49 protein-coding genes and 5 pseudogenes (1 of these 54 cut by a window edge) are annotated in these 56971 nt (G+C 62.1%); 26 read left to right on the top strand and 28 right to left on the bottom strand.

Annotation, left to right across the window (positions count from 1 at the left end):
• The 9 genes and pseudogenes from FHT70_RS06960 to FHT70_RS06925 all read left to right on the top strand — a co-directional run.
• A protein-coding gene (locus FHT70_RS06960) for an oligopeptide/dipeptide ABC transporter ATP-binding protein (RefSeq protein ID WP_183699798.1) crosses the window boundary here: on the top strand, window positions 1-565 show its 3' portion. It extends 494 nt beyond the left edge of the window; 565 of the gene's 1059 nt are visible here — the last part of the coding sequence; its start codon lies off the left edge, out of view; it ends in the stop codon at window positions 563-565.
• Complete coding sequence (locus FHT70_RS06955) at window positions 565-1398, top strand: 5-deoxy-glucuronate isomerase (protein WP_183699796.1); 834 nt, start codon at window positions 565-567, stop codon at window positions 1396-1398. Before FHT70_RS06960 ends, FHT70_RS06955 begins: the two co-directional genes overlap by 1 nt.
• A gap of 43 nt (window positions 1399-1441) precedes the next feature.
• A complete protein-coding gene (locus FHT70_RS06950; RefSeq protein ID WP_183699794.1) occupies window positions 1442-3301 on the top strand; it encodes a glycosyl hydrolase in 1860 nt (619 codons plus the stop codon).
• 6 nt (window positions 3302-3307) lie between these two features.
• Window positions 3308-4138, top strand: a complete 831-nt coding sequence (locus FHT70_RS06945; RefSeq protein WP_183699792.1) for a TIM barrel protein — start codon at window positions 3308-3310, stop codon at window positions 4136-4138.
• The gene (locus FHT70_RS06940; RefSeq protein WP_183699790.1) at window positions 4131-5147 is read left to right on the top strand and encodes a hydroxyacid dehydrogenase; all 1017 of its coding nucleotides are present in this window, start codon (window positions 4131-4133) and stop codon (window positions 5145-5147) included. The genes FHT70_RS06945 and FHT70_RS06940 overlap by 8 nt, the downstream gene beginning before the upstream one ends.
• A gap of 1 nt (window position 5148) precedes the next feature.
• Complete coding sequence (locus FHT70_RS06935; protein ID WP_183699788.1) at window positions 5149-6564, top strand: mandelate racemase; 1416 nt, start codon at window positions 5149-5151, stop codon at window positions 6562-6564.
• 21 nt (window positions 6565-6585) lie between these two features.
• Window positions 6586-6719, top strand: a pseudogene (locus FHT70_RS30225) (SDR family oxidoreductase); the annotation flags it as partial.
• Complete coding sequence (araD, locus tag FHT70_RS06930; RefSeq protein WP_246721770.1) at window positions 6710-8452, top strand: L-arabinonate dehydratase; 1743 nt, start codon at window positions 6710-6712, stop codon at window positions 8450-8452. The pseudogene FHT70_RS30225 and the gene araD, both read left to right, overlap by 10 nt.
• Window positions 8453-8466: 14 nt before the next feature.
• Window positions 8467-9186 (top strand): ribonuclease activity regulator RraA, encoded by a 720-nt coding sequence (locus FHT70_RS06925; protein ID WP_183699786.1) that lies wholly within the window; start codon window positions 8467-8469, stop codon window positions 9184-9186.
• A 20-nt stretch (window positions 9187-9206) separates the two neighbouring features.
• On the opposite strand, the gene FHT70_RS06920 is transcribed toward FHT70_RS06925, so the two are convergent.
• From FHT70_RS06920 to FHT70_RS06910, 3 genes are all read right to left on the bottom strand, one after another.
• Window positions 9207-9737, bottom strand: a complete 531-nt coding sequence (locus tag FHT70_RS06920; protein WP_183699784.1) for a cytochrome c — start codon at window positions 9735-9737, stop codon at window positions 9207-9209.
• A 455-nt stretch (window positions 9738-10192) separates the two neighbouring features.
• A complete protein-coding gene (locus FHT70_RS06915) occupies window positions 10193-13345 on the bottom strand; it encodes an efflux RND transporter permease subunit (RefSeq protein ID WP_183699782.1) in 3153 nt (1050 codons plus the stop codon).
• Complete coding sequence (locus FHT70_RS06910; protein WP_183699780.1) at window positions 13345-14418, bottom strand: efflux RND transporter periplasmic adaptor subunit; 1074 nt, start codon at window positions 14416-14418, stop codon at window positions 13345-13347. Before FHT70_RS06910 ends, FHT70_RS06915 begins: the two co-directional genes overlap by 1 nt.
• Window positions 14419-14648: 230 nt before the next feature.
• Here FHT70_RS06910 and FHT70_RS06905 point away from each other — a divergent pair, with 230 nt between their 5' ends.
• From FHT70_RS06905 to FHT70_RS06895, 3 genes are all read left to right on the top strand, one after another.
• Window positions 14649-15335, top strand: a complete 687-nt coding sequence (locus tag FHT70_RS06905; protein WP_183699778.1) for a response regulator — start codon at window positions 14649-14651, stop codon at window positions 15333-15335.
• Window positions 15336-15337: 2 nt separating this feature from the next.
• On the top strand, window positions 15338-16594 hold the full coding sequence (locus FHT70_RS06900; RefSeq protein WP_183699776.1) for an ATP-binding protein: 1257 nt from the start codon (window positions 15338-15340) through the stop codon (window positions 16592-16594).
• Between the two features lie 101 nt (window positions 16595-16695).
• Window positions 16696-18147 carry an efflux transporter outer membrane subunit gene (locus FHT70_RS06895; protein WP_183699774.1) on the top strand — a complete coding sequence of 484 codons (1452 nt, stop codon included), beginning with the start codon at window positions 16696-16698 and terminating at the stop codon, window positions 18145-18147.
• Between the two features lie 17 nt (window positions 18148-18164).
• On the opposite strand, the gene FHT70_RS06890 is transcribed toward FHT70_RS06895, so the two are convergent.
• The 5 genes from FHT70_RS06890 to FHT70_RS06870 are packed head-to-tail and all read right to left on the bottom strand — an operon-like array spanning window position 18165 to window position 24075.
• Window positions 18165-19001, bottom strand: coding sequence for a CoA ester lyase (locus FHT70_RS06890; protein ID WP_183699772.1), 837 nt, complete (start codon window positions 18999-19001; stop codon window positions 18165-18167).
• Window positions 18998-19450 (bottom strand): MaoC family dehydratase, encoded by a 453-nt coding sequence (locus FHT70_RS06885; RefSeq protein WP_183699770.1) that lies wholly within the window; start codon window positions 19448-19450, stop codon window positions 18998-19000. Before FHT70_RS06885 ends, FHT70_RS06890 begins: the two co-directional genes overlap by 4 nt.
• A complete protein-coding gene (locus tag FHT70_RS06880) occupies window positions 19450-21315 on the bottom strand; it encodes an acetyl/propionyl/methylcrotonyl-CoA carboxylase subunit alpha (protein ID WP_183699768.1) in 1866 nt (621 codons plus the stop codon). Before FHT70_RS06880 ends, FHT70_RS06885 begins: the two co-directional genes overlap by 1 nt.
• Before the next feature lie 7 nt (window positions 21316-21322).
• Window positions 21323-22933 (bottom strand): carboxyl transferase domain-containing protein, encoded by a 1611-nt coding sequence (locus FHT70_RS06875; protein WP_183699766.1) that lies wholly within the window; start codon window positions 22931-22933, stop codon window positions 21323-21325.
• Window positions 22930-24075 carry an acyl-CoA dehydrogenase family protein gene (locus FHT70_RS06870; protein WP_183699764.1) on the bottom strand — a complete coding sequence of 382 codons (1146 nt, stop codon included), beginning with the start codon at window positions 24073-24075 and terminating at the stop codon, window positions 22930-22932. Before FHT70_RS06870 ends, FHT70_RS06875 begins: the two co-directional genes overlap by 4 nt.
• Window positions 24076-24137: 62 nt before the next feature.
• Between FHT70_RS06870 and FHT70_RS30105 the strand changes: the two genes are divergently transcribed.
• A complete protein-coding gene (locus FHT70_RS30105) occupies window positions 24138-24326 on the top strand; it encodes a hypothetical protein (protein WP_210282771.1) in 189 nt (62 codons plus the stop codon).
• A 1-nt stretch (window position 24327) separates the two neighbouring features.
• Here the strand turns inward: FHT70_RS30105 and FHT70_RS06865 are convergent, their stop codons facing one another.
• A complete protein-coding gene (locus FHT70_RS06865) occupies window positions 24328-25335 on the bottom strand; it encodes an AraC family transcriptional regulator (RefSeq protein ID WP_183699762.1) in 1008 nt (335 codons plus the stop codon).
• A 135-nt stretch (window positions 25336-25470) separates the two neighbouring features.
• Here FHT70_RS06865 and FHT70_RS06860 point away from each other — a divergent pair, with 135 nt between their 5' ends.
• The 10 genes and pseudogenes from FHT70_RS06860 to FHT70_RS06815 form a co-directional block, all read left to right on the top strand.
• Entirely contained in the window at window positions 25471-26238 is a 768-nt protein-coding gene (locus tag FHT70_RS06860; protein WP_183699760.1) for a 3-hydroxyacyl-CoA dehydrogenase, read from the top strand.
• A 23-nt stretch (window positions 26239-26261) separates the two neighbouring features.
• Window positions 26262-27449: an acetyl-CoA C-acyltransferase gene (locus FHT70_RS06855; protein ID WP_183699758.1), complete on the top strand. Its 1188-nt coding sequence runs from the start codon at window positions 26262-26264 to the stop codon at window positions 27447-27449.
• A 19-nt stretch (window positions 27450-27468) separates the two neighbouring features.
• Entirely contained in the window at window positions 27469-28596 is a 1128-nt protein-coding gene (locus FHT70_RS06850; RefSeq protein ID WP_183699756.1) for an acyl-CoA dehydrogenase family protein, read from the top strand.
• Window positions 28597-28656: 60 nt separating this feature from the next.
• The gene (locus tag FHT70_RS06845) at window positions 28657-29889 is read left to right on the top strand and encodes a 3-methyl-2-oxobutanoate dehydrogenase (2-methylpropanoyl-transferring) subunit alpha (protein ID WP_085780867.1); all 1233 of its coding nucleotides are present in this window, start codon (window positions 28657-28659) and stop codon (window positions 29887-29889) included.
• 1 nt (window position 29890) lies between these two features.
• On the top strand, window positions 29891-30904 hold the full coding sequence (locus FHT70_RS06840) for an alpha-ketoacid dehydrogenase subunit beta (RefSeq protein ID WP_183699754.1): 1014 nt from the start codon (window positions 29891-29893) through the stop codon (window positions 30902-30904).
• A 3-nt stretch (window positions 30905-30907) separates the two neighbouring features.
• Window positions 30908-32152 carry a dihydrolipoamide acetyltransferase family protein gene (locus FHT70_RS06835; RefSeq protein WP_183699752.1) on the top strand — a complete coding sequence of 415 codons (1245 nt, stop codon included), beginning with the start codon at window positions 30908-30910 and terminating at the stop codon, window positions 32150-32152.
• A gap of 3 nt (window positions 32153-32155) precedes the next feature.
• On the top strand, window positions 32156-33553 hold the full coding sequence (lpdA, locus tag FHT70_RS06830) for a dihydrolipoyl dehydrogenase (RefSeq protein ID WP_183699750.1): 1398 nt from the start codon (window positions 32156-32158) through the stop codon (window positions 33551-33553).
• A 236-nt stretch (window positions 33554-33789) separates the two neighbouring features.
• The gene (locus tag FHT70_RS06825) at window positions 33790-34044 is read left to right on the top strand and encodes a type II toxin-antitoxin system ParD family antitoxin (protein ID WP_097598998.1); all 255 of its coding nucleotides are present in this window, start codon (window positions 33790-33792) and stop codon (window positions 34042-34044) included.
• Window positions 34044-34337: a type II toxin-antitoxin system RelE/ParE family toxin gene (locus tag FHT70_RS06820; RefSeq protein WP_183699748.1), complete on the top strand. Its 294-nt coding sequence runs from the start codon at window positions 34044-34046 to the stop codon at window positions 34335-34337. The genes FHT70_RS06825 and FHT70_RS06820 overlap by 1 nt, the downstream gene beginning before the upstream one ends.
• Before the next feature lie 275 nt (window positions 34338-34612).
• A pseudogene (locus FHT70_RS06815) lies at window positions 34613-34783 on the top strand (helix-turn-helix domain-containing protein); the annotation flags it as partial.
• A 185-nt stretch (window positions 34784-34968) separates the two neighbouring features.
• Here the strand turns inward: FHT70_RS06815 and FHT70_RS06810 are convergent.
• Window positions 34969-35730, bottom strand: coding sequence for a slipin family protein (locus FHT70_RS06810; protein ID WP_183699746.1), 762 nt, complete (start codon window positions 35728-35730; stop codon window positions 34969-34971).
• 29 nt (window positions 35731-35759) lie between these two features.
• Window positions 35760-37163: a nodulation protein NfeD gene (locus FHT70_RS06805; RefSeq protein ID WP_183699744.1), complete on the bottom strand. Its 1404-nt coding sequence runs from the start codon at window positions 37161-37163 to the stop codon at window positions 35760-35762.
• Window positions 37164-37717: 554 nt separating this feature from the next.
• Between FHT70_RS06805 and FHT70_RS06800 the strand changes: the two genes are divergently transcribed.
• Window positions 37718-39940 (top strand): EAL domain-containing protein, encoded by a 2223-nt coding sequence (locus FHT70_RS06800; RefSeq protein ID WP_183699742.1) that lies wholly within the window; start codon window positions 37718-37720, stop codon window positions 39938-39940.
• 44 nt (window positions 39941-39984) lie between these two features.
• On the opposite strand, the pseudogene FHT70_RS30220 reads toward FHT70_RS06800, so the two are convergent.
• Together FHT70_RS30220 and FHT70_RS06795 are read right to left on the bottom strand one after the other, a co-directional pair.
• Window positions 39985-40158 (bottom strand): annotated as a pseudogene (locus tag FHT70_RS30220) (dipeptide/oligopeptide/nickel ABC transporter ATP-binding protein); the annotation flags it as partial.
• Complete coding sequence (locus FHT70_RS06795; RefSeq protein WP_183699740.1) at window positions 40157-41449, bottom strand: mechanosensitive ion channel domain-containing protein; 1293 nt, start codon at window positions 41447-41449, stop codon at window positions 40157-40159. The gene FHT70_RS06795 and the pseudogene FHT70_RS30220, both read right to left, overlap by 2 nt.
• Before the next feature lie 184 nt (window positions 41450-41633).
• On the opposite strand from FHT70_RS06795, the gene FHT70_RS06790 reads away from it, so the two are divergent.
• Window positions 41634-42164 carry an NUDIX hydrolase gene (locus FHT70_RS06790; protein ID WP_183699739.1) on the top strand — a complete coding sequence of 177 codons (531 nt, stop codon included), beginning with the start codon at window positions 41634-41636 and terminating at the stop codon, window positions 42162-42164.
• A gap of 94 nt (window positions 42165-42258) precedes the next feature.
• Here the strand turns inward: FHT70_RS06790 and FHT70_RS06785 are convergent, their stop codons facing one another.
• From FHT70_RS06785 to FHT70_RS30215, 15 genes and pseudogenes are all read right to left on the bottom strand, one after another.
• On the bottom strand, window positions 42259-43170 hold the full coding sequence (locus FHT70_RS06785; protein WP_183699737.1) for an ABC transporter permease: 912 nt from the start codon (window positions 43168-43170) through the stop codon (window positions 42259-42261).
• Window positions 43167-44267, bottom strand: a complete 1101-nt coding sequence (locus FHT70_RS06780; RefSeq protein ID WP_183699735.1) for an ABC transporter permease — start codon at window positions 44265-44267, stop codon at window positions 43167-43169. The genes FHT70_RS06785 and FHT70_RS06780 overlap by 4 nt, the downstream gene beginning before the upstream one ends.
• Window positions 44264-45784, bottom strand: a complete 1521-nt coding sequence (locus FHT70_RS06775; RefSeq protein WP_183699733.1) for an ABC transporter ATP-binding protein — start codon at window positions 45782-45784, stop codon at window positions 44264-44266. Before FHT70_RS06775 ends, FHT70_RS06780 begins: the two co-directional genes overlap by 4 nt.
• 3 nt (window positions 45785-45787) lie before the next feature.
• The gene (locus FHT70_RS06770) at window positions 45788-46888 is read right to left on the bottom strand and encodes a BMP family ABC transporter substrate-binding protein (protein WP_183699732.1); all 1101 of its coding nucleotides are present in this window, start codon (window positions 46886-46888) and stop codon (window positions 45788-45790) included.
• A gap of 21 nt (window positions 46889-46909) precedes the next feature.
• Window positions 46910-48289 carry an amidohydrolase gene (locus FHT70_RS06765; protein WP_183699729.1) on the bottom strand — a complete coding sequence of 460 codons (1380 nt, stop codon included), beginning with the start codon at window positions 48287-48289 and terminating at the stop codon, window positions 46910-46912.
• A gap of 1 nt (window position 48290) precedes the next feature.
• Window positions 48291-48950: a glutathione S-transferase family protein gene (locus FHT70_RS06760; RefSeq protein WP_183699727.1), complete on the bottom strand. Its 660-nt coding sequence runs from the start codon at window positions 48948-48950 to the stop codon at window positions 48291-48293.
• Complete coding sequence (locus FHT70_RS06755) at window positions 48947-49795, bottom strand: aromatic ring-hydroxylating dioxygenase subunit alpha (protein WP_183699725.1); 849 nt, start codon at window positions 49793-49795, stop codon at window positions 48947-48949. The genes FHT70_RS06760 and FHT70_RS06755 overlap by 4 nt, the downstream gene beginning before the upstream one ends.
• Window positions 49792-50433, bottom strand: coding sequence for a Rieske 2Fe-2S domain-containing protein (locus tag FHT70_RS06750; protein WP_183699723.1), 642 nt, complete (start codon window positions 50431-50433; stop codon window positions 49792-49794). The genes FHT70_RS06755 and FHT70_RS06750 overlap by 4 nt, the downstream gene beginning before the upstream one ends.
• 131 nt (window positions 50434-50564) lie before the next feature.
• Window positions 50565-50855, bottom strand: a complete 291-nt coding sequence (locus FHT70_RS06745) for an acylphosphatase (RefSeq protein ID WP_183699721.1) — start codon at window positions 50853-50855, stop codon at window positions 50565-50567.
• A 325-nt stretch (window positions 50856-51180) separates the two neighbouring features.
• A complete protein-coding gene (locus tag FHT70_RS06740) occupies window positions 51181-51546 on the bottom strand; it encodes a GtrA family protein (protein WP_183699719.1) in 366 nt (121 codons plus the stop codon).
• Window positions 51543-52244, bottom strand: coding sequence for an HAD family hydrolase (locus tag FHT70_RS06735; RefSeq protein WP_246721768.1), 702 nt, complete (start codon window positions 52242-52244; stop codon window positions 51543-51545). The genes FHT70_RS06740 and FHT70_RS06735 overlap by 4 nt, the downstream gene beginning before the upstream one ends.
• Before the next feature lie 2 nt (window positions 52245-52246).
• Complete coding sequence (locus tag FHT70_RS06730; RefSeq protein ID WP_183699717.1) at window positions 52247-53233, bottom strand: UbiA prenyltransferase family protein; 987 nt, start codon at window positions 53231-53233, stop codon at window positions 52247-52249.
• A gap of 217 nt (window positions 53234-53450) precedes the next feature.
• Window positions 53451-54704: pseudogene (locus FHT70_RS06725) on the bottom strand (type IV secretory system conjugative DNA transfer family protein); the annotation flags it as partial.
• The gene (locus tag FHT70_RS06720; RefSeq protein WP_097598974.1) at window positions 54701-54934 is read right to left on the bottom strand and encodes a conjugal transfer protein TraD; all 234 of its coding nucleotides are present in this window, start codon (window positions 54932-54934) and stop codon (window positions 54701-54703) included. The pseudogene FHT70_RS06725 and the gene FHT70_RS06720, both read right to left, overlap by 4 nt.
• Window positions 54924-55052: pseudogene (locus FHT70_RS30215) on the bottom strand (TraC family protein); the annotation flags it as partial. The gene FHT70_RS06720 and the pseudogene FHT70_RS30215, both read right to left, overlap by 11 nt.
• A 190-nt stretch (window positions 55053-55242) precedes the next feature.
• Between FHT70_RS30215 and traA the strand changes: the two are divergent.
• The coding region (gene traA, locus FHT70_RS06710) for a Ti-type conjugative transfer relaxase TraA (RefSeq protein WP_183699713.1) at window positions 55243-56971 on the top strand (1729 nt) is incomplete at its 3' end.

Raw genomic sequence — 56971 nt, 5'->3', positions numbered from 1 at the left:
TGCTTTCTCGGGCGGCGAACGCCAGCGCATCGGCATCGCCCGGGCGCTGGCGTCCAATCCGCGCGTGGTGATTGCAGACGAGGCGGTCTCGGCGCTCGATGTCAGCGTGCAGGCGCAAACCATCAATCTGTTGCAGGACCTGCAGGAACAGTTCGGCCTGACCTATCTCTTCGTCGCTCACGACCTCTCGGTCGTCCGGCACATCTCGAACAATATTGCCGTGATGTATGTCGGCCGGGTCGTCGAAAAAGCCCCGACGGAGCAGATCTTTTCGCGCCCGCGCCATCCTTATACCGAAGCGTTGCTCTCGGCCGTGCCAATCGCCGATCCGAGGCTGCGCCGTCATGGCAGACGCATCCGTCTTGCCGGCGAGGTTGCCGATCCCGCCCATCCGCCTCCCGGCTGCGCATTCCATCCGCGTTGCCGCTACGCAACCGAGCTTTGCAGGCAGGAGGTCCCGGGCTTGCGCACCGTGGCCGCCGATGGGCACGCCGTCGCCTGCCACTACGCCGAATCCTTGACCCTCAATCCCTTTGCCGACCGCACCGTTCCGGAGTTCAATTGATGCCCGAATTCATTCCACGCTCCGAGCAGCATCCGATTGTGGATATCTCCTCCAGGACGCTCGACCTCATCTATTTCGACCTCGTCGCGCTTCCGGCCGATGGCTGGGACGCGCGGCGGCTGCCCTTGCACGAAAGCCTCTACGTCGTGCTGTCGGGGCAGGTGGACATCGAGGTAGATGACGTCAGCTTCGAAGCTGTGGGCCGGCGAGCCGATATCTGGGGAGGCGATGCGGACTCGGTTTACGCGCCCGTCGGCGCCCACGTCCGGATATCGGCCCGTGGCGGCCCGGCGGAAATCGCCATCGCCGGCGGCCTTTGCGACACGCGTTACGCCCCGTTTCGCGTCACGCCCGAGGAGGTCGATGCGGTCAATGTCGGCTCGCCCGACACGCACAGCCAGCGGCGGATCGTCCATCTGCTCGGGCAACGCCAGAACGGGCGCTGCGGCAATCTCCTGGTGAGCGAGCTCTATGCCGGCGAGGGCTGCTGGTCCGGCTATCCTCCCCACAAGCACGATACCGAGGACGGCGAGGCCGAGACGCTGCATGAGGAGCTCTATCACTACCGCTTCCTGCCGGAGACCGGCTTCGGCAGCCAGATTACCTATGACGATGATGGTCCGGTCAAGATCCTCATGACCCGCCACGGCGACACCTTCCTGCTCGATCGCGGCTACCACCCGACCGTCACCTCGCCCGGTCATCGCGGCTATATCTTCACCATCCTTGTCGGCAAGCACCGCCGCGGGTTGATCCAGCGCTTCGACCCCGCCCATCAGCATCTGACCAAGACCATCCCTGGCATCGATGCGATGCGCGACAAGTTCAAATAACCCGCCTTGGGCTGCCAGCCTTTCCCTCCAAGGAGAACGATCCATGCGTGAACGTACGCGAATAAGCGTTGATGCCGGCGAAGCGGTGCGCCCCTTCAACCGGTTCTGGCGCGGCACCGGCTTTTCGCCGGCCGAACTGCTGCTTGAACCCGAGATGCGCCAGATGCTCGCCTATATCGGTGGACTGCCGAACGAGGGCATCCGGTACCTGCGTGTGCACTATCTATACAATCTGCTGCGCTCGACCGCCGCCGGTTATGACTGGTCCCTGCTCGACCGCGCGCTCGACGTGATGATCGAACACCGCCTGAAACCGTTCTTCGAGCTGATGGGCAATCCGTCGGGCCTCTTCACCGATTATGAGGACATGGATCAGGTCAAGCGCTGGCGCGATCTCGTGACGGCGACGGCCGACCGCTATGCCACGCGTTACGGCATGGACGAATTGCGCAGCTGGTATTTCGAAACGACGAACGAGGCCGACTCCGGCTGGTGGACCTACGGGATCAAGGGCTACACCAATTACTACGATGCTTGCGTCGCCGGGCTCGATGCCGTCGATCCCGGCCTTCCCATGGGCGGGCCGGGCACTGCCCGCACGCTCTCGCCGATTTTTCGCGCCTTGATGGCCCATTGCGACAGCGGCACGAGCTGCCTGACCGGCGAGGGGCCGCCGCGCCTCGACTACATCTCGATCCACGAAAAGGGCGTCAACGGCAGCAAGGACGACCTGACCCCGAAAACCAACGCCATTGTCGACCGCACGCTTCTCGTCGTCGATTATCTCAAGGAGCATCATCCGCGGCTTGCGGGCCTGCCGATCGTCAACGACGAATGCGATCCGCAACTCGGCTGGAGCGATCATCACAGCTGGCACGGCAAGGCTTATTACGCCGGCATCATCGCCCGCATCATCGAGCAGCATGACCGGCGTATCATCGCCCCGAAGGCAGCGAATTTCACCTTCCTCAGCAATGACCATGCCTTTATCGGCGGCTGGAGCCAGCGCACGATCTTTGCCTATTTCGGCCCGCGCAATTTCACCAAGGCGCAATGGGAGCATAAGACCGATCTCGAGACGCTGGTCACGGACGTCGAGCGCGCGCCGCCCTTCGACCTCGTCAAGAAGCCCGGTCTCACATCGATGGAATTGCTGGCTACGCTCGGCGATACCCTCTGCAAGGTGACCGCCGAACCGCCGCTGACCCCCGACGCGGACGGCCTGGCAATCCTGCCGACACGGCTGCCGGGCGGCGGTGTTTCCATCAGCCTCATCCACAGCGTCGACGCCATCAGCCGTTCCGGGCGGACCGCCGTCCGCCTGGAGGTCAGCGGGCTGGTTCCCGGCCGTCATGCGCTGTGTCTGCTGCGCATCGACGAGGAGTTCACCAATCCAATGGAGGTCTGGGAGGCCCAGCGTGATGAAAGCAACCCACGCGGGCCTTTCGAGCCGGTCGGCGCGCCGCCTCAGCCTAATGAAACGCAGTTTGCCGCACTGCGCCACGCCCAGGAGCCGGCCTTGCTGCACCCGATCAGCATCGTCGATTGCGACGAGGGCGGCGTCAGCGTCGATCTCGACGTACCCTTACCGTCGCTCACGCAGGTGCTTGTCGTTCCCGACAGCAGTAAGCCCCCCGTGGCCCCCAGCGGTCTCGTCGTCGAACGTTATCTTGGTCTCGGTGGCCGGGAACGGCGCATGCTGTTCTGGGTCGCCGGCGATACGAGCCCTGCCATCTTCTATGATGTCCTGGTCAGCAGGGATGGCGAGACATTCGAAAAAGCCAGCTCCGTGCCGCTGATCTCGACGGCATTCCTGCACATGTCGCCGCCAGACGGTGCGCGTTACGCGGTCTGCGCGCGCGATGCATTCGGCCGCCGTAGCGAACTTTGTGTTTCCCGCTGATTGATCATGGATATCGCCTATTTCACCAAGGCCCTGGAGGGGCTGCCGCTCGAAGAGGCGGCGGAGATCACTGCGGGGCTGGGGTTCGACTGTGCCGACCTCCTCATCCGCGACGGCCATGCCGTTTCCCCCGACAGGCCGGAGCAGGTCGTCGGGGCTGTAAAACTCTTCACTGCGGCCGGCCTGCGCACGCCGATGGCGACGATCGATTCCACGCGGCCCGACGATGCCACGTCCCGGCTTCTCGGGCATTGCGGCGAGGCCGGAATCGGGCAGATCAGGCTGGGTTTCTGGCGCTATGACCCCTCTCGACGCTGGAGAGTGCAGATCGACGAGGCGCGGCGCGATCTCGACGGTTTTGAGCACCTGGGCGCACGCTTCGGAATCAAGCTGACCATCCAGCTTCACGGCGGAACGCTGCACAGCTCAGGCGCGCTGGCATTGCAGTTGCTCACCGGGCGCGATCCCGGGAGGATCGGCGTCTACCCCGACCCAGCCAATCAGATCGTTCGAGAGGGAAGCGAGGACTGGCGCCTGACCCTCGATATACTTGATCCGTGGTTCTGCTGCATGGGTGTCAAGAATGGCGGCTGGTTTCCCAGTGTCCATGGCGTCGACGGTCAACGCGCATGGCATTCGGATTGGCAGGGGCTCGACGAGGGCATGGTGCGCTGGAACGAGATCATCCCCCATCTGGTCGCCACGGGATTTGCCGGCGTGCTCTCGGTGCATTCCCAATACCGGGTTCCCAGGCAACAGGCGCTGGACAAGGTCCGCGCCGATCTTGCCTATCTCAGGCGCCTAGTCGCCGCAGCGAAAGAGCAGAGCCATGCATGAACAGACTTCCGTCATTGCCGTCCTTTTGACCGAAAAGACCCGCCGCATGATGCTGGACGATGCGGCGGCGGCCCAGTTGAATGCCCTCGGCGAGGTTCGTTGGCCGACCGGGTCCACGATCGACGCTGCCGATGCCGATCGGCTGCTGCAAGGCGCCACGGCCTGCCTGACCGGATGGGGCACCCCACCCTTCGATGCCGCCACGCGCCAGCGCCATCCGCAACTTGCCCTCGTCGCGCATTCGGCCGGCAGCGTGCGTACACTCGTTCCGTCCCGCCTGTTCGACGAGGGTCTTCGCGTCAGCCATGCCGCCTCGAAAATTGCCACCTCGGTTGCCGAGTTCGTCGTCGCCGAAGCGTTGCTCGCCATGCGCGGCATTCACCGGCTGCATGATCAATTGCGCGGCGGCGGCGAATGGCTCGACGTCCGCGCCGCCGTTCCGCAAAGATTGCTGGGTGCTCGCACGGTCGGCATCGTCGGCGCCGGATATGTCGGCCGGGCGGTCATGCGCCTGCTCGTGCCATTCGGCTGCCGCGTGCTAGTCGTCGATCCCTATTTGGATGAGAGGGAGGCCGCAGCACTCGGCGTCGTGAGCGTCGGATTGGACGATGCACTCACGGAGAGCGACGTAATTTCCCTGCATGCCCCCGTCCTGCCCGAAACCCGCCGCATGATCGGCGCCTGCGAACTGGCTTTGCTGCGCCCCGGCACATTGTTCATCAACACCGCGCGCGCAGAACTGGTCGATGAGACCGCACTGCTCGCCGAAATCCGCTCCGGTCGCATAGAGGCGGCTCTCGATGTCTTCGACAACGAACCGCTGCCGCCGGATAGCCCGTTCCGCAACCCTGCGCTTGCCAATGTCACCATTTCGCCGCATGCAGCCGGCCACACCGAGGAGGCACATTTCGCTCAAGGGCAGGCGATGGTGGACGAGATCGGCCGGCTGGTGCGCGGCGAACCGCTCCATCACGAAGTGTTGCGCGCCGCGCTCGACCGGATGGCATGACATGGATAGAAGCATCGGAGCTTCTCTAACGGCGCCGCGCATCAGAATTGTCGAGATCGACGCCTTCGAGCGCGACATCAGGCTGCGTCTGCCGTTCCGTTTCGGTGCGGCGACCCTCGAAAAGGCGCCACAGGCCTTTCTCAGGGTGCGCGTCGAGGATGAAAAGGGAAAGATGGCCGTCGGTGCTGCCGCCGAAATGATGGTGCCGAAATGGTTCGACAAAAACCCGGCGCTGACGCCGGCGCAGAATGTCGATCAATTGCGCGGTTCGATCCGTGTTGCGGCGGCTGCCTCGCTCGAAGCGTCCGCGCCGGAGACATTGTTTGCCGCCGCCCACCAGAATGAGCTGGAGACGGTCCGGCGCCTGCCCGGAAATCCATTGGCTGCCGGATTCGGACCTTCGCTGATCGCCCGCGCCGCGCTGGATGCCTATTGCCGTCTTGCCGGCATTTCCTTCTTCGATGCGGTGCGCGGAAATCATGTCGGCATCGGCGGCCCGATGCTGCCAGGCGATGTCCGCGCGGATGTCGTCTCCGCCGCGCTCGCCAGACTTCATGCCGGCCGCTCGATCTCGGCGCGGCATACGATCGGGCTTGTCGACCCGATCACCGATGGCGATATCGTCGATCCGGTTGGCGACGGCCTGCCGCAAAGCCTCGAGGCCGTGATAACGCGCTATGGCAACCGCTGGTTCAAGATCAAGCTGTCGGGCGCGGTCGACGCCGATATCGGCCGCTTGGCGCGGATTGCCGCCGTCTTGGAACGCCTGCCCGATTATCGGGTGACGGTCGACGGCAACGAACAGTTCGGTGCGGCCGAGCAGTTCGCCGCCTTGCTGGCGCGGATGGATTCAATACCGGAACTGGCGAGGCTGCGTGCGGCCATCGCCTTTGTCGAACAGCCGTTCTCGCGGGAGATCACGATGGATACCCCTCTAGGGGAACTGGCGGCGCGATTGCCCTTCCTGATCGATGAGAGCGACGATCGCGACGATGCCTTCGCCCGCGCCCGGGCGCTCGGCTATACCGGCGTCTCCTCGAAAACCTGCAAGGGCATTTACCGCTCGCTCATGAAGGCGATCCGCATCAGGACGGGTAGCGTGCCGGGGCTGTTCCTTTCGGGCGAGGATCTGACCTGCCAGGCCGGGCTTGCCGTGCAGCAGGATTTGGCACTGGTCTCGCTGCTCGGCCTCTCCCATGTCGAACGCAACGGTCACCACTATGTGGCCGGCATGCAGGGGGCGCCTCAGGCGGAGAAAGCCCGCTTTGCCGCGGCCCACCCGGATCTCTACGAGCAAGGCGGCGACGGGCCGCTCCTGTCGGTCCGCGACGGCCGGATCGACATCGGTTCGCTCACGGCAATGGGCTATGCGAGCGGCGCCTTGCCGGATTTCGAGGCGATGAGGCCGCTGTCATGACATCCGCCGAAGTTCAGCAGTCGACGCACGTCGGCCGGCCGCCGGGCAGGCTTGAGGAATTGACGGGCGCCTGTATCTTTCTGACCTCGCAGGCTTCGAGGCACATCAATGGTCACAGACTTTACGCAGACGGAGGCATGTCGGCATGTCGTTGAAAACCGTCAAAACACCGGGGGAGCTGCGGTCGGCCCGCTGGTTCGCATCCGAGGACCTGCGCGGTTTCGGCCATCGCTCGCGCCTGATGCAGATGGGCTACGATGCCGGCGACTGGGCCGGCAAGCCGCTGATCGGCATTCTCTCCACTTGGTCGGACCTCAATCCCTGCCACGCCCATTTCAAGCATCGCATCGAAGACGTGAAACGCGGAGTGCTGCAGGCGGGCGGCTTTCCGGTGGAGATGCCGGCGCTGGCGCTGTCGGAAAATTTCATGAAACCGACGACCATGCTCTACCGCAACCTTCTGGCGATGGAGACCGAAGAGCAGATCCGCGCCCACCCTGTCGATGGCGTGGTGCTGATGGGAGGATGCGACAAGACCACGCCGGGCCTCATCATGGGCGCGCTCAGCGCCGGCGTGCCGATGATCTTCCTGCCGGCGGGGCCGATGCTGCGGGGCAATTATGCGGGCCAGCATCTCGGTTCCGGCTCGGACGCCTGGAAATACTGGGATGAGCGGCGCGCGGGAACGATATCGGACAAAGAATGGGCAGGCATCGAAGCCGGCATCGCGCGTTCCTACGGCCATTGCATGACAATGGGCACCGCTTCGACGATGACCGCGATTGCCGACGCGATGGGTCTGACGCTGACGGGGGGCTCTTCGATTCCGGCAGCCGATGCCAACCATATCCGCATGTCGGCCCAGACCGGCCGGCGGATCGTCGAGATGGTCTGGGAAGATCTGACGCCGGACCGGATCGTCACCCCGGCGGCCATTCGCAATGCCGCGACGGTCGCCATGGCGACCGGCTGTTCGACCAATGCCGTGATCCACCTCCTGGCGATGGCGCGCAGGGGAGGGGTCGCGCTGACGCTTGACGATCTCGACGCGCTTGGCCGCGTCACTCCGGTCATCGCCAATGTACGTCCGTCCGGAAAGACCTATCTGATGGAGGATTTCTACTATGCCGGCGGTCTTCTGGCGCTGATGTCGCAGATCCGCGAGCGGCTCTATCTCGACGCATTGACGGTTTCGGGGCAAACGCTGGGCGCAGCGCTGGCCGATGCCAAGATTTATAATGACGACGTGATCCGGCCGCTTTCTAATCCGATCTATCCGGAGGGCTCACTTGCCGTGCTCAAGGGCAACCTGGCGCCCGACGGCGCGGTGATCAAACCCGCGGCATGCGACCCGCGCTTCCATGTCCATCAAGGCCCGGCACTGGTCTTCGACAATTACCCCGACATGAAGGCGGCGGTCGAGGACGAAACGCTTGATGTGACGCCTGATCATGTGATGGTGCTGCGCAATGCCGGACCGCTCGGCGGTCCCGGCATGCCGGAATGGGGCATGCTGCCGATGCCCAAGGCGCTGCTGAAGCAAGGACATCGCGACATGCTGCGGCTGTCGGATGCGCGCATGAGCGGCACCAGCTATGGCGCCTGCGTGCTGCACGTGGCGCCCGAAGCCTATGTCGGTGGCCCGCTCGCTCTGCTGCGCAACGGCGACATCGTCAGGATCGATATTCCGAACCGCCGGCTGGATATGCTGGTCGACGAGGCGGAGCTGATCCAGCGCCGCGCCGCTTGGACGAAGCCGGCCGATCGTTTCGGCCGCGGCTACGGCTGGATGTACGCCTCCCATGTCAGCCAGGCCGACAAGGGTTGCGATTTCGATTATCTGCTGCCCGAATTCGGCGCTGCAGCCGGAGAACCGGACATCTTCTAGGAGGACATGCAGGAATGACGACACTTTCGGACAGCACGCGCGACAAACTCATGCGGGTCAGCGTCGCCACCATCAGCACGGCGCTCTTCAAGCGCGGCCTGCGCAACCAGACCATCCAGGATGTGCAGCCGGTCGCCCGTAAAGGCCGCAACATGGTCGGGCCGGCCTATACGCTGCGCTACATTCCGGCGCGCGAAGACCTGAACAAGCTCGAGGTTTTCCGCAATCCGGAACACCCGCAGCGCGCCTGCGTCGAAAGCTGCCCGCCGGGCGCGGTGCTGGTGATGGACAGCCGCAAGAATCCACGCGCCGCCTCCGCCGGCTCAATCCTCGTCACGCGGCTGATGGTGCGCGGCGTGGCAGGTGTCGTCACCGATGGCGGATTCCGCGACAGTCCCGAAATAGCCGGGCTGTCGATCCCTGCTTATCACAATCGGCCCTCGGCGCCGACGAACCTGACGCTGCACCAGGCGCTCGACATCAACGTGCCGATTGGTTGCGGCGACGTGGCGGTCTGGCCGGGCGATATCATGGTCGGCGACGATGAAGCGGTGATCGTCATTCCGGCGGAACTGGCCGACGAGATTGCGGAGGAGGCTGTGGAAATGACCGCCTATGAGGATTTCGTCACCGAGCGCGTGCTGGCTGGCCAGTCGATCATCGGTCTCTATCCGGCAACGCAGCCGCGCAATCTCGAGGAATTCGCCGCCTGGCGCGCCAGGAGCGGCCGGTGACTCGCAGCATCCGTCGCTTTCTAGTTTGGCGCGCTGGCTGCGGTTTCACCCGGGGGCATGATCCGGAACAAAAAGGTTGAAACCTTCTCCCCCGGCTTGAAGGGTCCGGGAACCTGGTTAGTTACCGGTTTCAAGCTTTGAAGGAACGCTGCAATTGATGTCACGTCCTCGTCGGTGAGCTGCGCGAATGCGTGCCATGGCATGATTGGTGCCAGGACGCGACCGTCCGGCCGCTGCCCGGACTGAAGGGCAGTCACAATCTGTTCTCTGGTCCAGCTCCCGATGCCGGTCTCCTTGTCAGGCGTAATGTTGCGGCCGACAAAAACGCCCTCGCCCGGGATCTCAAAGCCAACATCCGATCCACCGAGAAATCGCGCAGTGTCCGGCTTTCCGAAGAAATATCCCGGCGTGTGGCAGTCATTGCACCCGCCAATCGTGACGAGATATTCGCCGCGCGCAATCTGCTGATCATCGGCCGCTGCTGCCATGCTCAGCGGTAGCGCCAACGCACAAGCGGCTAAAAATGCGAGCCGAACGCTCAATCGAAACATTTTACCCTCCGTGTTACACCCGCTTGCAGCCGTAAAGGACTGAATATCACGATGAAGTTGCTCGATATATTAGTCACTTCGAATTAATAGAATTGTACGGGGCGCAGGCTGCCAGACCAGCAATGAAAAAGGGCCACGACGAAGCAGGCCTCCATGTATTTTCGCGAGCACGGGGCGGCGCGGCAGCTGCTATTCAATCCGCGACAGCCGGATTGTTGTCGCTTCGCTCGGGGGCGGTCGGCCACCAGCGGCACCTTGCCCGATTTCGAAGCGATGGAGCCGTTGTCGAACGCATGGCAGGACGCGCAGGCGGCATGATGCCGCCTGCGGGGGAACACGTCCCGCGGTCTTGTTCCGGGGGAGGGAACTCGACCGAAGAGGTTGCCATCAAGATTCATCGAGCCTCGCCCACAGCGGGCGTGGGACGATCCGGCCGATCGCTCGCCGGAAGGCGATCATCGCTGACCTTGTCCTCGCCGCGATTGCTCGGTTTTGAAGGTGATTGCCGCGTAATCGTTGGAGGCCTGCGGTTCGCGGTCGGTGGTTTCCGGTTTGGCTTGACGGAAAAGACGCTTGAGCGCCTCGTCCAGGTCGTCGACGAAGGTGAAGATGACTGGGATGACGACGAGGCTGAGCAGCGTCGACATCATCACGCCGCCGATTACCACGATCGCCATCGGCTGCCGGAAGCTCGAATCGCCGCCGGTCAGGCTGAGAGCGACCGGAAGCATACCGCAAGCCATGGCGATGGTGGTCATGACGATCGGCCGGGCGCGCTTGTGGCAGGCATCCACGAGGGCATCGAACCTGGACATGCCCTGGCGGCGCGACATGATCGCATATTCGATCAGCAGGATCGAGTTCTTCGTCACCACGCCCATCAGCATGAGAAGCCCGATGACGGCCGCCAGCGAAAAGCTGGTCCCGGTCACCACCAGTGGCACGAGCGCGCCGCCGAGCGAGAGCGGCAAAGCCATCAGCAGCGTGAGCGGCTGCAGGAAATCATGGAAGAGCAGGACGAGGACCGCATAGATGCAGAACACGCCGATCGCCATTGCCAGCGCGAAGCTCTGGAACAGTTCCGAGCTGCGCTGAAGTTCGCCCTGCTCGACAAGTGTGACGCCCGAGGGCAGATGCTGGAGCGCCGGAAGCGCCTGTGCCTCGCGGTTGACGTCGCCGAGGATGCGGCCGTTGAGTTCGACCGATACGGTGACATTGCGCATCCGGTCGATGCGGTCGATTTCGGAGGGGCTGCCGCCGATGCGGATATCGGCGATCGATCCGAGATCGACACTGCCGTTCGTGCCCGCCACTCGCATATTCTTGATATCGTCAAGGCTGGTGCGCGACTCCGGGCTGAAGCGGACGACGATCGGCACCTGGCGCTGCGGCAGGTTGAGCTTTGGCAGGCTGGCGGAATATTCGCCGTTCGTCGCCACGCGCGCGGCCTCGGCAATGGCGCTCGACGTCACCCCGAGCGCGGCCGCGCGCGCGAAGTCGGGGGTGATCTGGATCTCCGGCGCCTGCCTTGCCGCGGTCGATGTCACAGCTCCGATGCCTTTTAGCGTGCGGAGTTGCTCCTCGAGCGCCGTGCTTGCGCTGTCGAGGGCATTGGGATCGTCACTGGCAAGGGTGATCTCCAGCTTCGTGCCGTTGGCACCGCCGCCGACGGCGACGCGGACGCCAGGGAGCACTGACAGAGCCTGCCGGATGTCGTTTTCGATTTCCGACTGCTTGCGGTCGCGCTCGCCGATCGGCGTCAGCACGGCGACGATCGTGGCGGAATTGACGCTGCTCGTGGTGCTGGCATCGGGGCCGCCGCCGCCCGAAGATGTGGAGCCGACCGAGGAGAAGACACGGGTGATGTCCGTGAGCTTGCCGACAATATCGGCGGCTTTCCTGGTCGTGGCGTCGGTCTGCTCGATGGTGGCGCCTGGCTGCATGGTGAGCGTGATTTGGGTCCGCGCGTCGTCGGAGGCCGGCAGGAAGCCGGATTTCAGCAGCGGAATGGTGGAGAGAGAAACCGCGACGACAATGGCGGTTACGGCCACGGTGGTCTTCCGGCGATTCATGGCAGCTTTCACGATTGCCAGATAGGCGCGCATGATGTGCCCATCCTTTTCCTCCGTCGGAGGGACAGCCTTCATGAAATAGGCGGCCATCATCGGTGTCAGCAGGCGCGCGACGACGAGCGAGGCGAGGACGGCGACGGCGGCGGTGACCCCGAACTGGCGGAACAGAAGTCCCGGAATGCCACTCATGAAGGCCGTCGGCAGGAAGACCGCGACCAGCGTGAAGGTGGTTGCGATGACGGCGAGCCCGATCTCGTTGGCCGCTTCTAGGGCGGCGTCGATCGGCCGCTTGCCCATCTGCAGATGGCGGGCGATGTTCTCGATTTCGACGATGGCGTCGTCGACGAGGATGCCGACCACCAGCGACAGCGCCAGCAGCGTGATGATATTCAGGCTGAAGCCGCAGAGGTACATGACCAGGAAGGTTGGGATCACGGACAGGGGCAGCGCGACGGCCGACAGGATCGTTGCGCGCCAGTCGCGAAGGAAGAGCCAGACGACGACAATCGCCAGGATCGCCCCTTCGAACAGCATGTGCATCGAACCGTCATAATTGTCGATGATCGGCCCGATCGTGCTGTAGGCTTCGCCGATCTGGACATTGGAATGTTTAGCGGCAAACTGCTTGATCGCCTTGTCGACATCGCCGGCGACGCCGCTGTCCGAAAAGCCGTTCGAGCGCTTGATCTCGACCGCGATCACCGGTTTGCCGTCGAGATAAGCCATCGAGGACCGCTCCGCGAAGCTGTCCGTCACCGATGCGACTTCGTCGAGGCGAACCTGCTGGCCGTTGGCCAAGGGAATTCTCAGTCCTTTCAGTGCCTCGACCGATGGAAGAGCGCCGAGCGTGCGCAGCGTTTGACGGGTGCCGCCGATTTCGCCGAGGCCGCCCGATGTATCCGCCTGCACCGCCTTCAGCTGCGACGATACGGTCGCCGCAGTGACCCCGAGCGACGCCATCGTCGCGGGATCGAGATCGACGTGAACCTCGCGGTCGATCCCGCCGATGCGGTTGACTTGACCGACGCCGGACACCGAGAGCAGCGCCTTGGTGAGATCATTATCGACAAACCAGGAAAGCTCGGTTTCGTTGAGAGCAGTCGAGCGGACGGCATAGGTGACGAGCGCGGAGCTTTGGACCGTAACCTTGGTGACGCTTGGTGTCTCCATCTGCGCTGGAAGATCGCCCTTGACGCTGTCGACGGCGTTGCGGACTTCGTTCAGGGCCGCTTCGCTGTTTTTCTCCAGCTTGAAGGAAACCTTGATCGAGACGGTGCCGTCGGTGATGGTCGTGGTGATGTGGTCGAGATAGCTGAGCGAAGCCAAACTGTCTTCTATTGTGCGGGCGACCTCGGTTTCGAGCTGTGTCGGCGCCGCACCGTCGAGCGTCGCCGTGACGCTGATCGTTGGAAGGTCCATATCGGGGAAGTTCTGGACCGCCAGGGTCTTGAAGGCCAAGAGTCCCCCGACCGTCAGCATCGCAAACAGCAATATTGCCGGGACGGGGTTGCGGATCGACCATGCCGAGAAGTTCATCAGTTTTTCTCCGCGATCTTCACGAGGTCATTGTCCGAGAGGAATGCGCCGCCCGACGTCACCACCTTCGACGTCCGGTCTATGCCGGAGACGATTTCCACCTCGCCGTCGTTGCGACGGCCGGTTTCCACCCGCACCCTTTGCACCCGTTGATCCTCGCTCGCGGTGAAGACGTAACTGATCCCGTCCCGGAACACGATTGCGGTCTCGGGCACGGTCAGCGCCGGGGAGGTCTGCAGCTCGATGTTGCCTGTGACGTAAAGGCCCGTGCGCGGACGGGCGTCGTCCGGCAGCGTGACATAGACGATTGCCCGGCTGGTATCGGTGCTGACCGACGGCCCGACAAGCCTCACCTTGCCCTCGATGACGTGACCTTCAGGCCCGTTGACCTGGACGTTCAGGCCTTGCGAAATACGCGGGAGATAACGTGCCGAAACCTCGGCCTGCCATTCGATCCGCTGCTGGCGAACCATGCGGAACAGTTCCGTGCCGGCGGAGACAACGGCGCCGAGGTCGGCGGAACGCGACGTGATGAGGCCGTCGTCGACGGCGGTAATGGTCGTCTGCGCAAGCTTGATTTTTTCGCTGTCGAGCGCGGCCTCTTCTGACGCAAGACTTGCCGTCGCCGTCTGCTCGTCGGCGAGATATTCGACGATCTTCTCGTCGGAGAGTGCCCCTGAGGGCTGGAGCTGCCGCGCCCGCTCGGCATTGGCTTTGGCCTTTGAAAGGCTTGCCCTGGCGGTCTCGACGGCGGCCTCTTGCTTGCGAAGATCGGCGAGCACACTCTCCTGGGAAAGCCGGACGAGCGTCTGGCCCTTTGTGACCACGGATCCGACATCGACCAGCACATCGGTTATGCGCAGGCCGCTCGTCTCGGAGGCGATGACGGCTTCCTGCCATGGTTTCAGCCAGCCGCTCGCCGGAACGGTCTCGGGCCAGTTCCGTTGCGCTGGCGTGGTCAGAGAGACGGTGAGGGCGGTTGCCGCAGCCTGTTGCGCCATGGGACTGCGAAGGGGGGAGACGAGTACGGCCGCAACGACGGCGGCCGCGAATAGTCTGGACGGTTTTCTCAACGATGCACTCCTTGTGGTCAAGGCATCGGTGCCTTTCCCGATCGGCGCAATCGACTGAAGGATTGCCGCTCATGCAAGGCAACCGGGCTTTCAGCGCGCGACGATGTCATGGCAGGTATGTAACGGGGCGAACGTTAAGTGCGGTCAAGTTAGTGTTAAGTTGAGTAAAACTTACCCGCATGAGCGCGATTGTGCTGTATGGCTTGCCGGACTGATAACGGATAACGCGCATGAACAAGGTTCTCCTGATCGACGACGATGCGGAGTTGACGACACTTCTGCAGGAGTATCTGGTCGAGGAAGGATATGATGTCGTAACGGACACGGATGGCCGCGCCGCCATTGCTGCGGCGGCCGGCAATACGGTCGACATCATCGTGCTCGACATCATGATGCCCCGCATGAACGGGATCGAAGTTCTCCAAAGAATCCGGAAGCTCAGCCAGGTCCCCGTTCTGATGCTGACGGCCAGAGGCGACGACGTGGACAGGATATCCGGTCTCAATCTCGGCGCCGACGATTATGTGCCGAAGCCGTGCTCGCCGGGTGAACTCGCCGCAAGGCTGCGCGCCATCCTGCGCCGCGTGGGCCAGCCTGCCACCGGCCTATCGACCGATACGGTGAGGGCAGGAAAGCTCGTGATCCATTCCGGCAGCAGAAGCGCCGAATGGCGCGGCGAGGCTTTGGAGCTGACCGGGACAGAGTTCAGCCTGCTCGAAGTACTCGCCCGCAGCGCCGGCCAGCTGGTGTCGAAGCAGGATATTTCCAAGCGCGCCTTCGGCAAGCCGCTGACCCCGTTCGATCGCCGGATCGACGTCCATATCAGCAGCGTTCGCCAGAAGCTCGGACTGAGGGAGGACGGGCAATCCTGGATCCAGTCCGTTCGCGGCCAAGGCTATCAACTTCTCGTGGATTGACCATGCCCCGGCTTTTCTGGAAGTTCTTCGCGATCATCTGGCTGACGCTGACCACGACCGTCGGCGTGATCATCCTGCTCGTCAACTTTCTCCAAGGCGTTCCTTTTGCGCGGGAACTGGAACAGGAGCGACGGTCGATCGCGTTGAACCTAACCGCAAATGTGCTTTCGAGGGACGGCGAGGAAGCGGCAGCACATTTCGTGCGTTCAAGTCAAGAGATGCTGCCGCACGGTCTCACCATCTCCAAAACCGAGAAACCCGATGCCTGTTCGGATCCGAAGGCTGAGACGCGATCCGTTCTGAAGGAGGGGATCTGCTATCGAATATTCCTGCCAGCCCCTCCCACTTTCACCTTCGAGAATTTTGGCCCGTTCATGCCGTGGCTCACGATCCTGATCTCCAGCACGATATCCGCCTGGGCACTGGCGCGATACCTCATCCGCCCCGTCGTGCATTTGCGCGATGGCCTGAGCGCGCTTGCGCATGGCCGCTTCGACTTCCGCATCGGCGACAAGATGGCCGGGCGGAAAGACGAGGTGACAGCACTCGCCTATGACTTCGATTCGAGCGCCGCACGGCTGCAGGAGCTTCAGGATGCGCAGCAGAGGCTGTTCCATGACGTTTCCCATGAATTGCGTTCGCCCTTGTCCCGCCTGCAGGCCGCCGTCGGCGTGCTCCGGCAGAGCCCGGCCAAACTCGGTGCCATGTTGGAGCGCATGGACCGGGAGGTCGAACGGCTCGATATGCTGGTGGGCGAAGTTCTGACCCTTGCCCGGCTGACGGCGGGATCCGGCCTGCCGCTGAAGACGCAGACCGTCGATGTCGTCGAGCTGCTGAACGAAATTCTCGGCGATGCCGCCTTCGAGGCCCAGGCACGGGAGGTTTCGATCACGACGAGCGTCGAGGGCGTCTTCCGGGCCGAGGTCGAAGGCGAGCTGATCTACCGGGCGCTCGAAAACGTCGTTCGCAACGCCGTCAAATACACGGCCGATCATTCGTTCATCTCGGTGTCCTGCGAGACAGCAGACGACCGTCTCAAAATCTGCGTCACGGATCGGGGGCCGGGCGTCAAACGGGATGAGCTCGAACGGATCTTCCAGCCGTTCTCTCGCGGGAAAGAGGCGGTGCCGAGAGGCGGATACGGTCTTGGTCTCGCCATCACTAGACAGGCCATCGAACGCCACGGCGGGCGTGTGCATGCGTCGTTGCCGGAGGCGGGGGGGCTGGCGATCACACTGGAGCTTCCCCGAAAGCGCTGATCCCCTCTGCCGGGTTTTACCTAACTTTACAGTTTCTTAACCGCCATTAACGCTGGCCTCGCTAAGCCTGAACCCACGATCCCGGTTCAGAAGGCTCGCCAGTGAGTACGTCGCTTCGCAGAAGACTATCATCCCTCCGCTACGCCGCATCCACATTCCCACTGCTGCTGACAGGCTGCGTCAGCGGCCCGGATCATGTTCCCCCTGAGATGCCGCTTCCCCCCAAATTCGAAGCGGGGAGTAATAAGAGCAACGGCGATGTCGTGACTGCCGAGTGGTGGACGGCCTATCGCGACAAGAAGCTCGATGGGTTGGTCACTTACGGCCTCAGCGAGAACCTCGATGTGCTGCAGGCGCTCGAAAGCATCAACTCCGCTTCCGCCAACGTCACGGTCGCCGGTGCAGGCGCCCTGCCGAGCCTGACGGTCGACGGGTCGCATACCCTGTCCGGCGAGAAGGGGCGGCTGCGCACCACGGTCGGCACTACTAACACTTCAGGCGGCAATGCCAGCTTTTCCTGGCTGCTCGACGTCTTCGGCCAGTACCGTCGTTCGAAAGAGAGCGCCATCGCCTCGCTGGGGGCCGCTTATGCGACGGCCGACAATGCAAAGCTCACCTTCCTGAAAGACCTGGTCGAGAGCTATATCGACGCCCGCTATTATCAGGAGCGGATCGCGCTTTCACAGGCGAATTTGAAGTCCCGCCAGCAGACTTACGAACTCACGCAGCTGCAGCTGAAAGCCGGTGCGGCCTCCCGCCTCGACGTCGTCCAGGCCGAGGGCCTGGTACAGTCGACAAAGGCCGACATTCCTGGCCTCGAACAGAGTTTTACCGAATCGGCCCATCACATTGCTACCTTGCTCGGAATGCCGGCGGCTTCGCTGACGGACGAGCTGCGCAAGAATACAGGTCAGCCGGTGTTCCGCGGCGACATTCGTGCCGGCATTCCGGCCGATCTCATTCGCAATCGTCCCGATATAAGGAAGGCCGAACGCGAGCTTGCGGCGGCTGTGGCCGATATCGGTGCAGCGCAAGCCCAGCTCTACCCATCAATCTCGCTCTCCGGCTCGATTTCGCCGAGCTGGGTCAAAGCATCGGGCGCCAGCGGCGCCAGCCTCACCAGCTGGTCGTTCGGACCGGCGCTCAACCTGCCGATTTTCGATGGCGGCAAGTTGCGGGCCAATGTCGACATCGAGAAATCCGATGCCAGAACCCAATATCTGGCGTGGAAGGCGGCGGTGCTGAACGGGGTCGAAGAGGTCGAGAATGCGCTTGCAGCCGTCCGCCACGCTACGCAGACGCTGGGACCGTTGCGCAGGCAGGTGCAGACCGCGCAGGAATCGCTGGCGCTTTCGACCACGAGCTACAAGGATGGCGCCTCGTCGCTGCTCGACGTTCTGGACGCGCAGCGGTCGGTCTCAGATGCTCAGGAAAGCCTCGCTGCCACCGTGCAGCAGGTCGCGAAGGATTATGTGGACCTCTATGTCGCCATCGGCGCCGGTTACCTCGAGCCGGAGCAGGCCGCCTCCAGGCAAACGGCAAAGTCGGGTTGATTATCTGGAAGGTTGGCCTATCGTCCGGCGCTTTCCAGAATGCGCAGCGCAAGTTTGAGATGCGGCAGGTCAAGCATGCGTCCGTCAAGCTGGATGACGCCGGCATCCGGCCTGGCGGAAAAGGCGACGGCGACTTTCTCGGCCCAGGCAATCTCGGCGGTGTCAGGTGTGAAGGCGTGATTGATCGTTTCGACCTGACTTGGATGAATGGCCATCATGCCGGAAAAGCCGTCGCGCCGGCCGCGGCCGGCATAGGCTCGGAGACCGTTGAGATCGCGGAAATCCGGGTAGACGGTTTCGATTGCCGGGACGGCGGCGGCATGGGCTGCGAATAGGGTAAGCGAACGGGCAAGCTCGTAAGGCGGTGTATAACGGCCATCCGTTCTGCGCGCGGTCGAAGCCCCTATCGCGGCGGGCAGATCCTCAGCGCCCCAGGTCAGGCCGCAAAGGCTGGGCGAAACCTCCCGGTAGCTGCCGATTTCGAAGATCGCGGAGGGTGTTTCGGTGGCGATCGGCAAAATCGTAACGGCCGGCGTCAGCAAGGCTACGAGTTTGCGCACAGAGGTAGCCCCTTCGGCCTTCGGCAGCATGATCGCGAAAGGGTGAAGGCCGCTGATCGCGGCAAGGTCGTCTTCTGCTTCGAGCGAGGCGAGGGGATTGATGCGGATCAGCAGATGGGTTTCGCCTGCATGGCGCAGGACGAATTCGTGCACGGCCCCGCGGGCTCGCGGCTTGTTTGCCGGTGCGACCGAATCTTCCAGGTCGAGAATGACGGCATCGGCGCCGGAGGCCAGCGCTTTTTCGAAACGCTCCGGCCGGTCGCCGGGCACGAAGAGCAGCGAGCGCAGCCTCATGACGGCTTGACCTTCAGCATTGCCGTGCGCAGGCACTGGCAGACGATCTCGTCACGCTGGTTCAACGTGACATGCCGGAAGGTGACGATGCCGGCATCGGGGCGGGAGTTCGAGCGGCGCAGCTCCGTCACCTCGGTTTCCACCCGTAGTGTATCGCCGATGAAAACAGGCTTCGGCATCGTCACCTTGTCATAGCCGAGATTGGCGACGAGCGTGCCGAGCGTGGTGTCGCCGACCGAAAGGCCGACGGTCAGCGCAAAGGTGAAGGTGCCGTTGACGACGATGCGGCCGAATTCCGTGCTGGCGGCGTAATCGGCATCGAGATGCAGCGGCTGCGGATTGTGGGACAGCGTCGTGAACAGCAGGTTGTCGGTCTCGGTGACAGTGCGACGGATCTCATGGGCAATGCGGTTGCCGACCGTCCATTCGTCAAAATAACGGCCGGCCATCACGCCTCCTCCTTGATGACGCTGACGACCCACTGGTTTTCCGACACCCGGACGCCTGTGGAAACCTGTAATTTTCCGACGATGCCGTCGAAGGGCGCCCGCAGCGCATGTTCCATCTTCATCGCTTCCACAGTCAGCAGGCGGTCCCCCTTCGCGACATGATCGCCTTCGGCGACGTCGACCGAAATGACGAGGCCGGGCATCGGCGAGAGGATGGCGCCATCGCCCACACCCTGGCTTGCCTCGACCTCGCCCGCATGGGGCAGGCCGATCGGCCAGGCATTGCCGGCATCGAAAAGCACCATTTTCTCGTCGATCTTGACGGCATTCGCTTCAGGGCCGGGGCGTACACGTCCCCAATAGAGGTGACCGTCGATGCGCACCCGCACGCGCCCGTCATCTGGCCAGGCGATACGAAAACCGGTCAGCATCGACCAGGGATCCTCGTTCGCGGCCTTCGAAAGTGCCGTTGCCGCTTTGTCGATTGCCGTCTCCTCCGGCTCCGTCGCCACAAGGTTTTCACCATGGCGGTCGAGGAAACCTGTGTCGATCCGTGCGGCGCGAAAATCCGGGTCGACGGCGATGCGGGCGAGAAGACCGGCATTGGATCTGACCGGCCAGACTTCGACGCTGGCGCAGGCGGCTGCGAGCTTCGACAGCGCGGCCTCGCGGCTCGGCCCATGCGCGATGATCTTGGCGATCATCGGATCGTAAAAGGCGGTGATCTCGTCCCCCTGTTCGACGCCGCTGTCGACGCGGACAGTTCTGGGGAGTTTGAGATGTTTGAGCCGGCCGGTCGAGGGCAGGTAGCCGGCGCCGGGATTTTCGGCATAGAGCCGTGCCTCGAATGCCCAGCCCTTCATGGCGATCTCGTCCTGGCTCTTCGGCAGCGGCTCGCCGGTTGCGACCTTCAGCTGCCAGAGCACCAGATCCTCACCTGTTATGGCTTCAGTGACGGGATGTTCCACCTGCAAGCGCGTGTTCATCTCCATGAACCAGATACGATCCGGACGCAGGCCTTGCGAGGCATCGGCGACGAATTCGATCGTGCCGGCGCCGACATAGTTCACCGCTGTTGCCGCTTTCACCGCCGCATCGCAGATCGCCCCGCGCGTGGCAGCATCGAGCCCTGGGGCAGGAGCTTCCTCGATGACTTTCTGGTGACGACGCTGCAGCGAACAATCTCGCTCGAAGAGGTGGACGCAGTTCCCGAACCTATCGGCGAAGACCTGCACCTCGATATGACGCGGATTGGTGATATAGCGTTCGATCAGAACGCGGTCGTCGCCGAAGGCGGCGGCTGCCTCGCGGCGGCAGGAGGCGAGAAGTTCGGCGAAATCCTGCGGACGGTCGACACGGCGCATGCCCTTGCCGCCGCCGCCGGCAACCGCCTTGATGAGGACGGGGTAGCCGATTGTATCAGCCTCGGCCGCAAGCCTTGCTTCGCTCTGGTCCGGACCGAGATAACCGGGCGTGACCGGCACGCCGGCTGCCTGCATCAATTGCTTGGCGGCGTCCTTCAGCCCCATCGCTCGGATAGCGGCCGGCGGTGCGCCGACCCAGATGATGCCGGCCTTCTCGACCGCTTCGGCAAATTCGGCATTTTCCGACAGAAAACCGTAGCCCGGATGGATCGCGGCCGCGCCGGTTTTCCGGGCGGCTTCGAGAATGCGCGCCTCGGACAGATAGCTTTCGCGGGCCGGCGGCGGGCCGATGGCGATCGCCTCGTCCGCCTCCTTGACGAAGGGCAGGTCGGCATCGGCTTCGGAATTGACGGCGATCGTACGGATGCCGGCGGTCTTTGCCGTGCGGATGATGCGGCGGGCAATTTCGCCTCTGTTGGCGATGAGAAGGCTTTCCATCATTGCCGCCTCACATCCGAAACAGGCCGAAGCGCGGCCCTTTCGGGATCGGCGCATTCAGGCAGGCGGAGAAGGCAAGGCCGAGCACGTCCCGCGTCTGGCGCGGGTCGATGATGCCGTCGTCCCAAAGACGGGCCGTAGCATAATAGGGATTGCCTTCAGCCTCGTAGCCGGCGCGGATCGGCGCCTTGAAGGCCTCCTCCTCGTCGACAGACCAATTCTCACCGCGCGCCTCCAGCGCGTCGCGGCGGATGGTGGCGAGCACGGAGGCCGCCTGTTCGCCGCCCATGACGCTGATGCGGCTGTTCGGCCAGGTGAAAAGGAAACGCGGGCGATAGGCGCGGCCGCACATGCCGTAATTGCCGGCGCCGAAACTGCCGCCGATGATGACGGTGACCTTCGGCACGGTTGCTGTCGCAACCGCCGTCACCAGCTTTGCTCCGTCCTTGGCGATGCCGCTGGCCTCATAGCGGCCGCCGACCATGAAACCGGAAATATTCTGCAGGAACAGCAGCGGCACGCGGCGCTGGCAGGCGAGCTCGATGAAATGCGCACCCTTCAGCGCGCTTTCGGAAAAGAGCACCCCGTTGTTGGCGATGACGGCGACCGGCATGCCCCAGATGCGGGCAAAGCCGCAGATGAGCGTGGAACCGTAAAGCGGCTTGAACTCGTGCAGTTCCGAGCCGTCGACGATCCGGCCGATCACCTCGCGCACGTCATAGGGCGACCGCACGTCCTCAGGTATGAGGCCAAGTAGGTCGTCCACATCGAGTTTCGGCGACCGCGGAGGCTGGATGTCGATATCGACCGATTTGACGCTGTTGAGGCTGGCGACGATATCGCGCACGAGCAGCAGCGCATGTTCGTCGTTTTCCGCCACGTGATCGACGACGCCGGAGCGGCGGCCATGGGTCTCGGCGCCGCCGAGCTCTTCGGCCGAGATGATCTCGCCGGTGGCGGCCTTGACCAGGGGCGGCCCGGCGAGGAAGATCGTGCCCTGATTGCGCACGATCACCGTTTCGTCGGACATGGCCGGCACATAGGCGCCGCCGGCCGTGCAGCTTCCCATGACGCAGGCGATCTGCGGAATGCCTTCGGCCGACATCTGCGCCTGATTGTAGAAGATCGCGCCGAAATGGTCGCGGTCGGGGAAGACGTCGGCCTGATGCGGAAGATTGGCGCCGCCGCTATCGACGAGATAGATGCAGGGCAGCCGGTTCTGCAGCGCGATCTCCTGTGCCCGCAGATGCTTCTTGACCGTCAGAGGGTAGTACGCGCCACCCTTCACTGTCGCGTCATTGGCGACGATCATCACCTCGCGGCCGGAAACCCGGCCGATGCCCGATATGATGCCCGCACCCGGCGCCTCGTCACCATACATGCCGTTGCCCGCCAGCGTGCCGATCTCCAGGAAAGGGCTGCCGGCATCGAGCAGGAGCTGAATGCGGTCGCGCGGCAGGAGCTTGCCCTTGCCGGTGTGGCGCTCGCGCGCCGCCTGCGATCCGCCCTCGCGCGCTTTCGCCGAGCGTTCGTAGAGCTCATCGATGAGGGCCTTGTTCTTGGCGGTATTGGCTTTGAAGCTTTCGCTGTCGCGATCGATCGCAGTCGAAATCACCGTCATGATGCGATGAGCTCCCGCCCGATCAGATAGCGGCGGATCTCGTTGGTGCCGGCGCCGATATCGTAGAGCTTGGCGTCGCGCAGGAAGCGCTCGACCGGCCATTCCTTGGTATAGCCGGCGCCGCCAAGCGCCTGAATCGCTTCCAGCGACACCTTCACGGCATTCTCACTCGCAAAGAGGATCGCGGCGGCCGCATCGGTGCGCGTTGCGCGGCCGGCATCGCAGGCCCGTGCCACTGAATAGACATAGGCGCGCGCCGAATTCAGTGCGACATACATGTCGGCGATCTTGCCCTGCATCAGCTGGAAATCGCCGATCGGCTTGCCGAACTGCTTGCGATCGCGCACATAGGGCAGCACCACATCGAGGCAGGCCTGCATGATGCCGAGCGGGCCGGCGGCGAGCACCGCACGCTCATAATCCAGGCCGGACATCAGGATCTTCACGCCTTCTCCCTCCCGGCCCATCAGCGCCTCGGCCGGCACTTCGCAATCCTGAAAGACCAGTTCGGCCGTGTCGCTGCCGCGCATGCCGAGCTTGGAGAGTTTCTCGGAGACGGTGAAGCCGGTGAGGCCCTTTTCGATGATGAAGGCGGAAATGCCTTTCGGGCCGGCTGCGGGATCGGTCTTGGCATAGACGACAAGCACGTCGGCATGGGGCGCGTTGGTTATCCAGAACTTCGTGCCGTTCAGAATATAGCGGTCGCCTCTTTTCTCGGCGCGTAGCCGCATGGAGACGACATCGGAACCGGAACCCACTTCCGACATGGCAAGCGAGCCGACATGGTCGCCCGAGATCAGCTTCGGCAGATGACGGCGTTTCTGCTCGGGGGAGGCCCAGCAGCGGATCTGGTTGACGCAGAGATTGGAATGGGCGCCGTAGCTCAGGCCAACGGAAGCCGAGGCGCGCGAGACCTCCTCCATGGCGACGACGTGCTCGAGATAGCCGAGACCGGCGCCGCCAAATTCTTCCTCGACGGTGATGCCATGAAGGCCGAGTGCCCCCATCTGGGGCCAGAGCTGACGTGGAAACGTGTTGCTTTCGTCGATCTCCGCAGCCAACGGAGCAATCTGAGCGGCGGCAAACCGCGCCGTCGTTTCGCGGATCGCATCCGCCGTTTCGCCGAGCGAAAAATCAAACATGGCACTCCTCCCGCTGAAATATGTAGCGCGGGTTGCGGAAGGTTCAAAGTGCCGTTGGGGTGATGCTCGCGAGCGCACTCCCATTTGCTCGCGTCGTTGACGAATACAATTACGACATCGTCGAGCACTCCTGGTACATCGAGCCTTATCACCAGGTCCTCGGTCGCTTCAGCAAATCCTTTATGATGAAGATTGCCGCCATGTTCTCGAAGGCGCGAAGTCAGTCGGGTGGGGTTAAGCGTTTCGACTGATCTAGATTGAATTCTCCGCTTCCTCTCGTCGGAAAGCCTCGGGGCTTTTGCCCATCCATTTGCGGAAGGCGCGAAAGAAGGCGCTGGGTTCGGAATAGCCGAGCTGTGCGGCGATTTCGCCGATCGTTTTCGAGGTGTTCAGCAGTAATTCGACGGCGAGATCCCGGCGGATGTCGTCTTTGATGGCAGCATAACTCTGCCCCTCATCGTGCAGGCGGTGGCGCAACGTCGAAGGCCGCATGCGCATATCGGCGGCGAGTTCGGCGAAGCTGCGCCACGTGACTGGCGTCGCCTGGCCTAAACGCCGGCGGACGGCGGCGGCGACTCCTGCATCGTAGCGGTAGCGCACCAGAATATTCGCGGGCGCCCCGCGCAGGAACTGCTTTAGCGCCTGTTCGTTGCGTGAGATCGGCAGGTCAAGCATGGCGCTGTCGAAACCGAGCCGGCTGATCGGTTGCGAGAAGCGCACCGGTGCGCCAAAGAAAAGCCGGTAGTCGGCGCCTTGTTTCGGCTCGACGCAGCGGAAATCGACGAGCCGGATCGGGATACGCCGGCCGACCAGCCAGCAGGTGATGCCGTGCAGGATGATCCAGTAGGTGCGGTAAGCGAAGGCCGAGCGCGGGCTGCCGGTATCCCTGAGCTCGACCTCCGCTAGGCCCTCGCGGATGACGAGCCTCCCTCTGGGATCGTCGAGCACGACATCGAGAAAGCGCAGCGCCCGGCGCAGCGCCTGACCCAGCGTTGGCGCGTGCAGCACGCAGTGGCAGAGCAGCGTGAAGCTACCGCTGCGCATCGGCCGGCCGCTCATGCCGAAGAATTCGTCGTCGAGCTCGGCGGCAATCGCCAGCCAGAGCGCGCCATAGGTCTCGGCAGACACCGGCTGATCGACTACCGCCGGCAGGCCGACCCGCGCAAGGATTGGCGCCGTCGGCTTGCCGAGCCGCCGCAGGCTGTCGAGCGCCTCCTCGACGAAGCCCGGTGCGATCATGCGTCGCTCGACCTCGACCATCCGATCTCCCGCTATGGCAAAACTGGCCGAAATAATGGAGCAATTCTGTCATCGCTTGCAATAGGTAGAGCGAATAGAATCCTGCCTGCCGGCGATATCTGGAGGAGATGGGCCGGCGGCGAGGAGAAGAGATTCATGCTGATCCGTGGAGCAAGTTTCATCGTGACCGGAGGCGGTTCCGGGCTCGGTGCCGCGACCGCGCGCATGCTGGTCGAGGCTGGCGGGCGCGTGATGATTGCCGATCTCAATGTCGAAGCGGGAGAGGGGATGGCTCGGGAATTCGGCATAGACGCCCGCTTCGTCGAGGCTGACGTGACCGACGGCGAGGCGGGAGCTGCGGTGGTCGCCGCGGCGCATGAAGCCTTCGGCAGCCTGCGCGGGCTGGTCAATTGCGCTGGCGTGGCGCCGGCCGAAAAAGTGGTCGGCCGCGACGGGCCGCACCGCCTGGAGAGTTTCGTACGCACCATCAGCATCAATCTGATCGGCACGTTCAACATGATCCGGCTTGCCGCGGCCGCGATCCAGAATGTGGAACCGGATGGTGAAGGCGAGCGCGGCGTGATCGTCAATACGGCTTCGGTCGCCGCCTTCGACGGCCAGATCGGCCAGGCCGCCTATGCCGCCTCCAAGGGCGGAGTGGCGGCGATGACCTTGCCAATCGCCCGCGAGCTTGCCCGTCACGGCATCCGCGTCGTGTCGATCGCGCCCGGCATCTTCGAGACGCCGATGATGGCCGGCATGCCGGACGAGGTTCAGGCAGCTCTCGGCCAGAGTGTGCCTTTTCCGCCGCGGCTCGGCCGGCCACCGGAATTTGCCGGGCTGGTGCGCCATATCTTTGAAAACAACATGCTGAACGGCGAGGTCATCCGCCTCGACGGCGCATTGCGGATGGGCGCGCGCTGAGCGCGTCGCCCGAAGGAGGAAAGATGGTTTTGCAGGATCCCATCGTCATCGTCGGTGCAGCGCGCACCCCGATCGGCAGCTTTCAGGGAGAGCTGAAGGACGCGACAGCGCCGGAGCTCGGAGCAATGGCGATCCGCGCGGCACTTGAGCGCAGCGGCGTTGAGGCCGAGGCGATCGAGGAGGTCGTCTTCGGCTGCGTGTTGCCTGCCGGGCAAGGCCAGGCGCCGGCTCGTCAGGCGGCGATCCATGCCGGGCTGCCCTTTGCGACCGGCGCCAGCACCGTCAACAAGATGTGCGGCTCGGGCATGAAGGCTGTCATGATGGCCCATGACCAGATCGCCGCCGGCAGTGCTTCTGTGGCAGTTGCCGGCGGCATGGAAAGCATGACGAATGCGCCCTATCTCCTTGACAGGGCCCGTGGCGGCTACAGGCTCGGCCATGGGCGTGTCGTGGATCACATGTTCCTCGACGGGCTGGAGGATGCTTATGACAAGGGGCGCTTGATGGGCAGCTTCGCAGAAGATTGCGCCGAGGCCTATCAGTTCACGCGCGAGGCGCAGGATAATTACGCCATCGCTTCTCTGACGCGGGCGCAGAAGGCAATCGCGGAGGGTAGCTTCGAAAGCGAGATCGTGCCGGTGACGATCAAGTCGGGGAAAGCCGAGCAGGTTGCCCGCCGCGACGAACAGCCGGGCCGTGCCAAGTTCGATAAGATTCCGACGCTGAAGCCCGCCTTCCGAGAGGAAGGCACGGTGACAGCGGCCAATTCCAGCTCGATCTCAGACGGCGCGGCAGCGCTCGTGCTGATGCGCCGCTCCGAGGCGGAGCGCCGCGGTCTTGCCCCGCTCGCTACCATCCTCGGCCATGCCACCCATTCGCAGGCACCCAATCTCTTCGCCACCGCACCGATCGGCGCACTGCAGAAGCTGTCGGACCGGACCGGCCTGGCGCTTGCGGATGTCGACCTCTTCGAAATTAACGAGGCTTTCGCGGTCGTCGCGATGGCGGCAATGCGCGATCTCGACCTGCCGCATGAAAAGGTCAATGTGCATGGCGGTGCCTGCGCGCTCGGCCATCCGATCGGCGCGTCGGGAGCCCGGATTCTGGTGACGCTGCTGTCGGCACTGGAGCGCTATGATCTGAAGCGCGGCATGGCGGCGCTTTGCATCGGTGGCGGCGAGGCGACGGCCGTCGCCATCGAGCGGCATTAGCGGGGAGGGGAGGAGCAACATGATCCTTTCCGAACTCCAGCAGCAGATCACAGATCTCGCCCGCGACTTTGCCCGCGACCGGCTGGCGCCGGGAGCGGCCAAACGCGACCGGGAGCATCTCTTCCCGCGCGAGGAGCTGAAGGAGATGGGCGAACTCGGGCTGCTCGGCATGCTGGTTCCGGAAGCCTATGGCGGCTCGGATACGGGCGTCGTCGCCTATGCCGCGGCACTCGAGGAGATTGCCGCCGGCGACGGACCCTGTTCGACGATCATGAGCGTGCACAGCTCCGTCGGTTGTGTGCCGATCCTGAAATTCGGCACCGAGGAGCAGCGGCAGCGCTTCCTGCCGAAGCTTGCGACCGGCGAATGGATCGGCGGCTTCGCGCTGACCGAGCCGCAGGCCGGTTCCGATGCCTCGAACCTGAAGACCCGGGCCCGGCACGACGGCGACGACTATGTGATCGACGGCGCCAAGCAGTTCATCACTTCTGGAAAGAACGGTAATGTCATCATCGTCTTTGCCGTCACCGATCCCGACGCCGGCAAGAAGGGCATCACCGCCTTCATCGTGCCGACGGATACACCTGGCTATGAGGTGATCCGGGTCGAGGAAAAGCTCGGACTGCATTCCACCGATACCTGCCAGATCGCCTTCAACGCCATGCGCATTCCTGCGGATTTCAGGCTCGGTGCGGAAGGCGAAGGCTATCGCATCGCGCTCGCCAATCTCGAGGGCGGACGGATCGGCATTGCCGCCCAAGCCGTTGGCATGGCACGGGCCGCTTTCGAGGCGGCGCGTGACTATGCCAAGGAGCGTACCGCCTTCGGCAAGCCAATTTTTGAGCATCAGGCCGTCGCCTTCCGCCTTGCCGATATGACGATGCGGATCGAGGCGGCACGTCAGCTCGTCTTTCACGCCGCTTCGCTCCGGGAGGCGGAGCTTCCCTGCCTTTCGGAAGCCTCGATGGCGAAACTCTTTGCCTCGGAGATGGCCGAGCGCGTCTGCTCCGATGCGATCCAGATCCACGGCGGCTACGGCTACATGGCCGATTATCCGGTCGAGCGCATCTATCGCGACGTGCGCATCTGCCAGATCTACGAGGGAACGAGCGACGTCCAGCGCATGGTGATCGCCCGCAATCTGTAAGAATGCCATCCGGCCCGCTTCCGGGGAGGGGCGAGTCGGCAGAGGGAGGAAAGAAGAGACATGGTGGATTCCGCTCGTTTGAGCCTGCACGTCCCCGAACCCGCCGTCCGCCCGGGCGGCCAGCCCGATTTTTCCAACGTCAAGATCGCCAAGGCCGGTTCCGTGCCGCGGCCCGAAGTCGATGTCGCGTCCGAGGATATCCGCGATCTCGCCTATTCCATCATCCGCGTCTTGAACCGTGACGGCGAAGCGGTCGGCCCCTGGGCGGGCTCGCTCTCTGATGAAGAACTGCTGTCCGGGCTTCGCAACATGATGAAGCTGCGCGCCTTCGACGCCCGCATGCTGATGGCGCAGCGACAGGGCAAGACCTCCTTCTACATGCAGCATCTCGGCGAAGAGGCCGTCAGCTGCGCCTTCCGCAAGGCGCTCAACAAGGGCGACATGAATTTCCCGACCTATCGCCAGGCGGGCCTATTGATTGCCGACGACTACCCGATGGTCGAGATGATGAACCAGATCTATTCGAACGAGAGCGATCCGCTGCACGGCCGGCAGTTGCCGATCATGTATTCCTCCAAGGAACACGGGTTCTTCACCATCTCGGGCAATCTCGCCACCCAATATGTGCAGGCCGTCGGCTGGGCGATGGCCTCGGCGATCAAAAACGACAGCCGCATTGCCGCGGCCTGGATCGGTGACGGATCGACGGCGGAATCGGATTTTCACTCGGCGCTCGTCTTCGCCTCGACCTATAAGGCGCCTGTGATCCTCAACATCGTCAACAATCAATGGGCGATCTCCACGTTCCAGGGAATTGCCCGCGGCGGTTCCGGCACTTTTGCCGCCCGCGGCCTCGGCTTCGGCATTCCGGCGCTGCGGGTTGATGGCAACGATTATCTCGCCGTCCATGCCGTCTCCCGCTGGGCGGCCGAACGCGCCCGGCGCAATCTCGGCCCGACGCTGATCGAACATGTGACCTACCGCGTCGGCGCGCATTCGACCTCTGACGATCCGAGCGCCTATCGGCCGAAGACGGAATCGGAAGCCTGGCCACTCGGCGATCCGGTGCTGCGGCTGAAGAAACATCTGATCGTCAAGGGTGTTTGGTCGGAGGAGCGGCATGTGCAGGCGGAAGCCGAAATCATGGACGAGGTGATCGAGGCGCAGCGCCAGGCCGAGGCGCATGGCACGCTGCATGCCGGCGGCAAGCCTTCGGTGCGTGACATTTTCGAAGGGGTCTATGCCGAGATGCCGGCGCATATTCGTCGCCAGCGGCAGAAGGCAGGATACTGACATGGCCAGGATGACGATGATCGAGGCCGTGCGCAGCGCCATGGACGTGTCAATGGCGAAGGACGACAATGTCGTCGTTTTCGGCGAAGATGTCGGTTATTTCGGCGGCGTCTTCCGCTGTACGCAGGGCCTGCAGGCAAAATATGGCAGGACGCGCTGCTTCGATACGCCGATCAGCGAATCCGGTATCGTCGGCACGGCAATCGGCATGGCTGCCTATGGGCTGAAGCCCTGCGTCGAGATCCAGTTCGCCGACTACATGTATCCGGCCTATGACCAGCTGACGCAGGAGGCGGCCCGCATCCGCTATCGCTCCAACGGCGATTTCACCTGCCCGATCGTTGTGCGCATGCCGACTGGCGGCGGCATCTTCGGCGGCCAGACGCACAGCCAGAGCCCGGAGGCGCTCTTCACCCATGTCTGCGGGCTGAAAGTGATCGTCCCGTCCAATCCCTATGACGCCAAGGGCCTGCTGATCGCGGCGATCGAGGACCCCGATCCCGTCATGTTCCTCGAACCGAAGCGGCTCTATAACGGCCCCTTTGACGGCCATCACGAGCGGCCGGTGACCCCCTGGTCGAAACACGATCTGGGCGAGGTGCCCGATGGCCATTACACGATCCCGATCGGCAAGGCCGAGGTGCGGCGGGCGGGATCGGCGGTGACCGTCATCGCCTATGGCACGATGGTGCATGTGGCGCTGGCCGCGGCCGAGGATGTCGGCATTGATGCCGAAGTGATCGATTTGAGAAGCCTGCTGCCGCTCGATCTCGATACGATCGTCAAATCGGTGACCAAGACCGGACGCTGCGTCGTCGTCCATGAGGCGACCTTGACGTCGGGCTTCGGCGCCGAGGTCGTGTCGCTAGTGCAGGAACATTGCTTCTATCATCTCGAAGCGCCTGTTGTGCGCGTCGCCGGCTGGGATACGCCCTATCCGCATGCGCAGGAATGGGACTATTTCCCCGGTCCCGGCCGCGTAGGGCGGGCGCTTGCCGAAGTCATGGAGGCCTGAGCCATGGGCGAATTCATCATCAAGATGCCCGATGTTGGAGAAGGGGTCGCCGAGGCCGAGTTGGTGGAATGGCACGTGAAGACGGGAGATTCCGTCCGCGAGGACATGGTGATCGCCGCCGTGATGACGGACAAGGCGACGGTCGAAATTCCCTCTCCCGTCGATGGCACTGTCATCTGGCTCGCCGGCGATATCGGAGACCGCATCGCGGTCAAGGCGCCGCTGGTGCGGATCGAAACGGCGGAAGGTGCCGGTGAGGCCCAACCGATGCCGATCTCGCAGGCGCCGAGCGCCGAAGTGGCCAAAGCGGAGATCCCCAGGCCTGCCCCAGCGACGCCGGTCACCGCAGCGCCGGCTGCTGCGGCTGCGCCCGCCGAAAAGCCGCTTGCCGCGCCCTCCGTGCGGCTCTTCGCCAGGGAAAGCGGTGTCGATCTGAGGCAAGTGCAGGGGACCGGGCCGGCCGGGCGCATCCTGCGCGAAGATGTCGAGCAATTCCTCGTGCAAGGCGCCGCTCCGGCCCTCCTAAGGGGCGGATCCGCCAAGAAGACGGCGACCGAGGAGATCAAGCTCACCGGACTGCGCCGCCGCATCGCCGAGAAAATGGTGCTGTCCACCTCGCGCATTCCCCACATCACCTATGTGGAGGAAGTAGACATGACGGCGCTGGAGGAACTGCGCGCCACCATGAACGGCGACCGCAGGGAGGGCCATCCCAAGCTCACGGTCCTGCCCTTCCTGATGCGGGCCCTGGTCAAAGCCATTGCCGGGCAGCCCGAGGTCAACGCCACTTTTGACGACGATGCCGGCATCATCACGCGCCATAGCGCCGTCCATATCGGTATCGCCACGCAGACGCCGGCCGGCCTGACCGTGCCTGTCGTGCGGCATGCGGAAGCACGCGGCATCTGGGATTGCGCCGCCGAGATGGTCCGGCTGGCGGAGGCGGCGCGTTCGGGCACGGCGACGCGCGACGAGCTGTCCGGCTCCACCATCACCATCAGCTCACTCGGCGCGCTCGGCGGCATCGTTTCGACGCCCGTCATCAACCATCCCGAGGTGGCGATCATCGGCGTCAACAAGATTGCCACTCGGCCGGTCTGGGATGGCACGCAATTCGTGCCGCGCAAGATGATGAACCTCTCCTCCAGTTTCGATCATCGCATCATCGACGGCTGGGATGCGGCGACCTTCGTCCAGCGCATCCGCACGCTGCTCGAAACGCCGGCGCTCATTTTCATCGAAGGCTGAGCCATGAAAGAAATCGTCTGCAAGCTCCTCGTCATCGGCGCCGGCCCGGGCGGTTATGTCTGCGCCATCCGCGCAGGACAGCTCGGCATCGATACTGTCATCGTCGAAGCCGGCAAGCCGGGCGGCACCTGTCTCACGGTCGGCTGCATTCCCTCCAAGGCACTGATCCATGCTGCCGAGGAATTCAACGCCACGCAAAAAATGCTCGCCGGCAAAAATCCGATGGGCATCCGCATCGAAGGCGCCTCGATCGACCTCGCAAGGACGATCGCCTGGAAGGACGGCATTGTCGGCCGGCTCACCGGCGGCGTTTCGGGTCTGTTGCAGAATGCGCGGGTGAAGATCGTCCATGGCCGGGCCCGTTTCCGTGACGGCAAGACGGTGGAGGTGGAGACCGAAACCGGCCAGCAGGTCATCCGCGCCGAGACCGTGGTGATCGCCACCGGATCCGATCCGGTGGAGCTTGCCGATCTGCCTTTTGGTGGCCGCGTCATTTCCTCGACTGAGGCGCTGTCGCTCACGGAACTGCCGAAAAAGCTCGTCGTGGTCGGCGGCGGTTATATCGGGCTGGAACTCGGCATGGCCTTTTCGAAGATGGGCTCGGAGGTGAGCGTCATCGAGGCGACGCCGCAGGTGCTGCCGCTCTATGATGCGGAACTTGTGCGTCCCGTCATGCGCAAGCTGACCGAGAGCGGTATCCGGGTGCTGACCGGTGCAAGGGCGATGGGTCTTGCCGATAATGCCGAGGCATTGATCGTTGAAACGTCGGACAGCCGGCGTGAGACACTGCCGGCGGATCATGTGCTTGTCACCGTCGGACGCCGCCCGCGAACGGCGGGCTCCGGCCTCGAAGAACTCGATCTCGACCGCGCCGGTCCGTATCTGAGGATCGACGATCAATGCCGCACCTCGATGCGCGGCATCTATGCGATCGGCGACGTGACCGGCGAGCCGATGCTGGCGCATCGGGCGATGGCGCAAGGGGAGATGGTGGCAGAAATCGTTGCGGGCAAGAGGCGGGGTTGGGACAAAAGATGCATTCCCGCCATCTGCTTTACCGATCCTGAGATCGTCAGCGCCGGTCTCTCGCCGGCGGAGGCGCGCGCGCAAGGATATGAGATCCGCACCGGTCAGTTTCCATTCAGCGCCAACGGGCGGGCGATGACGATGCTCTCCGAAGAGGGCTTTGTGCGCGTCGTCGCGCGCGCCGACACGAACCTCGTTCTCGGCTTGCAGGCGGTGGGGGCAGGAGTGTCCGAACTCTCGGCAGCTTTTGCGCTGGCGATCGAGATGGGAGCACGCCTGGAAGACATCGCCGGCACCATCCACGTCCATCCGACCCGTAGCGAAGCGCTCATGGAAGCAGCGCTGAAAGCGTTGGGAAACGCTTTGCACATCTGAGCCGACTGGACCCGGATCACGCATGACGTCTGCCGGTTCGGATCACATAAACTGGGACCGGAATAAGGCCGTGCCAGCGTAACACGGACATTGATCGACAGGCCGACTACCCCCTGAAGCGCTGACTCGTCATCGCGTAGGCGGCAATCCCCGGATATGACATAGATCGCCGCTCGTGGAGCTGATTGACAAACTTTGCCAAGTCCAGTTAACCTATTCGCACCATGGAGGCTCGAATGGCTACGATGAACGTATCTCTTCCGGACCCGATGAAAGATTGGGTTGAGGCACAAGCAAAGAGCGGGCGATATTCCAATGCCAGTGACTATGTGCGCGACCTGATCCGGAGGGACCAAATTCGCGGTGACAAGGTTGCCGCCATGCAACGTTTCGTCGATGACGGTTTAAAAAGCGGTATTGGCAGCCGCTCGAAGGACGAACTCTTTGCCGCGGCAGTGGCACGTGCAGAAACAACGCGCGGCAGTAGATAATGCGCTTTGACCTTTCAGTCGAAGCGGAAGAGGACATCATTGCGATCGCCGAACAAGGAGTGCGCATGTTCGGCGCCGCACAGGCTAGGCAGTATCATGACGAGTTGTTTACCGTGCTTGATCTGATTGCGGCCAATCCGCGAATGGCGCGTGAGCGAGAAGAGATTTCGCCGCCAGTTAGAGTTCATCCGTTCAAAGCCCATCTCATTGTCTACCGCATCGAGGAGCACGGAACTATATTCGTGATCCGAATACGCCATGGACACGAAGACTGGGCCAGCGATCCCGCTTAGGCCTGGCTGAGTGAATGAACAAGCACAGTTGCATGGGGCAATAGGCCCGGGAATATCGTCAGCAAAGCCTGTTAATAGAACCCCGACCGATCGCTGGAGAAACCGCGTCGTCTACTCGAATAGCAGGGGACGAGGTGTTCGCCGCGATCAGCCCCTGCGAGAGGCAAACACGTAATCGCCTCCCATGCGCTAGAGCAGATCCTGTGATCGACGAATATGTGAGGTGACGAGGCGAGTCGAAGCGGATTCAAAATCCATACCGGAAGAGCTGGATGATGGGACGAGCACTGAGCGATGATCTTCGATTACGGGTCTTGAAAGCATCTGCGGCGGGCGTGTCTGCACGCCAGGCGGCAGCCCGGTTCGGGATTGGGATTTCGACGACAATTCGCTGGATCGCAGGAGCGAAAGATGGCGAGCCCACATTCTGGCCGCAAGGTTGGCGGTGCCGCGCAAAGTCGCACCCGAAGGACGGCTGAAACCCACGCGACAATCGCCGCGGGTGCATGTGATCCCCGGCTACGCCCTCCGGAGTTTCACTCACGCAACCACGGCCGACTGTTTCTCTGGGGCGTGGCCTCATTTTGGCCCGACACAGAAGCTGGATCAATCACCAACCCAGTGCGTTCGATCACTTCGGCTTAATGGCCATTAGATTGCCCAACTCCATCGGGAAGGGGAATAAAATCGTCGAAGTCTTCTCGCTGGCGATGACGTTCAAAGTGCTCAAGTAACGAAGTTGCATCGCCTCCGGCTGTCTGGCCAGAATTTCCGCCGCTTCAAGTAGCTTCGCTGCAGCTTGCTGTTCGCCCTCGGCATTGATGACCTTTGCGCGGCGTTCGCGTTCGGCTTCGGCTTGGCGAGCAATCGCGCGTATCATCGACTCGTTGATATCGACATGTTTGATCTCGACAGTGGCTACTTTAATTCCCCAGGCGTCCGTCTGAGAGTCGAGGATTTCCTGAATATCGGAGTTGAGCCTGTCGCGTTCTGCCAGCATTTCATCGAGGTCGTGTTTGCCGAGCACGGAGCGCAACGTCGTTTGAGCAAGCTGGCTTGTTGCCATCATGAAATCCTCGACCTGGATTGTCGACTTCTCGGGGTCCATGACCCTGAAGTAGATCACCGCGCTGACTCGAACCGAGACATTGTCATGTGAGATGACGTCCTGGCTAGGGACATCGAGTACGCGCGTGCGCAAGTCGACGCGGATCATCTGCTGGACATAGGGAATAAGCAGAATCAAGCCGGGTCCCTTGACTCCGGTAAAGCGGCCAAGTGTGAACACGACGCCGCGTTCATATTCCCTCAGGATCTTAACCGCGGATGCGAGGATGGCGACCGCAATGACAATGGCCACCAAATAGAAGGCAAGATCTGCAAACATATCCATGGCTTCTCCTCCTGCGTCCTTGCGTGCCGCTAGGTGTTCTTAGGACGGCTGGCGACCTCGAGCGCCAGCCCGTTGCGACCCGTCACCCTGACAGGGTCACCAGCAACAAGGGGTTCGGCGGAAACGGCCTTCCAGCGTTCGCCATGCGCGATGACGTACCCCGAGAGTCCCGTCCAACTCTCAACTTTACCGGAAATGCCAATCATCTCCTCTGCACCCGTTGCGACCTCGCGCAATCGCGAGGTGAATGCCAGGCGAGCAACGACGAGGCTAAAGGCGAGAATCGCAAGCGCAATTGCGCCCAGCAGAGGACGCGACACTTGCAGGCCGGGTATATCGGTATCAAACAAGATGGTCGCTCCCAGGATCACGGCTACCCCGCCGCCGATGCCCAAAGCGCCGAAGCTTGGCGAATGCGCCTCAGCCACTGTCAATCCCACGCCGAGCAAAATAAGCCCAAGGGCGGCAAAACTTACCGGCAGCAATGCCAGGGCATAAAGACCAAGGAGCAGGCAGATGCCGCCGATCGTGCCAGGAAGCATTGTCCCAGGTGCGAGAAATTCGAAGATCAGCCCATAGATACCGACCATCATCAGGATGATTGCGATGTTCGGATCGGTAATGACGGAAAGCAGGCGCGTGCGCCAGTCAGGCTCGAATTCCTGTACGGCCAAACCGGCGGTATCGAGCCGGACCTCCGTTTGACCGACCCGCACCACGTGCCCCTGTGCCTTTGCAAGGAGATCGGTGACATCGACTGCAATGAAATCGATGGCATGTTCGCGCACTGCCGCTGTGGATGAAAGGCTTGCAGCTTCGCGGACGGCACGCTCTGCCCAGTCCGCGTTGCGATTGCGCAATTCCGCAAGCCCACGAATGTAGGCGACTGCGTCGTTAACGGCTTTTGCTTCGTGGGCATTGCCTGGAGCTTCCGGCTGCTTGCCACCAGGTTCGCTCGGCTTCTTTTCGGGTTCCTCATCGCCGCCGAAAGGCTTTACGCCGAGCGCGATTGGTGTCGCCGCACCCAAATTGGTCCCAGGGGCCATTACCGCAATGTGGCTTGCGTAGAGAATATAGGTGCCGGCGCTGGCAGCTCGTGCTCCGCTTGGCGCGACGAAACTTGCGACAGGCACCGGCGAGGCAAGGATCGCGCGAATGATTTCCCGCATGGAGGTGTCAAGGCCGCCTGGTGTATCCATTTGCAGGACGATCAAGACCGCTTCTCGGTCGCCAGCACGCTGAATGCCTCGTACCACGTAGTCAGCAATAGCGGGCCCAATGGCGCCATTCACCTTGAGGACGACAGACGCGCGGTCAGACGCCGACGGTGCGCCGAAGCCCCAAGCTGAAAGCAGCAAAAACAACAAAGTGAAGATTGGCGGTTGCCATCGCCAACACCTCAATCCCCGCGAGCCAATCGGCGGAACGTACATAGTATGTAATGTATGTCGGAAATTACAAAGAAAAAGAAGGAGACGTCAAAGGCTCATGTTCAAGCCGTCTTACGCGCTCGTAAAGGCGAAATTGGCTAAGCGCGTTGCACGGATGCGAGCCGCGTGGCCAATTTTTGAAGGTCGCTGGCTGCCAGCGACGCGCATTCCGATGCAGCGAAACGGTTGTCGAGATGGGTGCACACCTGGAAGACATCGCCGGCATCGTCCACACTCATCCGACCCGCAGCGAAGCGCTCATGGAAGCGGTGCTGAAGGCTTTCGGAAGCGCCCTGCTTATTTGATCGAAACCGAAATCGGAATGCCGTCGACCCATCCCGGATGCCTTATTAATTAGATACTTCAGGATCTTATCGCTAGGCGAGAATATCCTGTTAGACGAGATGTTTTACGACCGAGCTATATGTCGACAGCTTCAATATTTGGCAACCAGATCATGCAATTCTATAAAACGTCAGCGGTTAGTTCTTCCGCTTCTATGACCCATGAAGGGTTTCACTCCGCGTCAACAAGCGCTGCGAGGAGCCCAGGATCGCATGTCACTTTCAGAAGATGAGAGATTGAATCTCCTCCACCAGGCCAGCATTCTCGATACGCCACCAACGGAAGAGTTCGATGCTATCGTGCGGCTGGCTTGCAGCATGTTCGACATGCCGATGGCCATGGTTTCGTTCGTCGACGGGCATCGGCAGTGGTTCAAGGCCGAGCAAGGTCTCTTTTTGAAGGAGACGCCACGTGAGCATTCCTTCTGCAGCCATATCGTAGAGACGAAGTCACCGCTCGTCGTCAAAAACGCCGACAAGGATTCTCGCTTTTCCGGAAATGTCTTTGTCAGAGAGCGTTCGGTCCGGTTCTATGCGGGAGTGCCGCTTTCGGAAGGGGACGCCTGCTACGGCAGCTTCTGTGTCCTCGACACGAAGAGCCGCCGCTTCGGCGATCGGGATCTCGAACAGCTCCGCAGTTTGGCAAGCGTCGTCGTCGGCCTTATCCGCGAACATCGTCAGCAAAGCCTGCTGAGAGCGCAGCAACGCGAGTTGGAACTGAAGCAGGCCCGCTTCGAGCAGACCGAACGCTCTGCCAAGGTCGGCGGCTTCGAGATGGATCTCGCGACCGGCACGATCATTTGGTCCGACCAGATTTACCGCACCGTCGGACTGCCGGTCGGCAAACGCATGACCTCGGAGGAGGTGATCGGCTGCTATGCTCCTGAAGAGCGCGAAAGCGTCAGACGCAGGATACGCGACGTCCTCGATGGTTCAGCGGCCGGCATCGACAAGGAATATCGCATTATGACGCCACAAGGGGAGGAACGCTGGGTCCGCGTGGTCAGCGATATCGAGCGCTTGAGCGGCAAGCCCAGTCGTCTGTTCGGCATCGTTCAGGATGTTTCCGAAAAAGTGCGTTACGAGCAACGTCTGCTCCAGGCCGCCAACGCCGATCCTTTGACCGGACTTGCCAACCGGGCAGCCTTCAATGCTCATATGGAGCGGCTCACTGTGGCCGACGCTCCTTCCATCGGCTTATTGCTGATTGACGTCGATCGCCTGAAGCAAGTGAACGATATCCTCGGCCATGCGACAGGTGACCTGCTGCTGAAAGGCGTGGCCTCACGTCTGGATGAACGCTTGGGAAAGCGAGGAAAGGTCTTTCGCCTCGGCGGCGATGAGTTCTCCGTCATTCTGGACGCGCCCGCAAGCGTACGCCGCATGGGTTCGCTCGCGCGCCACCTGATCGAATATATCGGTCGCCCTCTGCAGGTTGGAGGATCGACGATAAATCCGGCGATAACTGTGGGTGGGGCGATTTCGGAGGGCAGGATGGATGCCGCAACGCTTTCGCAAAACGCGGACTTCGCTCTCTACCATGCCAAAGAAACGCGGCGCGGCAGCTATATACACTACGAGCCCAGCCTGCGTTCGAGGATAGCGCGTCGCATTCAAATCGTCCGGGAGGTGGAGTCGGCTCTTACCGAACATCGGATGGTGCCGCACTATCAGCCGATCGTTGGCTGTGCCGACGGTCAGGTACGGGCGTTCGAAGCGCTTGTGCGAATGCGGCGTTCGGATGGTTCAATCGTGTCGGCGGCGCAATTTCATGAGGCGTTCACAGACCCAAGCGTTGCCTATCACATTACGACCCGCATGCTCGAGCAGGTCGCGGCCGACATTCGAGGCTGGATCGACCGCGGGCTGGAATTCGGGCGGGTCAGCCTCAACATAAGCGCCTCCGATTTCATGAGGGGCGACTTGGAAACCCGGATCGTTGCCGCCTTTGCGTCAAGAGGTATCCCGCTGGATAAGCTTATGCTGGAGGTGACGGAAACGGTTTTCCTGCAGGGCATGGAAGATGCCGTAGCAACAACCCTGCAACGTTTGCGCAAGAAAGGCCTGACAGTGGCGCTCGATGACTTCGGGACAGGCTATGCGTCGCTGACGCATCTGCGAAGTCTGCCGGTCGACATCATCAAGATCGACAAGAGCTTTATCGACACTATGCTCGTCGATGAATCGAGCCTCGCTATCGTTGAACTGGTGCTCAATCTGGCGCGGAAGCTGGATATGAAGGTCACGGCCGAAGGTGTAGAGAGCCATCGGCAGGCGATGCGTTTGCTGGAAATGGGCTGCACCACACTGCAGGGCTACATGTTCGGCAAACCCATGGGCCGTGAACGTGTTGGCGAATATCTTTGTGCACGCAAACCCGGCGTGACGGAGAATGTCGAGCGACCGCAGGAAGAACCGCGTCGTTTCCTCGGATAGCAGGGAGCGAGCCTTTCGCCGCTATCAGCCGCTTCCGACAAGGCTCAGGCGGCGGCCGTGGAAAGACCCGGATTGGCGTGATGGCAGTCAGTCAGCAGTCCGGGCGCAGCCGTCCTGTTCTTCAAGGCCGGATCCTGTTCGGCGCAGATCGATGTCGCATTCCAGCAGCGCGTTCGAAAACGGCATCCGCTCGGCGGATCGACGGGGCTCGGCAAATCAGTCCGGTTGTTTGATCTCTATAGGGCTTTTCATGATGATTTCATGATGCGGAAACGGGATAGAGATGCCGGCTTTCTTGAAGGCATCCCAAAGCGCCATCAGAACTTGCCCACGAACATTTGTCAGCCCGTTCGCTGGATCCGAGATCCAGAAGCGAAGCCGAAAGTCGAGCGACGAAGCGCCAAAGGCGGTCAGCCAGCAGACGGGTGGCTTATATTGGTTTGCCACCCGGGGCACGGTCGATGCTGTCGCAATGGCGATCTTAACGACTTGATGCGGGTCGCTGTTATAGGACGTCCCGAAGTCAACGTCGATCCGCACATAATCACTGGAGAACGACCAGTTGACGACCTGCTGCGATATGAAGTCTTCATTCGGAATGAGGTACTCCTTGCCATCGCGGGTGATGACGGAAACAAACCGCGAGCGCAGGTCACGGATCGACCCGAACGTGTCGCCAAGGGTGATCGTGTCACCCGGCTTGATCGACTTGTCGATCAAGATGATTATGCCGGATATGAAGTTTGAGACCACCTTTTGAAGGCCGAAGCCGATTCCGACGCCGACTGCGCCTGAGAAAATGGTCAGCGCGGTAAGGTCGACGCCCGTCGCCGACAAAGCGATGGCTCCAGCGATTATGATCAGGCTGATCTTGATGCATTTGCTGATCAACACCTTGATGGAAGGCGATAAGTCGGCCGAGCGCTGAATCCAGTGGGAAAGCATGTTGCCGATGAGGACGGCCAACCAGATCAGGGCGATCGCCAGCACGAGGGCTTTGAGCACAAGCAGAAGCGAGAGTCTCACCGCACCCAAATTAACCGCGAGTCCGTCGAGTGCAGATAGAACCGGGCCGTCAAGACCAACTGCATAAAGAGCGATGTAGCTCCAGCTGCCGATCGCGACGGCGCGCGACAGGGTCGGGTTGCGGATGATCTTGGTCAGGACGGAGATGAGGAACCATGCCGCTGCCAGCGTCAGAGCCGTGGACACAAGCCAGCGTTGTGAGGGCCACGCGCTCTTGCTCAGCACAATGTTGGCGAGCCATAACCAACCGACAAGGAAAAGCCACATCATCCGGCGCATAGGAGCAATGATGACCCGAAGCAGGTCTGGATTGCCCTTGATCAGCCGCGCCTTTGCCTCCATCGCAGGTTCTGTGCGCGACGCAAGTAAGGACGCAAAACCCAAGCCCGCCACGATGATCGCAAGCTGAAAGAACGTCCATTCGTTCAGAATGAATGTCGTTAGCCACTGCTCGGCGACCTCGGTCATCTGCCTGATATTCATGATGATAATCCGATGAATGTCAGCTAGATAAAGCTAGCGCATGAGTTTAGTTCATTTGGAAGAAACAAGCATCAGCATTCCATTTCGTCGTGCTAAAACAAGTCGATGAAACGTGCTCGCGGGTATCGATCAGCTTGCGCGCCTGCGCAGACATGTGCGCAAGATGAGCTGAAGACGGAGCGTCATGAAGCCTACGAAAAAACGCGGCAAGTCACGACTAGACAAGTCTCAGCCATTGCTGCGGCAGCTCGCTGCCGTTCCTGCGAAGCTGTTCGGCGCGTTCCGCCAACAGTACGGCGCCATCTGCTTCCGCTATTGCGATGGCGGGCCGAAGATCGAAATTCTCGTGATCACATCGCGCGAGAGCGCGCGCTGGGTCATACCGAAGGGCTGGCCGATGAAAGGGAAGAAGCCTTTCGAAGCGGCGGCGATCGAAGCCTGGGAGGAAGCAGGCGTGCGCGGGGCGGTGAGAAGGAAACCTGTCGGCCGCTATACCTATCTGAAGGAGTTCGACGACAGCGATGTGGCGCCATGTATCGTCGACCTGTTTCAGATCGAAGTCACCGAGATCGGAAACGACTTCAAGGAGCAAGGCCAACGTATTCTCGAATGGGTCAGCCCTGATGAGGCGGCGCGACGTGTTCGAGAAGTCGAACTCAAGTCGCTGCTCGTCGAATTTGAACCGCGGGGCCAAAAGAAGTCTGACCACGGCTGATAGGGTTGTGGGGCTCTTCCTTCTGGTTACCGTTCGTGGCGGGCTCGGAAGGCAAGTTGACTCTCAATTGCCTTCGCGTCGACGGGCGTGATCATTATCGCTCGAACGGCTCGCCGAGCGAGGCGACGCCATTGAGCTTGAGCAGGCGGCGATCCGCCGAAATGATACCGAGCACGATGATCGTCACCAGATAGGGCAGGCATGCGAGCAGCTGCGAGGGAACGTCGAGCCCGGTCGCCTGGGCGGCAAGCCCGATCAGCGATACTGCGCCGAACAGGCACGCCCCGAGAAAGATGCGGCCGGTCAGCCAGGTTCCGAAGACGACGAGCGCAATTGCGATCCAGCCGCGGCCGGCAATCATCCCATCCGCCCAGAGCGGCGTGTAGATCGTCGCCGCATAGGCGCCGGCAAAGCCAGCCATGACGCCGCCGACAGCGGCTGCGGCGAAGCGGATTGCGACGACCGGGTAGCCGATCGCATGGGCCGCCTTTGGGTTTTCGCCGACGGCGCGGATAATCAAACCGACCTTGCTGTAGGCAAACATCGCCCAGATAACGAGTGTCACGGCCAGCGATAGCCAGACGACGATATCCTGGGTAAACAGGCCGCCGATGACCGGAATATCGGAAAGACCGGGAATGGCGATCTTCGGCAGCGCCCTGACGGTCAGGCTCTCGTAGGTCTTGCCGAACAGTGCCGACAGGCCCTGTCCGAGAATCCCGATCGCAAGCCCGGTCGCGACCTGGTTTGCATTGAAGCCAAGGACGATTGCCGCAAAGATCAGGGCCAAAAGCGCGCCGCCGAGGCCGGCGGCGAGAAAAGCCAGAAAATGGCCGCCGCCATGATAGACGATGATGAAGGCGATGGCGGCGCCGAATGCCATCAGCCCCTCGACGCCGAGATTGAGCACGCCCGCACGCTCGACTATAAGTTCTCCGAGCGCTGCGAGGAGGAAAGGTGTCGCAGCAGCCAGCATTCCGGCCAGAACGAACTCGACGGCGTTCATGCCGGGCTCCTGCTCGCTGCGGGCCGCCAGACAAGACGGTAGCGCACGAAGGCGATGGCGACGAGATAGGCAAGGAGTAGGCTGCCCTGGAAAACCCGGACGGCCGCGACCGGCAGATTGGCGGAGACCATGGCGTTGTCGCCGCCGATGTAGAGCGCCGCCATGACGATTGCAGAAACGACGATGCCGATCGGGTGCAGGCCGCCGAGATAGGCGACGATAATTGCCGCATATCCGTATCCGGTTGAGATCGAGCGCTGCAGCTGACCGAGCGGGCCGGCGACTTCGGCAGCACCAGCAAGACCGGCTGCGGCTCCACCGATCAGCAGGGAAAGCCAGATTGCCCAGCTTTCCCGGAATCCGGCATAGCTCGCCGCGCGCGGCGCCAGTCCGCCGACCTGCAATTTATAGCCGATGAAGCTCTTCTGCATAAAGACCCATGCGGCGATCGACAGGAGAACGGCGAGAACGAGCGCGACATTGACGCGCGTTCCCTCGATCAGGATCGGCACCATCGCGTCATATTGGAACATGACGGACTGCGGGAAATTGAAGCCGTTCGGATCCTTCCAAGGACCGAGCAGCAGATAATTGAGGAGCTGCACGGCAACGAAACTCAGCATCAGCGAAACCAGAATTTCGTTGGCATTGAGCCGGACGCGCCAAAAGGCGGGGAAGGACGCCCAGAATGCCCCGCCCATCATGCCGAGCAGCAGCATCGCCGGCCAGATCCATTGGCCGGTTGCGTCGGGCCACCAGATCGGAATGGCGGAGGCGAAGATCGCACCGAGCACGAATTGTCCTTCGGCACCGATGTTGAACACCTTGGCGCGAAAGCCGAGCGCAAGCCCCTGCGCGATGAGGAGCAGGGGAGCGGTCTTCAGCAGCACTTCGGAGAACGACGCCCATGAATAGAAGGGCTCGATCAGCATAGCATAGACCACCGCAGCCGGATCGCGCCCCATGGCGACGTAAAGTCCGAGATTGAGTACGATGGTGACGAGGAGGGCGATGGGCGGCGCCAGAACGGTGGCGGCAAGCGATGCCCGCTCCCGACGGACCAGAATGGGCAGGGCGGCAAGGAAAGGTCTGCTCATGCGGTGGCTTTCTCGCGCTGCGGCCGGGCTCCGATCATATATCGACCAATCTCTTCCGGGGTGGTCTCACGCGTGACCAGCGGCACACTCAGCGTCCCGTGATGCAGGACCTGGATAAAATCGCTCAATTCGAACAGTTCCTCGAGTTCCTCTGAAATGACTAGGATCGCCATGCCCTCGTTGCGAAGGCGCATCAGCCGCTTGCGGATCGCCGCGGCCGCACCGATATCGACGCCCCAGGTCGGCTGGGCGAGGAAAAGAAGCTTCGGCGCCAGCATGATTTCGCGTCCGACGATGAACTTCTGCAGGTTGCCCCCGGAAAGCGACCCGGCCTCTGCCCCTGGCCCGCGCGTGCGCACGTCGAAGTCCCGGATGCAATCACTTGTGAAGGCCTTCGCCTTGACCTTGTCGAGCAGGCCATGCTTCACAAGGTTCAGCGGGTGCGCGGTCAGCAGGCTATTGAGGGTGAGCGACATCTCGGGAACCGCACCACGGCCGAGCCGCTCCTCCGGGACGAAGGCGAAACCCAGCCGCCGCCGGGCGGCAGCGTCGAGCGCGCCGACATCCTCGCCCATCATGAAGATCCGGTCGCGCTGATCCCGCGGCAACGGGGTTTCGCCCGAAATCAGCGCCGCGAGTTCGCTTTGACCATTTCCCGAAATGCCGGCAATGCCGAGGATTTCGCCGGCGCGCACGGCCAGGCTGACGTTGGAAAGCGGCACGGCGAAGGGGTCCGCCCGGTAATCGAGCCCGACTAGCTCCAGACGCTTTTCACCTTCGACCGAAGGCAGCGCAGGCATCGGTTCCGGCATGTCGCGGCCGATCATCATCCGGGCAAGCTCGTGCGCATCGTGCTCGCGGGGGTCGACGTGACCGGTCACCTGTCCGCCGCGCAGGATCGTAGCGCGATCACAGAGCGACTGGATTTCTTCAAGCTTGTGAGAGATGAACAGGATGGACACGCCACCGTCCCGCAGCCGGCGCAATGTTTCGAACAGCTTTTCCACCGCCTGCGGCGGCAGCACCGAGGTCGGCTCGTCAAGAATGAGCAGTTTCGGATCGGTCATCAGGCATCGGATGATTTCCACCCGCTGCCTCTGGCCGACGGAAAGCGAATGGACATGAGCGTGTGGATCGACTTCGAGGCTGAACTCATGCCCGAGCTTGCGAACGCGTTCCGCAAGATCGCTCTTCTTGCCGGACACGATCAGGCGGATATTCTCGACGACCGTCAGGCTCTCGAACAGCGAGAAATGCTGGAACACCATGCCGATACCGGCGCGCCTTGCCTCTGCGGGAGAGGCAAGGCTGAGGGCTTTCCCGTTCCACGCGACAGTGCCGCTGTCCGGCTGCTCGACGCCGTAGATCAGCTTCATCAGGGTCGATTTGCCAGCCCCGTTTTCTCCGAGGATGGCATGGATGGATCGTGGAGCGACGTCGAGATCGATCTGCTGATTGGCATCGACCGGGCCATAGCTCTTGGTAATGCCGCGCAGCGACAGGAGCGGGCTCGGCATGGCTTACTTCGGCAGCGGCGTCGTGACACCCTTGACGTGCCAGTCCATCGCGACGATCTGGGCGTCTGTCGCCGTGGTCCCCGAAGCGACACCTTCACTGCCATCAGCCTTGATGATCGGACCGGTAAACGGCGAGAAGCTGCCATCGGCAATCTTGGCCTCGATTTCCTTGATCTTGGTCATCGTATCGGCTGGGATTGCAGGGTTCCAATCGACGACCTGGACAACCTTGTCGGCAACACCGAGGAAGGCGTTGGCGCCCTTGAAGGTGCCGGCAAGATGGGCGTCGACCGACGCCTTGAAGAAGGGTGACCAGTCAGTAGCGATGCAGCCGAGATAGGTCTTCTCGGCATATTTCTTCATCGAGGAGTTGAGGTTGAATGCATAAACGCCGGCTTCCTCGCAGGCCGAGATTACCGAGGGCGTATCCTGCGCATTCGAGAAGATCACGTCGCAGCCCTGCGAGATCAGCGCCTTGGCGGCTTCCTGCTCCTTGGCTGGATCGAACCAGGAGTTGACCCAGACGACAGACACTTCGATATCCGGCTTGACGGCCTGCGCGCCCAGGGTGAAGGCGTTGATAGAGGTGATCAGCTCGGGAATGGCAAAGGCCGACACCGAGCCGAGTTTGCCGGTCTTGGAAACGGCCGCCGCCGCCATGCCGAGCAAGTAGGTTCCCTGGAAATATTTCGCTGCGAAGGGCGAGAAGTTCGGTGCGACCTGGAAGCCCGAAGCATGCAGGACGGTCACCTTCGGATTGCGGCGGGCGATCTGCAGCGCGCCATTTTGATAGCCGAAGGAGCCGGCAATCAGGAAATGATTTCCGTCGGCGACGGTCTTGTTCATGATGCGGTCGGCGTCCGGACCTTCGGCGATGTTTTCGATGACCGTGACCTTCACCTGGTCGCCGTAGGCGGCCTTGATCGGGTCGATGCCGGCGGCAAGCGCATGACCCCAGCCGACGTCGCCGATAGGCGAGGGAACGACGAGGGCGATGCCGAGCGGTTCGTCGGCGGCAAGCGCCGAGCGGCCGGCAAAAGCCGTCGCAAGACCGGCAGCCGCCGCGCTCTTCATCAGTGTTCTGCGGGTGAAATTACTGGACATGTCAGTTCCCTCTTTTGGTTTTTAGAATTCGACTGCCTCGAGAGCCGCTTCCGCGGCGGCGAAGAGCTGTGCCTCATCGAGCCCGACAAACTCACCGGCTTGCCAGACGATGCGTCCGTTGATCATGGTCAGGTCGGTCGGCATGCCGATCCCCACCTTGGCAATCAGGCTCAATGGGTCGTGGCGGGTTCCGACATAATCCATCCGCCTGGTATCGATGGCGAAGAGGTCGGCTGCCATGCCGGGAGCGAGCCGGCCGATATCGCTGCGGCCAAGCAGGCTTGCGCCACCCGTGGTCGCGTAGCTCAGGAAATCGACGGGCGCTGGAACCGGATGGGCGCGCGTCGAGGCCGTCAGGCATTGCAGCATATAGGCAGAGTGGATGCAGTGCATGAGGTTGGAATTGTCGTTCGAGGCCGCGCCATCGCAACCGAGGCCAATACGCAGGCCGAAAGCGGCCATTGCGGGTATGTCCGTCACTTCGGCGCCGACCAGATAGACCGGTTCGGGGCAATGGGAGACACCCGTGCCGCTTGCCGCCATCTTGCGCAGTTCCTCGTGTGTCAACTCCCAGCAGTGGGCATAAAAGCTGTCAGGCCCGGCAAAGCCGAGTTCGGCGCAATAGTCGACCGTACGCATTCCATGCCGTGCTTGGATGACGGGACTTTCACCTTCGCCGACATGCGTGTGCAGCCGGACGCCGCGATCACGGGCAAGCGCGACCGATTCGACGAAGGTTTCGCGGTAACAATTGACGGGCTGACAAGGGGCAACGACCACCTGCCGCATGCTGAAGGTGCCGGAATCGTGGTAGCTGTCGATCAGCCGGGCGCAATCGGCGATGAACTCGTCCGTGGTTTCCAGCATGGCGTCCGGGATCGTCGAGCCCTCGGACTTCGGCAGTGTGTTGCCACCTCGTCCCGCGTGGAAGCGCATACCGAGAAGTTCCGCCGCCTCGAACTGGCGATCGATCAGACGCTTTCCGGCGTGGCGGGGGAAGCAATATTGGTGGTCGAAGGCCGTCGTGCAGCCATGCTTGATCATCTCCGCCATGGCCGTGACCGACGAATGATAGAAGCAATCCTCGTTCAGCCGCGAGAAGATCGGATAGATCCGGTCGAGCCATTCGATCACGGAGAGCTTCGTCCAGTCGAGATCGGCGCGATTGCGCACGAAGCATTGGAAGAAGTGGTGATGGGTGTTGACGAGACCCGGATAGACAAACCAGCCGGATGCATCCTGAATGGTCGTATCAGCAGGCAGGGCCTGTTGCGACAGGTTGGTGCCGATCGCCTGGATCGCCGGACCGCAGGTAAGCAGATCGGCGTTCCGGCGCACCGCCGGCCGATTGCCGTCGTCGACGATAATCGCTGCGCAGTTCTTCAGCAGGTACCCCGCCATCTCACTTCTCCTCGTTGACGGGATGAGGGTCGGGTTTCAACTCGTGCAGCCGGTGGATGCCGGGCATTTCGATAAAACCTTCAAGGCTGCGGATGGCGCGCAGCCAAAGCCTAATGTTCGGATAGGGATCGAGCGAGATTCCGCCATCAGGCGCCAGTGCGACATAGGGGAAACAGGCGATGTCGGCGATCGTTGCGCGTTCCGACGCCAGGAACCGCATGTCGCGGAGCCGCTGCTCAAAAAGCCCGGCTTCGAGTTCGCGCAGCGCCGCGACCCCCTGTGCCTGCAGGGCCTCGATATTGCCGGGGCGCAGCAGCATCTGCTGCAGCCGTGCCCCACCGAGATTTGTCGTCAGCCGATGCGAAAAAGAGAGCCATTGTTGCACGCGCGCCGTCTCCTCGGCGGCGCTCAGACCCAGCCAGTCGGGGCCGCATCGAGCGGCGAGATAGGCGAGCATGGCGGAAGATTCGGTCAGCACCAGATCGCCATCCACGAGGATCGGGATCGAGCCTGCCGGATTGAGGGCCAGAAGCTCAGGACCACGATGTTCCATGCCGGGATGGAAATCGACCGGCCGGATATCCAGCTTGACGCCGAGGATCGCTGCCATCAGGCGGATCTTGTAACAGCTCGGCGATAGGATGTAGTCGTAGAGCTTCATTGTGCGACCAGCTGTGCGCCATAGAGATAGTTGCGGCGCTTCAGCCAGCGCCGGTAAGCGATCGATGTCAGGTCGGCCCTTGTCGGAATTTCCATGCCGGGATCGAGCGGCAGAAGCGCCGGGATCTGGTTTTCGAGGATCGACCGATCCTGCAGGAAAATCATCTGTTGAAAATGGATGAGATCCGTCATTGGCGTCACGTCGTCGAAGAGGGCCATCCACGGCCAAACGTCGCAAAGGTCTTCCGCAAGCGGCTGGACGAACAGGGTAATGACATCCCATTCGCCCGGGCGGGGAGGGCAGGTCTTGTAAAGCACCGAGCAGGTCGGGGCCGGCACGCGATACATATACTCGGTGGTTATCCCGCTGGTCGCCGACTTTGCAGCCTGCGGCTGGTAGAACTTCACCTGCGTCGCCCAGACTTCATCCTCTTTCTCGCGGATCTCGACTTTATAATTTTCGACCTCCGTATGCGGCTCGGCGCCGAGGATATCGGTGTGGACGAAGGGAAAATGCGCAATGTCGAGGAAGTTCTCGACTGCTCTTAAGGGGGAGCAGCGTACCCGCACGACACCGACGTCGACGAAGCGGCGGCCGGGCTGATCGGCCTCGGGAATGGCAAAGATCTCCTTGGCGGGGGTACCGAGAGAAGACCAGACATGACCATAGCGGAGGCGAACGGGCAGGGCACGTCCATTGTCCGATGTGACGCGTGCCGCGCCATCAGGGGTGCGTACCACCTCGATGGGCTCGCCCATCAAAGCGGTCTTGCTTCCTGCCTCGGTGAGCCCGCTGACGAGGCTGACCGGGTACCATTCGTCGATCATCGCGCCGGCTCCTTTCATGCCACATCCTTCTGGCGTTTCTCCGCCCGGCGGCGCACCGCTTCGGCGATGCGGGACGCTGTAATCCGATCTGCGACGCTGCGCCCCTGTTCGACCAGGAGATGAATGAGCGTGCAGTCGATCTGCTCCGCCGGCAGCAGCCGGACCCACGGACAGTCAGCGACTGGGATGAGCCCGCCCGCATCGGCTTTTCCGCCGGCCGCCGCCTCAATTGCCGCTATGTCGGCCTCCAGCGTCATCGAGCGTATGGGCATGAGACGATCAAGGCGTGGCGGCGGCATCGCTGGTTCCCCGACCGCCACCCAGACGATGCCATCCGATTCTTCAACTTGCTGAACCGCGACGCGGATCGTTTCCGGCGGCACGAGATCGGGATGAGCCGGGATGCGAACGCATGCTCCCGCCGGAGAATAGCTCCAGCCGTGATAGATGCAGGAGAGGGCCTCGCTCCGGACGAAGCCATGAGACAATCGCATGCCCCGATGCGGACAACGGTCCGAAGAAGCTGATGCGCGCCCGGACTGACTGCGCCAGAGAGCGATGGATCCTGACGGGGTCCAGGCCGGAATCACGGTGGCCGGCGGCAGATCGGCAGAAAGCGCGACAGGCATCCAGGAGCCGGCCGTATCGGAAGGCATGACGGTTATTTCCTCAATCTTACCAGCGGCTTGACACTGCAGACGTAGCGCGGCTTTCCAAGCTTTGCAATCTCAGCTTCAGAGGTTTGCATAAAAGATTCGCATTGGCAACAATGGTTAAATAACGGGCATTAGCTCGGGTGCTGTTCCGGCTGCGGTGTGTCTGTGGCATATACAATCCTGCGCTGAATCGCGTCGACCCAGACGTCGATCGGCCCAAGTGAACATCCCATTTCCAGCATGTCGATCAGTTCGACAGGTCCCGCGACTTCGAGTTCGATCCGGTCGGCGCCGGCATGCAAAAAATCTTGGGAAAGGCCGAGCTTGTCGGCATGACGGCGAATCCACGGGACGAACGAGGCGGACTTGACGTCGCCAAGGATCGTGATCCGTTCGCGTTCGCTCTGCCGTGGTCGTCCCATGGAATTCTCTCGCTCGTTCCGTGCTGACAGCATAGCGCTTCAATGCCGTTGTGAAAGGGGCATGAGGGAAGGTTCTGGTCGTTCCACCGATCGATGCCTAAATATCAATCCTGCGGGCTCCGTGGAGAAGGTGACACCAGCCGTCGCCTCCGTAGTGGTCGCCAAAGGCCGCATCTCAGAAAACGAGCGGCAGATTCTTCAGGTCGACTAGGTAGAGCGGAAGGAGGTGACGACCGAGCTCGATGACACTTCAGCCGGAGACTTGCTCCTATTGCAGGGTCGGTCCTTGAACGAAAAGATATGGCCCGCACGTCGCTCGCGGGCCTTACCTGAACACCCAGAGAAGGTTTATCAGGAAATTAAAGGTGAAGGCCGTCCCTATGCCGAAAAACTTTGCCCATAAGGGCGAGAACCCGACCTGTTGTGCGAGAATCAGCGTCACACAGACATTGATGGACAAGCCGACGAGCGCGCCGATCAGAAACAGTGAAGCGCGCTTGCGGCTTATTGCCTGATTGAAGACATAGCGGCTGGTAATGCTGTAATTGACGGCGGCGGCGATCAGCCAGCTCGATGTCGCCGAAAGGCTGAGAGGCACGCCGAGCACCAGCATGCAATGAAACATCGTGAGGTCGACGAATGCAGCGAGACCCCCAGTGAACACATAACGAATAGCTTTGGAAAAGATCATCCGGATGTCTCCTCTGCCCGAAGCGCCGCGAACACTGGGTCCGAATAGGTTGAAAAGGTCAGCCAGTCCTCCCGCGGCACGTTGGAGCGAATGAGCGGCAGGACACCAGCGCGCCGCGCCGCAAGACCGTCCCGCTCCGGTCTGTCGCCTATCAGCACCGTTTGCGCCGGACCGACACAGGCGCGCTGCATCAGCATCTGCAGGCCCCGCGGATGAGGTTTTTGGATGCCGACGCCGGGATCGCTTGCAGCCAATATGTAATCGGCCGACAAGTTCATCCTGTGCAGCTTCTCGTCGGCAGGATAATCAGAATAGATCCCGATCGCCTTATTCTGCCGTCTAAGACCGGCAAACAACTCCACCAGCCCATCATACCGGCAGGATGCGAGATGGGCGAGCGGACGGCGGCCGATCCATTCGCTGACGATTGCCTCTATCCTTGCCGCGGGCTCGCCGGTTCGCGCGACGATACGCGCCATCAGGTTCGCCTGAAAATCGTCGATCTCCTCCTCGCCGATGGTTTCACGCAAGGAACGGTAAGCGCGCAGCACCCGCAGATTGGTCAGACTGCCCCGCGCCACCGCATGAGCGATCAATTCGCCCGCCATCCGAAGGCGCAGCCTCCTCTGGCTATATAGCGTTCCGTCGACATCAAAGACGACGAGACGGATACTGCCCCAGTCGATATCATTCGCCATGATCATTGGATGGTGATGTAGTGCTGCTCGGTCAGGGTCACTAGAAGCGGAATGTCGACGAATGTCGTGAAGATGAAGGCCGCCACCAGGGCCATGACGATTGCGATCAGCCCTGACTCGCGGAACAGCTTTTCCGGTTTCTGCGCCGTAGAGCCCGGTTTTGTCGCCATCACGAAGTAGGCAGTAAACAGGGCAACGACGAAGGGTAGGACGAGCATGTACTCGATGCGATACTTGACCAGGAAGACGGACAGGAAGGCAATCGAAAAGAGTGAATAGGCAATGCATGAGGCGGTCAGCGAGACCTGCGTATAGTGCGCGAAACTCGCCCGGTAGCTCGACAGCAGATCTTTACCATGGGACGCGACGATCTCGTCATATTCCGACAAGCGCTTGGCCGCCATAAGGAACGCGCCGCCGAACCAGTAGGCGAGGATGATCGATCCGGGCGGCAGGCTCGTTGGGTCGATCATCGACCAGCCGATCACCAAGCGGATGGGATTGTTGATCGATTCCGAGATGACGTCGAGATAGGCCTTATCCTTGCTTCTGATGGGGTCGAGATTGTAGAGGATTCCCTGAATCGCAAACAGACAGGCGACGCAGAAGAGAAGTTTGCTCGAGAGGATGGCGCAGCCGAGGCCGACGATGAGCAGCACGCTCCACTCAAGCTGAACCAGCCTGCCGTTCATCGCGCTTTGCACGGCTGGTCGCTGCGATTTCGTCGGGTGATGCCGGTCAAACTCGCGGTCGAACCACTCGTTGATGCAGTAGTTTGCGGATGCGATGCAGAGCGCGGTCACAAGGCCAAGCAGGACCGAAGACGCCAGGTCATCGTTTCTGACCCCGCGCAGAAGATAGGCGAGGATGATGCCGGGAAGGATGAAGACATGCTTCGTGCTGTGATCGAGCCGTGCAATGGCGATATAGTCGCGCAAGCCCGCTCGGCCTGATGCGGGGACGCTGCGATCACTCGAGCCTGTGTTCATACCAGACGCCTCTTTCTTCGTCAGACGGTCTATTTCTGATCATCATCCAACAGATACACGTCATAGGTTTCGAAATAATTCCCAGGGCCGAGTGTGCTTTCACCGCAGGCCTATGCCGGATGAGAAAAGAGCGAGAAAAGAAGCGAGGCAAGGCCGCGGCGAAAGCGGCGGGCGAAGGAGGTGGTCGAGCTTGACAGCCGGGGCGCCACACTCACCAAAGCAGCCCGCTATACGCAGACGTCAGCCACTGGGTATCCTTCGATGCTGTGGAATAGACGCCGCTGAAGGTCTGCTCGGTCATATTGGTGAAGACGCCAAGCGTTTCGCGGATGAAGGCCGAGGTGGAATGCTCCTGAATGTCGCGCAGCATCGCGAGCACCGAGGGCTCCGGCTCAGAAACGATCTGGCGGAGGCTGCGCAGGGTTCGCCGTCCCTCATATTCCAGCGAGAGCATCACGTGGGCGAGCAGGCCGGTCGGAAGGTTGTGCGCCTGGTTCTGGAAGTAGGATCCGGTCGAGCTTTCGAAGCGCAGGCTTTCCGACAGCAGCATATGCGCAATGCCGACGATGTCCTCTTCCTTTTGCTTGGATGCTTCGATCCCGTCGAGCACGTTGAAGCCCATGATCGGGCTCGTCGGATCGAGCACCATAACCTCGCGGCCAAGGGCGCTAGTGCGGTGTTCGGCCACCATTGGCGCGACCTCGGTGGAGGGATCGAGGCAGATCAGCGGTCCCCTGTAGCGTAGTGCCGTCGGCACCACATTGCTCGTCGTCTTGTATCCACCCGACCCGGCAAAGAACAGCATGTGCGTGGAATCAAAGTCCTGTTTGTAGGTGAGCAACGGGGCCTTGCCGCCTTTCCCCCATGTCGCCAGATCGTTTGGATCGAAGGGCAGGTGGTGGACGATTTCCTTGTCGACTCGGTAGCGCTCGCCGACGACGATTTCGCCATTAGGTGGAAAGAGCTTTGCCACCGCGGACATCGAAAGCCAATCCGCGTTTCCGAAGGTTCCGCGCTTGGCGCGCGTCACCGGTTCGGGCACGACTGTCGAGATGCGCGCGGCCACCGCCACCGCCATGAAGCCTACCAGCGCGCCGATGACGGCAACGACATCCAGATAGGAAAGTGCCTGGTTCCATGCGATCGCGCCGCATTTGACGGACGGGACAAGCCGGCCATATTCGCGCAGTGCATAAAAGCCGGCCACAGCCAGAAAGCAGACGAGGCTCGCTATTGCCACCGGCCTTCGCCGGTGCAGCGGCAGAGCCCATACCGTCAATAGCCCCGCGAGTGGCCCGAACAGAAGCGCCGGCAGAGGCGCGGCCCGCAGGAGCCAATATCCGGTCTTGCCTGTCATGCCGGGGGCCAGTTCCTCCCACCGCCAGCTGACGACATAGGCGGCAAGAGTAGTGACAGCGATCGGCACCAGAACGAGCAACAGGCTCGGATGCGGTTTCCTTCGCGTGGTCATTCGGGCGCCTCCACGATGCCCCGCGAACCGCCATCGAGCTTGGGGATCTTGAATGCTTCCTCTCCAATACCGCGCAAGCGTCGATACTCCGATGAACCCGGGGCGATCCTTGCCAGTTCGAGAAAGCCGCCGAGCAGGAATGCCCGGTCAGCCCTCGTGAGGCCGGCCTTGACGACCAGGCCGCCGAGCAAAAACCTTTCGCGCGCCTCATGCTTGCGATCAGCTGTCACGAGACACCTCCGCCGGCGCTCCAGTGCCGCCAGCTGCTGGTCGACGCGGCGAACCAGATGCGCCATCAGTCCCCTTCTTCTCTCCTTTGCGAAATCGCGCCGCGATCTCCTCGACGAGCGGCGAGATTATACTAACTAGAATAAAATAGTTAAATAGTCTATTTTGCATCAATCTGAAAATGTCGCAGCCGCAATTCCGGTCGATAGGCGCGTTTCGGAAAAGCGGCATCGGCCCTGCGGCCCGATCGATTTGAGGGCGCAATATACGTCGCTGCCGCGACGTGCTTGGAAGGTGTGCGGAGCCATCAGTGCCGATCATGTTCGTCAGAGCGCAGGTGATCAGCAGGGGAGCGGGGCGCAGCGTCATCTCGGCCGCCGCCTATCGCCATCGCGCCCGGATGATAGACGAGCAGGCCGGAACGTCCTTCAGCTATCGTGGTGGGGCGCGGGAACTGGTGCATGAGGAACTGGCGCTACCCGATCAGATCCCGGCTTGGCTGACGGCGGCGATCGGTGGGCAATCCGTTGCCAAAGCGAGTGAGGTGCTCTGGAATGCGCTCGATGCTTCCGAGACGCGGGCGGACGCGCAGCTCGCCCGCGAGCTGATCATCGCACTGCCGGAGGAACTGACGCGAGCGGAGAACATCGCGCTTGTCCGGGAGTTCGTCCGGGACAGCTTCACGTCGATGGGAATGGTGGCCGACTGGGTCTATCATGACAACGACGGCAACCCGCACATCCATCTCATGACCACGCTGCGTCCGCTGACGGAGGACGGCTTCGGCCGGAAGAAGGTTCCTGTTCTTGGCGAAGACGGCAAGCCGCTACGCATTGTCACGCCGGACCGGCCGAACGGCAAGATCGTCTACAGGGTGTGGGCAGGCGACAAGGAAACCTTGAAGGCCTGGAAGATCGCCTGGGCGGAAACGGCCAACCGGCACCTGGCGCTCGCCGGTCATGAGATCCGGCTTGATGGCCGCTCCTATGCCGAACAGGGGCTGGACGGCATCGCGCAAAAACATCTTGGGCCGGAGAAGGCAGCGCTCGCGCGCAAGGGCAGGGAGCTTTATTTCGCACCGGCCGATCTCGCCCGGCGTCAGGAGATGGCCGATCGGCTGCTGGCAGAGCCTGAGCTTTTGCTGAAGCAGCTCGGCAATGAGCGCTCGACCTTCGACGAGAAGGATATCGCCAAGGCGCTGCATCGATATGTCGACGATCCGGCAGACTTCGCCAATATCCGCGCCCGGCTGATGGCGTCGGACGAACTTGTGATGCTGAAGCCGCAGGAGATCGAGGCAGAAACGCTTAAGGTCGCAGATCCGGCAGTCTTCACCACTCGGGGCATGCTGCGCATTGAATATGACATGGCCCGCTCGGCTGAAGTTCTCTCGGAACGAAAGGGCTTCGGTATCTCCGGTGACCAAGTGGCCGCCGCTGTTCAAAACGTCGAACGGGCCGATCCGGCAAAACCCTTCAAGCTCGATGCGGAACAGGTCGATGCCATCCGCCATGTCACCGGCGGCAGCGGCATTGCCGCTGTTGTCGGCCTTGCCGGCGCCGGCAAGTCAACGCTGCTGGCGGCAGCCCGCCTTGCCTGGGAAGGCAAAGGGCGCCGGGTGATCGGTGCCGCCGTTGCCGGCAAGGCGGCGGAAGGCTTGAAAGACAGTTCCGGCATCAAGTCACGCACGCTCGCCGCCTGGGAACTGGCCTGGGCCAATGGGCGCGACACGCTCCACCGCGGTGATGTGCTCGTCATCGATGAAGCCGGCATGGTGGCCTCGCAGCAGATGGCCCGTGTGCTTGACATCGTCGAGGAGGCGGGCGCGAAAGTCGTTCTCGTCGGCGACGCCATGCAGCTACAGCCGATCCAGGCGGGGGCCGCCTTTCGGGCGATCAGCGAACGCATCGGTTTTGCCGAACTTGCCGGCGTGCGCCGCCAGCATGAAGAATGGGCGCGCCAGGCCTCGCGGCTCTTTGCCCGCGGCGAGATCGAGAAAGGGCTCGACGCTTATGCCCGGCATGGTCACCTTGCCGAGG

The organism is Rhizobium sp. BK049, assembly GCF_014193135.1.
In the GTDB taxonomy this organism is placed as follows: domain Bacteria; phylum Pseudomonadota; class Alphaproteobacteria; order Rhizobiales; family Rhizobiaceae; genus Rhizobium.
This window is presented reverse-complemented; position numbering and strand designations above follow the sequence as displayed.

What these genes read in the sequence shown, in the direction of transcription:
- FHT70_RS06780 (WP_183699735.1), bottom strand. Translation starts at nt 44,267, where the DNA reads ATGAGCAGACCTTTCCTTGCCGCCCTGCCCATTCTGGTCCGTCGGGAG.
- FHT70_RS06850 (WP_183699756.1), top strand. Translation starts at nt 27,469, where the DNA reads ATGATCCTTTCCGAACTCCAGCAGCAGATCACAGATCTCGCCCGCGAC.
- FHT70_RS06950 (WP_183699794.1), top strand. Translation starts at nt 1,442, where the DNA reads ATGCGTGAACGTACGCGAATAAGCGTTGATGCCGGCGAAGCGGTGCGC.
- FHT70_RS06945 (WP_183699792.1), top strand. Translation starts at nt 3,308, where the DNA reads ATGGATATCGCCTATTTCACCAAGGCCCTGGAGGGGCTGCCGCTCGAA.
- FHT70_RS06860 (WP_183699760.1), top strand. Translation starts at nt 25,471, where the DNA reads ATGCTGATCCGTGGAGCAAGTTTCATCGTGACCGGAGGCGGTTCCGGG.
- FHT70_RS06765 (WP_183699729.1), bottom strand. Translation starts at nt 48,289, where the DNA reads ATGGCGGGGTACCTGCTGAAGAACTGCGCAGCGATTATCGTCGACGAC.
- FHT70_RS06770 (WP_183699732.1), bottom strand. Translation starts at nt 46,888, where the DNA reads ATGTCCAGTAATTTCACCCGCAGAACACTGATGAAGAGCGCGGCGGCT.
- FHT70_RS06940 (WP_183699790.1), top strand. Translation starts at nt 4,131, where the DNA reads ATGCATGAACAGACTTCCGTCATTGCCGTCCTTTTGACCGAAAAGACC.
- FHT70_RS06735 (WP_246721768.1), bottom strand. Translation starts at nt 52,244, where the DNA reads ATGGCGAATGATATCGACTGGGGCAGTATCCGTCTCGTCGTCTTTGAT.
- FHT70_RS06745 (WP_183699721.1), bottom strand. Translation starts at nt 50,855, where the DNA reads ATGGGACGACCACGGCAGAGCGAACGCGAACGGATCACGATCCTTGGC.
- FHT70_RS06900 (WP_183699776.1), top strand. Translation starts at nt 15,338, where the DNA reads ATGCCCCGGCTTTTCTGGAAGTTCTTCGCGATCATCTGGCTGACGCTG.
- FHT70_RS06840 (WP_183699754.1), top strand. Translation starts at nt 29,891, where the DNA reads ATGGCCAGGATGACGATGATCGAGGCCGTGCGCAGCGCCATGGACGTG.
- FHT70_RS06755 (WP_183699725.1), bottom strand. Translation starts at nt 49,795, where the DNA reads ATGAAAGGAGCCGGCGCGATGATCGACGAATGGTACCCGGTCAGCCTC.
- FHT70_RS06775 (WP_183699733.1), bottom strand. Translation starts at nt 45,784, where the DNA reads ATGCCGAGCCCGCTCCTGTCGCTGCGCGGCATTACCAAGAGCTATGGC.
- FHT70_RS06890 (WP_183699772.1), bottom strand. Translation starts at nt 19,001, where the DNA reads ATGAGGCTGCGCTCGCTGCTCTTCGTGCCCGGCGACCGGCCGGAGCGT.
- araD (WP_246721770.1), top strand. Translation starts at nt 6,710, where the DNA reads ATGTCGTTGAAAACCGTCAAAACACCGGGGGAGCTGCGGTCGGCCCGC.
- FHT70_RS06730 (WP_183699717.1), bottom strand. Translation starts at nt 53,233, where the DNA reads ATGAACACAGGCTCGAGTGATCGCAGCGTCCCCGCATCAGGCCGAGCG.
- FHT70_RS06845 (WP_085780867.1), top strand. Translation starts at nt 28,657, where the DNA reads ATGGTGGATTCCGCTCGTTTGAGCCTGCACGTCCCCGAACCCGCCGTC.
- FHT70_RS06905 (WP_183699778.1), top strand. Translation starts at nt 14,649, where the DNA reads ATGAACAAGGTTCTCCTGATCGACGACGATGCGGAGTTGACGACACTT.
- FHT70_RS30105 (WP_210282771.1), top strand. Translation starts at nt 24,138, where the DNA reads ATGCTCGCGAGCGCACTCCCATTTGCTCGCGTCGTTGACGAATACAAT.
- FHT70_RS06915 (WP_183699782.1), bottom strand. Translation starts at nt 13,345, where the DNA reads ATGAACTTCTCGGCATGGTCGATCCGCAACCCCGTCCCGGCAATATTG.
- FHT70_RS06870 (WP_183699764.1), bottom strand. Translation starts at nt 24,075, where the DNA reads ATGTTTGATTTTTCGCTCGGCGAAACGGCGGATGCGATCCGCGAAACG.
- lpdA (WP_183699750.1), top strand. Translation starts at nt 32,156, where the DNA reads ATGAAAGAAATCGTCTGCAAGCTCCTCGTCATCGGCGCCGGCCCGGGC.
- FHT70_RS06800 (WP_183699742.1), top strand. Translation starts at nt 37,718, where the DNA reads ATGTCACTTTCAGAAGATGAGAGATTGAATCTCCTCCACCAGGCCAGC.
- FHT70_RS06810 (WP_183699746.1), bottom strand. Translation starts at nt 35,730, where the DNA reads ATGGATATGTTTGCAGATCTTGCCTTCTATTTGGTGGCCATTGTCATT.
- FHT70_RS06805 (WP_183699744.1), bottom strand. Translation starts at nt 37,163, where the DNA reads ATGTACGTTCCGCCGATTGGCTCGCGGGGATTGAGGTGTTGGCGATGG.
- FHT70_RS06955 (WP_183699796.1), top strand. Translation starts at nt 565, where the DNA reads ATGCCCGAATTCATTCCACGCTCCGAGCAGCATCCGATTGTGGATATC.
- FHT70_RS06795 (WP_183699740.1), bottom strand. Translation starts at nt 41,449, where the DNA reads ATGAATATCAGGCAGATGACCGAGGTCGCCGAGCAGTGGCTAACGACA.
- FHT70_RS06865 (WP_183699762.1), bottom strand. Translation starts at nt 25,335, where the DNA reads ATGGTCGAGGTCGAGCGACGCATGATCGCACCGGGCTTCGTCGAGGAG.
- FHT70_RS06820 (WP_183699748.1), top strand. Translation starts at nt 34,044, where the DNA reads ATGCGCTTTGACCTTTCAGTCGAAGCGGAAGAGGACATCATTGCGATC.
- FHT70_RS06825 (WP_097598998.1), top strand. Translation starts at nt 33,790, where the DNA reads ATGGCTACGATGAACGTATCTCTTCCGGACCCGATGAAAGATTGGGTT.
- FHT70_RS06855 (WP_183699758.1), top strand. Translation starts at nt 26,262, where the DNA reads ATGGTTTTGCAGGATCCCATCGTCATCGTCGGTGCAGCGCGCACCCCG.
- FHT70_RS06920 (WP_183699784.1), bottom strand. Translation starts at nt 9,737, where the DNA reads ATGTTTCGATTGAGCGTTCGGCTCGCATTTTTAGCCGCTTGTGCGTTG.
- FHT70_RS06760 (WP_183699727.1), bottom strand. Translation starts at nt 48,950, where the DNA reads ATGAAGCTCTACGACTACATCCTATCGCCGAGCTGTTACAAGATCCGC.
- FHT70_RS06880 (WP_183699768.1), bottom strand. Translation starts at nt 21,315, where the DNA reads ATGATGGAAAGCCTTCTCATCGCCAACAGAGGCGAAATTGCCCGCCGC.
- FHT70_RS06935 (WP_183699788.1), top strand. Translation starts at nt 5,149, where the DNA reads ATGGATAGAAGCATCGGAGCTTCTCTAACGGCGCCGCGCATCAGAATT.
- FHT70_RS06790 (WP_183699739.1), top strand. Translation starts at nt 41,634, where the DNA reads ATGAAGCCTACGAAAAAACGCGGCAAGTCACGACTAGACAAGTCTCAG.
- FHT70_RS06785 (WP_183699737.1), bottom strand. Translation starts at nt 43,170, where the DNA reads ATGAACGCCGTCGAGTTCGTTCTGGCCGGAATGCTGGCTGCTGCGACA.
- FHT70_RS06875 (WP_183699766.1), bottom strand. Translation starts at nt 22,933, where the DNA reads ATGACGGTGATTTCGACTGCGATCGATCGCGACAGCGAAAGCTTCAAA.
- FHT70_RS06740 (WP_183699719.1), bottom strand. Translation starts at nt 51,546, where the DNA reads ATGATCTTTTCCAAAGCTATTCGTTATGTGTTCACTGGGGGTCTCGCT.
- FHT70_RS06835 (WP_183699752.1), top strand. Translation starts at nt 30,908, where the DNA reads ATGGGCGAATTCATCATCAAGATGCCCGATGTTGGAGAAGGGGTCGCC.
- FHT70_RS06750 (WP_183699723.1), bottom strand. Translation starts at nt 50,433, where the DNA reads ATGCCTTCCGATACGGCCGGCTCCTGGATGCCTGTCGCGCTTTCTGCC.
- FHT70_RS06885 (WP_183699770.1), bottom strand. Translation starts at nt 19,450, where the DNA reads ATGGCCGGCCGTTATTTTGACGAATGGACGGTCGGCAACCGCATTGCC.
- FHT70_RS06925 (WP_183699786.1), top strand. Translation starts at nt 8,467, where the DNA reads ATGACGACACTTTCGGACAGCACGCGCGACAAACTCATGCGGGTCAGC.